The sequence below is a fragment of the Vibrio sp. 2304 genome (assembly GCF_033339475.1).
GTDB lineage: Bacteria > Pseudomonadota > Gammaproteobacteria > Enterobacterales > Vibrionaceae > Vibrio > Vibrio alginolyticus.
Genome location: NZ_JAWOUQ010000005.1, coordinates 230,686 through 288,356, shown reverse-complemented (window position 1 = coordinate 288,356; position 57,671 = coordinate 230,686). Strand labels below are relative to the sequence as shown.

The 57,671-nt window shown below is 45.1% G+C and carries 47 protein-coding genes and 1 pseudogene (2 of these 48 only partly in view); 25 read left to right on the top strand and 23 right to left on the bottom strand.

The window, feature by feature from the left end; translation table 11 throughout:
* On the bottom strand, positions 1–637 hold the beginning of the coding sequence (locus tag R7P64_RS12675) for an HlyC/CorC family transporter (protein ID WP_005379948.1). The gene continues 644 nt to the left of window position 1, outside the view; 637 of the gene's 1,281 nt are visible here — the first part of the coding sequence; it begins with the start codon at positions 635–637; the stop codon falls past the left edge of the window.
* 124 nt (positions 638–761) lie between these two features.
* Positions 762–1,556: an inner membrane protein YpjD gene (locus tag R7P64_RS12670; RefSeq protein ID WP_005379950.1), complete on the bottom strand. Its 795-nt coding sequence runs from the start codon at positions 1,554–1,556 to the stop codon at positions 762–764.
* A 224-nt stretch (positions 1,557–1,780) separates the two neighbouring features.
* Here R7P64_RS12670 and ffh point away from each other — a divergent pair, with 224 nt between their 5' ends.
* The 5 genes from ffh to rplS all read left to right on the top strand — a co-directional run bounded on the left by ffh (position 1,781) and on the right by rplS (position 5,383).
* Complete coding sequence (gene ffh / locus R7P64_RS12665) at positions 1,781–3,163, top strand: signal recognition particle protein (protein ID WP_005385423.1); 1,383 nt, start codon at positions 1,781–1,783, stop codon at positions 3,161–3,163.
* Positions 3,164–3,372: 209 nt separating this feature from the next.
* A complete protein-coding gene (rpsP, locus tag R7P64_RS12660; RefSeq protein ID WP_005379962.1) occupies positions 3,373–3,621 on the top strand; it encodes a 30S ribosomal protein S16 in 249 nt (82 codons plus the stop codon).
* A 29-nt stretch (positions 3,622–3,650) separates the two neighbouring features.
* On the top strand, positions 3,651–4,199 hold the full coding sequence (rimM, locus tag R7P64_RS12655) for a ribosome maturation factor RimM (RefSeq protein WP_005379964.1): 549 nt from the start codon (positions 3,651–3,653) through the stop codon (positions 4,197–4,199).
* A 27-nt stretch (positions 4,200–4,226) separates the two neighbouring features.
* Positions 4,227–4,988 carry a tRNA (guanosine(37)-N1)-methyltransferase TrmD gene (gene trmD, locus R7P64_RS12650; RefSeq protein WP_318123580.1) on the top strand — a complete coding sequence of 254 codons (762 nt, stop codon included), beginning with the start codon at positions 4,227–4,229 and terminating at the stop codon, positions 4,986–4,988.
* A 41-nt stretch (positions 4,989–5,029) separates the two neighbouring features.
* Entirely contained in the window at positions 5,030–5,383 is a 354-nt protein-coding gene (gene rplS, locus R7P64_RS12645; RefSeq protein WP_005379971.1) for a 50S ribosomal protein L19, read from the top strand.
* A gap of 787 nt (positions 5,384–6,170) precedes the next feature.
* On the opposite strand, the gene yacG is transcribed toward rplS, so the two are convergent.
* From yacG to nadC, 8 genes are all read right to left on the bottom strand, one after another.
* The gene (yacG, locus tag R7P64_RS12640) at positions 6,171–6,365 is read right to left on the bottom strand and encodes a DNA gyrase inhibitor YacG (protein ID WP_017635922.1); all 195 of its coding nucleotides are present in this window, start codon (positions 6,363–6,365) and stop codon (positions 6,171–6,173) included.
* Positions 6,366–6,523: 158 nt separating this feature from the next.
* Positions 6,524–7,264, bottom strand: coding sequence for a cell division protein ZapD (gene zapD, locus R7P64_RS12635; protein WP_005373086.1), 741 nt, complete (start codon positions 7,262–7,264; stop codon positions 6,524–6,526).
* 27 nt (positions 7,265–7,291) lie between these two features.
* A complete protein-coding gene (coaE, locus tag R7P64_RS12630) occupies positions 7,292–7,906 on the bottom strand; it encodes a dephospho-CoA kinase (protein WP_017635920.1) in 615 nt (204 codons plus the stop codon).
* On the bottom strand, positions 7,907–8,776 hold the full coding sequence (locus R7P64_RS12625) for a prepilin peptidase (protein ID WP_012841418.1): 870 nt from the start codon (positions 8,774–8,776) through the stop codon (positions 7,907–7,909). It lies immediately after the preceding gene.
* 63 nt (positions 8,777–8,839) lie between these two features.
* Entirely contained in the window at positions 8,840–10,063 is a 1,224-nt protein-coding gene (locus tag R7P64_RS12620) for a type II secretion system F family protein (protein ID WP_318123577.1), read from the bottom strand.
* A gap of 23 nt (positions 10,064–10,086) precedes the next feature.
* The gene (pilB, locus tag R7P64_RS12615; RefSeq protein ID WP_062730450.1) at positions 10,087–11,772 is read right to left on the bottom strand and encodes a type IV-A pilus assembly ATPase PilB; all 1,686 of its coding nucleotides are present in this window, start codon (positions 11,770–11,772) and stop codon (positions 10,087–10,089) included.
* 3 nt (positions 11,773–11,775) lie between these two features.
* Positions 11,776–12,234 carry a pilin gene (locus R7P64_RS12610; RefSeq protein ID WP_047102657.1) on the bottom strand — a complete coding sequence of 153 codons (459 nt, stop codon included), beginning with the start codon at positions 12,232–12,234 and terminating at the stop codon, positions 11,776–11,778.
* A 262-nt stretch (positions 12,235–12,496) separates the two neighbouring features.
* Entirely contained in the window at positions 12,497–13,384 is an 888-nt protein-coding gene (nadC, locus tag R7P64_RS12605) for a carboxylating nicotinate-nucleotide diphosphorylase (RefSeq protein ID WP_047102656.1), read from the bottom strand.
* A gap of 92 nt (positions 13,385–13,476) precedes the next feature.
* On the opposite strand from nadC, the gene ampD reads away from it, so the two are divergent.
* From ampD to lpdA, 5 genes are all read left to right on the top strand, one after another.
* Entirely contained in the window at positions 13,477–14,028 is a 552-nt protein-coding gene (gene ampD / locus R7P64_RS12600; RefSeq protein WP_005386614.1) for a 1,6-anhydro-N-acetylmuramyl-L-alanine amidase AmpD, read from the top strand.
* A gap of 405 nt (positions 14,029–14,433) precedes the next feature.
* Positions 14,434–15,201 (top strand): pyruvate dehydrogenase complex transcriptional repressor PdhR, encoded by a 768-nt coding sequence (gene pdhR, locus R7P64_RS12595; RefSeq protein ID WP_005379989.1) that lies wholly within the window; start codon positions 14,434–14,436, stop codon positions 15,199–15,201.
* 48 nt (positions 15,202–15,249) lie between these two features.
* Positions 15,250–17,913: a pyruvate dehydrogenase (acetyl-transferring), homodimeric type gene (gene aceE, locus R7P64_RS12590; RefSeq protein ID WP_005386612.1), complete on the top strand. Its 2,664-nt coding sequence runs from the start codon at positions 15,250–15,252 to the stop codon at positions 17,911–17,913.
* Between the two features lie 19 nt (positions 17,914–17,932).
* Entirely contained in the window at positions 17,933–19,831 is a 1,899-nt protein-coding gene (gene aceF / locus R7P64_RS12585) for a pyruvate dehydrogenase complex dihydrolipoyllysine-residue acetyltransferase (protein ID WP_256895665.1), read from the top strand.
* A gap of 267 nt (positions 19,832–20,098) precedes the next feature.
* The gene (gene lpdA, locus R7P64_RS12580) at positions 20,099–21,526 is read left to right on the top strand and encodes a dihydrolipoyl dehydrogenase (protein WP_005379993.1); all 1,428 of its coding nucleotides are present in this window, start codon (positions 20,099–20,101) and stop codon (positions 21,524–21,526) included.
* 145 nt (positions 21,527–21,671) lie between these two features.
* On the opposite strand, the gene opaR is transcribed toward lpdA, so the two are convergent.
* The gene (gene opaR / locus R7P64_RS12575; RefSeq protein ID WP_005379994.1) at positions 21,672–22,286 is read right to left on the bottom strand and encodes a transcriptional regulator OpaR; all 615 of its coding nucleotides are present in this window, start codon (positions 22,284–22,286) and stop codon (positions 21,672–21,674) included.
* A gap of 319 nt (positions 22,287–22,605) precedes the next feature.
* Between opaR and hpt the strand changes: the two genes are divergently transcribed.
* Positions 22,606–23,136: a hypoxanthine phosphoribosyltransferase gene (hpt, locus tag R7P64_RS12570; RefSeq protein WP_005379995.1), complete on the top strand. Its 531-nt coding sequence runs from the start codon at positions 22,606–22,608 to the stop codon at positions 23,134–23,136.
* A 77-nt stretch (positions 23,137–23,213) separates the two neighbouring features.
* On the opposite strand, the gene can is transcribed toward hpt, so the two are convergent.
* Positions 23,214–23,882, bottom strand: coding sequence for a carbonate dehydratase (gene can / locus R7P64_RS12565; protein ID WP_005379996.1), 669 nt, complete (start codon positions 23,880–23,882; stop codon positions 23,214–23,216).
* Positions 23,883–24,163: 281 nt separating this feature from the next.
* On the opposite strand from can, the gene R7P64_RS12560 reads away from it, so the two are divergent.
* The 4 genes and pseudogenes from R7P64_RS12560 to R7P64_RS12545 all read left to right on the top strand — a co-directional run bounded on the left by R7P64_RS12560 (position 24,164) and on the right by R7P64_RS12545 (position 28,831).
* Positions 24,164–25,834, top strand: coding sequence for a SulP family inorganic anion transporter (locus R7P64_RS12560; RefSeq protein ID WP_005379997.1), 1,671 nt, complete (start codon positions 24,164–24,166; stop codon positions 25,832–25,834).
* A 250-nt stretch (positions 25,835–26,084) separates the two neighbouring features.
* Complete coding sequence (locus tag R7P64_RS12555; protein ID WP_005380000.1) at positions 26,085–27,002, top strand: ABC transporter ATP-binding protein; 918 nt, start codon at positions 26,085–26,087, stop codon at positions 27,000–27,002.
* Complete coding sequence (locus R7P64_RS12550; RefSeq protein ID WP_256895663.1) at positions 27,003–27,773, top strand: ABC transporter permease; 771 nt, start codon at positions 27,003–27,005, stop codon at positions 27,771–27,773. It begins immediately after the preceding gene.
* A 127-nt stretch (positions 27,774–27,900) separates the two neighbouring features.
* Positions 27,901–28,831, top strand: a pseudogene (locus R7P64_RS12545) (Kdo(2)-lipid IV(A) acyltransferase).
* 54 nt (positions 28,832–28,885) lie between these two features.
* Here R7P64_RS12545 and panC read toward each other — a convergent pair.
* The 7 genes from panC to sfsA form a co-directional block, all read right to left on the bottom strand.
* Positions 28,886–29,791 carry a pantoate--beta-alanine ligase gene (gene panC / locus R7P64_RS12540; RefSeq protein ID WP_005380005.1) on the bottom strand — a complete coding sequence of 302 codons (906 nt, stop codon included), beginning with the start codon at positions 29,789–29,791 and terminating at the stop codon, positions 28,886–28,888.
* A gap of 11 nt (positions 29,792–29,802) precedes the next feature.
* The gene (gene panB, locus R7P64_RS12535; protein WP_318123573.1) at positions 29,803–30,597 is read right to left on the bottom strand and encodes a 3-methyl-2-oxobutanoate hydroxymethyltransferase; all 795 of its coding nucleotides are present in this window, start codon (positions 30,595–30,597) and stop codon (positions 29,803–29,805) included.
* Positions 30,598–30,621: 24 nt separating this feature from the next.
* Positions 30,622–31,107: a 2-amino-4-hydroxy-6-hydroxymethyldihydropteridine diphosphokinase gene (gene folK / locus R7P64_RS12530; RefSeq protein WP_005380007.1), complete on the bottom strand. Its 486-nt coding sequence runs from the start codon at positions 31,105–31,107 to the stop codon at positions 30,622–30,624.
* Positions 31,104–32,471: a polynucleotide adenylyltransferase PcnB gene (gene pcnB, locus R7P64_RS12525; RefSeq protein ID WP_005386589.1), complete on the bottom strand. Its 1,368-nt coding sequence runs from the start codon at positions 32,469–32,471 to the stop codon at positions 31,104–31,106. The genes folK and pcnB overlap by 4 nt, the downstream gene beginning before the upstream one ends.
* A gap of 102 nt (positions 32,472–32,573) precedes the next feature.
* Positions 32,574–33,437, bottom strand: a complete 864-nt coding sequence (gluQRS, locus tag R7P64_RS12520) for a tRNA glutamyl-Q(34) synthetase GluQRS (RefSeq protein WP_149192419.1) — start codon at positions 33,435–33,437, stop codon at positions 32,574–32,576.
* Between the two features lie 95 nt (positions 33,438–33,532).
* Entirely contained in the window at positions 33,533–33,979 is a 447-nt protein-coding gene (gene dksA, locus R7P64_RS12515; protein ID WP_005386584.1) for an RNA polymerase-binding protein DksA, read from the bottom strand.
* A 136-nt stretch (positions 33,980–34,115) separates the two neighbouring features.
* Positions 34,116–34,832, bottom strand: a complete 717-nt coding sequence (sfsA, locus tag R7P64_RS12510; RefSeq protein ID WP_005380023.1) for a DNA/RNA nuclease SfsA — start codon at positions 34,830–34,832, stop codon at positions 34,116–34,118.
* Positions 34,833–34,898: 66 nt separating this feature from the next.
* Here sfsA and hrpB point away from each other — a divergent pair, with 66 nt between their 5' ends.
* The 10 genes from hrpB (at position 34,899) to R7P64_RS12460 (ending at position 51,225) form a co-directional block, all read left to right on the top strand.
* Positions 34,899–37,367 (top strand): ATP-dependent helicase HrpB, encoded by a 2,469-nt coding sequence (gene hrpB / locus R7P64_RS12505; RefSeq protein ID WP_262580002.1) that lies wholly within the window; start codon positions 34,899–34,901, stop codon positions 37,365–37,367.
* On the top strand, positions 37,360–39,732 hold the full coding sequence (gene mrcB, locus R7P64_RS12500; RefSeq protein WP_017820402.1) for a penicillin-binding protein 1B: 2,373 nt from the start codon (positions 37,360–37,362) through the stop codon (positions 39,730–39,732). The genes hrpB and mrcB overlap by 8 nt, the downstream gene beginning before the upstream one ends.
* A 122-nt stretch (positions 39,733–39,854) precedes the next feature.
* Complete coding sequence (locus R7P64_RS12495; RefSeq protein ID WP_033905586.1) at positions 39,855–42,185, top strand: patatin-like phospholipase family protein; 2,331 nt, start codon at positions 39,855–39,857, stop codon at positions 42,183–42,185.
* 268 nt (positions 42,186–42,453) lie between these two features.
* Positions 42,454–45,051 (top strand): bifunctional aconitate hydratase 2/2-methylisocitrate dehydratase, encoded by a 2,598-nt coding sequence (acnB, locus tag R7P64_RS12490; protein WP_256895660.1) that lies wholly within the window; start codon positions 42,454–42,456, stop codon positions 45,049–45,051.
* 99 nt (positions 45,052–45,150) lie between these two features.
* Positions 45,151–45,519 carry a YacL family protein gene (locus R7P64_RS12485; protein ID WP_054579081.1) on the top strand — a complete coding sequence of 123 codons (369 nt, stop codon included), beginning with the start codon at positions 45,151–45,153 and terminating at the stop codon, positions 45,517–45,519.
* 188 nt (positions 45,520–45,707) lie between these two features.
* On the top strand, positions 45,708–46,046 hold the full coding sequence (locus tag R7P64_RS12480; RefSeq protein WP_005386570.1) for a P-II family nitrogen regulator: 339 nt from the start codon (positions 45,708–45,710) through the stop codon (positions 46,044–46,046).
* A gap of 27 nt (positions 46,047–46,073) precedes the next feature.
* A complete protein-coding gene (locus R7P64_RS12475; RefSeq protein ID WP_047102648.1) occupies positions 46,074–47,303 on the top strand; it encodes an ammonium transporter in 1,230 nt (409 codons plus the stop codon).
* A gap of 152 nt (positions 47,304–47,455) precedes the next feature.
* Positions 47,456–48,469: a Fe(3+) ABC transporter substrate-binding protein gene (locus R7P64_RS12470; protein WP_005386566.1), complete on the top strand. Its 1,014-nt coding sequence runs from the start codon at positions 47,456–47,458 to the stop codon at positions 48,467–48,469.
* Between the two features lie 99 nt (positions 48,470–48,568).
* Entirely contained in the window at positions 48,569–50,194 is a 1,626-nt protein-coding gene (locus R7P64_RS12465) for an iron ABC transporter permease (protein WP_318123570.1), read from the top strand.
* Complete coding sequence (locus R7P64_RS12460) at positions 50,194–51,225, top strand: ABC transporter ATP-binding protein (RefSeq protein ID WP_005380055.1); 1,032 nt, start codon at positions 50,194–50,196, stop codon at positions 51,223–51,225. Before R7P64_RS12465 ends, R7P64_RS12460 begins: the two co-directional genes overlap by 1 nt.
* 157 nt (positions 51,226–51,382) lie before the next feature.
* Here the strand turns inward: R7P64_RS12460 and R7P64_RS12455 are convergent, their stop codons facing one another.
* From R7P64_RS12455 to R7P64_RS12440, 4 genes are all read right to left on the bottom strand, one after another.
* Complete coding sequence (locus tag R7P64_RS12455; protein WP_025768194.1) at positions 51,383–52,795, bottom strand: phosphoglucomutase/phosphomannomutase family protein; 1,413 nt, start codon at positions 52,793–52,795, stop codon at positions 51,383–51,385.
* Positions 52,796–52,920: 125 nt separating this feature from the next.
* Positions 52,921–55,329, bottom strand: coding sequence for a GH36-type glycosyl hydrolase domain-containing protein (locus R7P64_RS12450; RefSeq protein WP_154205055.1), 2,409 nt, complete (start codon positions 55,327–55,329; stop codon positions 52,921–52,923).
* 84 nt (positions 55,330–55,413) lie between these two features.
* The gene (locus R7P64_RS12445; protein ID WP_064354278.1) at positions 55,414–57,333 is read right to left on the bottom strand and encodes a beta-N-acetylhexosaminidase; all 1,920 of its coding nucleotides are present in this window, start codon (positions 57,331–57,333) and stop codon (positions 55,414–55,416) included.
* An 8-nt stretch (positions 57,334–57,341) separates the two neighbouring features.
* On the bottom strand, positions 57,342–57,671 hold the 3' end of the coding sequence (locus R7P64_RS12440; RefSeq protein WP_213896079.1) for an N-acetylglucosamine kinase. It continues 561 nt past the right edge of the window; only the last 330 of its 891 coding nucleotides appear in the window; its start codon lies off the right edge, out of view; it ends in the stop codon at positions 57,342–57,344.

Here is a 57,671-nt window from a genome sequence, read left to right as displayed (position 1 = left end):
CATTGCGTGGGACCATAATGTCGTTCACGGTGACGTGCTCAAGATCTAAAATAGACACTAGCATGTCTTGGTGTCGGCGAGGGATCAAACCGCCAGCTTCATTTACCACCGTACGCAGCTCATCGGAGCTAAGATGATCTTCTGCTGAGTGATCCGCTCTTACACCAAGTAAGCGGATAAAGCCATTCGTAATAAAGTTAACAAGCATCACTAAAGGCGACAGTAACTTCATCAGTATGGTCAATAATATACTGCTCGCGTAGGACACACGTTCAGGGTAAAGCGCTGCAATTGTTTTAGGGGTAACCTCGGCAAAAACCAATACAACCATAGTTAGTGCACCGGTTGCGATAGCGACACCTAAATCACCATACAAACGCATACCAATAATGGTCGCGATCGCGGACGCGAGAATGTTAACGAGGTTGTTGCCGATAAGAATAAGACCAATCAAACGATCTGGACGGTCTAATAGTCTTTCGACTCGCTTAGCACCCTTATGCCCGTTTTTGGCTAAGTGTTTTAAGCGATAACGATTCAGAGACATCATCCCTGTTTCTGAACCGGAAAAGTAACCTGATATGACGATAAGACACGCGAGTAGCGCAAACAAGATACCCGTAGAGATGTCGTCCAAAACGTTGCTGTTCCTTGTAAGTATTGGGTTATATAACGGTTGAGTAATTCCGTTAAGTCAAAGAGTTAAGGCGTACTGTATTTTATCTAGCCTAAAATATAAAGGATAGGAGCCCTAGAGCTCCTTAATTCAAGATGATTTCTTTTACAAAGCGACTGCCAAAATATGCCAGAGTTAACAGTGTTGCTCCTGCAACAGCGAACCATGTGACTTTTCTACCACGCCAGCCTTTTTGATAGTGACCCCAAAGCAGTATTGAGTACACCACCCAAGCGATGAAAGAAAGAATGCCCTTATGTGCCTTACCTTGGGCAAACATATCCTGCACAAAGACAAAGCCAGTAATGAGCGTGGCAGTTAACAATAAGTTACCGATCAAAATAATTTTGAAGAGTTGACGCTCCACCATTAATAGAGGCGGCAGGTTTGGGTTAATCGCCAAAGATTTTTTTGCTTTCAGTTTGTGATCCAGCCAAGCCAACTGAAGCGCATAGAGTGCCCCGATAGTTAAAGTCGCGTATGAGAAGAGCGCAAATGAAATATGAATGAGTAGCTTAGGGTCATTCTCTAGGTGCTTTATAAACGTGCTTGGCAAAAATGTGGCAGCAGATAAATTGATGGCAGCAAAGCTATAAACGACAGGCAATAAAAACCACAGTCGGTTTTTCAACATAGCAAGGCTCATGACCAGAGAAATAATAAAACTGATCAAAGAAGCCACGTTGAGAATACTCAGGTTTTGACCTGAACCATCAAAAATCAGATCACTCAAAATCCACGCATGAAAAACAAGCGCGCAGGCAGCACTAGCAAACACTGTTTTTGCTTTGATTCCTGACTGTTGTGAGAGTCCGGGTATGATGGTCGCAATCGCCAAGACATAAAGTATGGCGGCCGCGATGGCTATTAAGCTATCCATGAATCCTAAATATTATTGTGCACGATGGAGAAATTATACCTTGCATTACACTTTGGGGCTACGTTATATCCGACATCAATCGTGAGAGATGAGATATTGAAATTAATAAGTTACCGCACCATATATAAATAGAGACAAGAATAGGACAGCGGTACGGGTATGACTCAGACCTTGGCTAATGTATACTCACACTAATTAATCGCCATTTTAGCGAAGAGACAAAGATGTTTGAGAATTTAACGGATCGATTATCCAAAACGCTGAAAAATATCAGTGGCAAAGGTCGTCTGACCGAAGACAACATTAAAGAAACCCTACGTGAAGTCCGAATGGCTCTACTTGAAGCTGACGTTGCGCTTCCGGTCGTTCGTGAATTTGTGAACCGCGTTAAAGAAAAAGCGGTGGGCGTAGAAGTTTCTAAATCTCTGACTCCAGGTCAGGAATTTATCAAGATCGTTCAAACAGAACTTGAAGCCGTAATGGGTGAGTCGAATGAGGCGCTAAACCTTGCCGCTCAACCACCTGCTGTGCTTCTTATGGCAGGTCTACAAGGTGCGGGTAAAACCACATCGGTAGGTAAGTTATCTAAGCTTCTAAAAGAACGTGACAAGAAGAAAGTTTTGGTTGTGTCTGCCGACGTTTACCGTCCTGCGGCAATCAAGCAGCTTGAAACACTGGCATCAGACATCGGTGTTGACTTCTTCCCATCATCACCAGACCAAAAGCCTATTGATATCGCCAATGCAGCGATTGACCATGCGAAGAAAAAATTCTACGACGTACTTATTGTCGATACCGCAGGTCGTTTGGCAATTGATGAAGAGATGATGGGGGAGATCAAAGATCTTCACGCAGCTATCAACCCAGTAGAAACGCTATTTGTTGTTGACGCCATGACGGGTCAAGACGCAGCAAATACAGCAAAAGCCTTTGGCGATGCGCTACCTCTTACCGGTGTAGTTCTAACTAAGGTTGATGGTGATGCTCGTGGTGGTGCGGCACTTTCAGTACGCCATGTCACGGGCAAACCAATCAAATTCTTGGGTGTCGGTGAAAAAACTGACGCGCTAGAACCGTTCCACCCAGATCGTGTTGCTTCACGTATTCTTGGCATGGGTGACGTTCTGTCTTTGATTGAAGACCTACAACGCAACGTTGACCAAGAAAAGGCAGAAAAGTTAGCGAAGAAGTTCAAAGAGAAGAAAGGTTTCGACCTTGAAGATTTCCGTGAACAGCTAGGCCAGATGCAAAACATGGGCGGCATGATGGGGATGATGGATAAGCTTCCAGGAATGTCCCAGCTACCAGACAATGTGAAAGATAAAGTCGATGACAAGATGTTCAAACAGATGGAAGCGATCATCAGCTCCATGACAATGAAAGAACGTCAACGCCCAGAAATTATCAAGGGCTCGCGCAAGAAGCGTATCGCGGCTGGTTCTGGTGTGCAGGTTCAAGATGTAAACCGCTTACTAAAACAGTTCACCCAAATGCAGAAAATGATGAAAAAGATGCAAAAAGGTGGCATGAAAGGCATGATGCGCAACATGCAAGGCATGATGGGCGGCATGGGTGGTGGCGGTGGCTTCAACCCATTTGGTCGTTAATTAATCGTTCACGCATAGATTCAGGGTGTTAGGTACGTCACAAACTTTAAATTCAATTTATGTTGGTGAAAAAGTAACTAAACTCCTTGCATTGCTCCGGGAGAAGAGTAAAATTCCGGAGCTTTATTTTGGCACGAGACCCCAAACTGTTTAATTTCTTGAATGGTTTTTGGGGTTAATTTTATTTTTGAGAAAGCAAAGAGGACGACATGGTAACCATTCGTTTGGCACGTCACGGCGCTAAAAAGCGTCCATTTTATCAAATCGTAGTAGCTGACAGCCGCAACGCTGCAACTGGCCGTTTCATCGAGAAAGTTGGTTTCTTCAACCCAACTGCTAAAGGTCAAGAAGAAGGTCTACGTCTAGACCTAGACCGCGTTAACCACTGGGTTGGTCAAGGCGCGTCAGTATCTGACCGTGTTGCTAAGCTAGTTAAAGACGCTCAAAAAGCGGCTTAATTTTTTACTTGAAAAGTAGAAACTAGTTTATGTCGATGAAAGGTAAAGAAACAATGAGCAACGAAAAGATTGTTGTAGGCAAGTTTGGTGCTACTTACGGCATTCGTGGTTGGCTTAAGGTTTTTTCCTACACAGACAATGCTGAAAGCATTTTCGATTACAGCCCTTGGTACATTAACCAAAAGGGCAAGTGGGTTGAGTACAAAGTAGAAAGCTGGAAGCGCCATAACAAAGGTATGGTGGCTAAGCTGGAAGGCATGGATGTTCGTGAAGACGCGCATCTAATGACGAACTTTGAAATTGCTATTGACCCTGCGGTACTTCCTGAATTGTCAGAAGATGAGTTCTACTGGCGCGAATTGTTTGGGATGCAAGTTGTAACTACTAAAGGTTACGATCTAGGTGTCGTTACTGACATGCTAGAAACTGGCTCAAACGATGTTCTGGTTGTTAAAGCAAATCTTAAAGATGCTTTCGGGCAGAAGGAACGATTAATCCCGTTCCTTGAAGAGCAAGTGATCATTAATGTTGATCGCGAAGCTCAACGGATCGAAGTTGACTGGGATCCTGGATTCTAATCTCCAAAATTACAGAGCGAGATAAACATGTGGGTTGGCGTTATTAGCCTTTTTCCAGAAATGTTCCGTTCTGTTACTGATTTTGGAGTAACAGGTCAAGCGGTTAAAAAAGGTCTTTTGTCGATTGAGACTTGGAATCCTAGAGATTTCACTCACGACAAACATCGCACAGTCGATGACCGACCTTACGGTGGTGGCCCTGGTATGTTAATGATGGTTCAGCCTTTGCGCGATGCCATTCATACCGCGAAAGCAGCCTCACCGGGCAAGACGAAAGTCATCTACCTTTCTCCTCAAGGTCGCAAGCTCGACCAGAAAGGAGTGGAAGAACTGGCAACGAATGAGAACTTGCTTCTGATTTGTGGTCGTTATGAAGGGGTAGATGAGCGCATCATTCAATCTGAAGTCGACGAAGAATGGTCGATTGGTGATTTTGTGATGACGGGTGGTGAGATACCAGCCATGACGTTAATCGACTCTGTCTCTCGGTTTGTTCCGGGTGTACTAGGGGATTTCGCGTCAGCAGAAGAAGACTCTTTTGCAAATGGCTTGTTAGATTGCCCTCACTATACGCGTCCAGAAGTATTGGATGACAAAGAGGTACCAGCGGTACTGATGTCAGGCAATCACAAGGACATTCGTCAATGGCGACTCAAGCAGTCGTTGGGCCGTACTTGGCTAAGAAGACCAGAGCTCCTGGAAAACCTAGCTCTGACTGACGAACAGGAACAATTACTTGCTGAGTTTGTTAATGAGCATAAAGCCATGAAAGAACATAACGCAAAGTAACCTAATTTATTTAGTATCAGTTTATTCTAGGAATTTAAAAAATGAGTAACATCATCAAAGCTCTTGAAGAAGAGCAAATGAAATCAGACCTACCTAAATTTGCACCAGGTGACACTGTTGTAGTTCAAGTTAAGGTAAAAGAAGGTGACCGTGAGCGTCTACAGGCTTTCGAAGGCGTTGTAATCGCAATCCGTAACCGTGGTCTACACTCTGCTTTCACTGTACGTAAGATCTCTAACGGTGAAGGTGTTGAGCGTACGTTCCAAACACACTCTCCAATCGTTGATAGCATCGAAGTTAAACGCCGTGGTGCAGTACGTCGTGCCAAGTTGTACTACCTACGTGAGCGTTCTGGTAAGTCTGCTCGTATCAAAGAGAAACTTGCTAAGAAGTAATGCTATAACTAGCGTTCTCATCTTAAACGGAGTCCTTTTAGGGCTCCGTTTTTTTATTTGTGTAATTAGCTTGCTCGTTTCTTTTCACCCGACCTGCACTGTCGATGCTCATGCACTGACGTACACTCCACGCCTCTGTCTTGTTGTGAATAGATTCCTGATGTCGCTATGGCTCCTCGGAATGACGGGAAACAATGATCAAATATTACTGGGTACTGTGGTTAAAATTCGTCATTCTGGATAGCGACGAAGGAGCGTGATTCAGAATCTACTAGTTGAGAATGTAAGTGTTTAAGTTGTTAGCTTCATCCTTGCTGTTAGTAGATTCTTAATGTCGCTATGGCTCCTCGGAATGACAGGAAATGATGGTCAAAGATTACAGAGTACCGTGGTTAAAATTCGTCATTCTGGACAGCGACGAAGGAGCGTGATTCAGAATCTACTAGTCGAGCATGCAATTGTTTAAGTTGTTAGCTTCATCCTTGCTATGAGTAGATTCCTGATGCCGTTATGGCTCCTCGGAATGACAGGAAATGATGGTCAAAGATTATAGAGTACCGTGGTTAAAAATCTACTCGCTGAGAATGCTAGTGTTTCAGTTGTCCAACAGTATTCTTGCTATGAGTAGGTTCTTGATTTCGCTATGGCTCCTCTGAATGACGGGAATTGATAGCCAAAGATTACAGGGTACCGTGGTTAAAATTCGTCATTCTGGACAGCGACGAAGGAGCGTGATTCAGATTCCCCAAGAAGGAACCTAGGGTATTCCTTTACCCTAGGTCTCAATTTAATACTGGTCTTCAGACCAGCCATCACTATCGGACATATCGGGTGCGCCTGGGATGGTGTTTTCTTCATCTGCCCATTCACCAAAGTCAATCATTTGGCATTGTTTACTGCAGAAAGGGCGATGAGGACTTTGTTCTCCCCATTCTACGTCGGCGCCACATTGTGGGCATTGAACGATGGTAACTTTAGACATAGTTGAGCGTCCCATTACTAATTGGTGTTAAAGGGTAGTATACCTAAACGAATTAAAGATGGCTTATTCAACGCGCTATTGCTGCTACGAAATTTTATCAAATATAAGCGCAATAAAGCGTTGAATTTTAGATTATGGAGGCGAGGCGTAGTGTCGTCTTAGCTGCACACAGCAAGTTCAAATTCAATATCTTGTGTGCACGCTTGACCGTTTTCAAACGACATGAACTTGATCGCAAAGCGATTTTTATGACCTGAAATCATAGGATAAACGCCATATTCCATTGGGATATGAAGTCTTAGAATGTTGGCTTCATCAGCGTCGCTTTGGAAGAAACCTGCACGACCGATTTGAGCTTTGAAATGTCCGGTCTCTCTAGTGAGCTTTAACCATAACGAAAGCGCATCAGATAAGGGTTTTAAGCTTGCTTGCCACTGTTGTGCATCACGCTTTTTACGTTCAATAGGTAGATGAAGCCAGTAGTGTAATGCTGGCAGATCAAAACAGCATGAACCACCCGGTAGATTAAAGCGTTGGCGGATAGAGCTTAGGAAGCGATCTTCTTTTAATGCTTGGCCAAAACGTTCAGCACCCATTAGTTGGCTATGAACGACATCTATCTCTTGTAGTAGGGTATTTAATGCGTCTTGATCGACACCATCAACATTTAGCCAATGGCGGTACGACAGCCGTTGCTTCTCAAGATCTTTAGCCAGTTCACTTTTCAGTTGGATTTGTTCGAAGATCTCAACCATATCGAATAACGCACGGAAAAACAGTTGATACTGATGATTTTCGCTAAACCCAGAGGCCAAGTGAGCCTGACGCAGCAGAGACTCCACTCTTAGATAAATACGAGTTTTCTCATTTAACGGATGTTCAAATTTGTGCGTGGTCATCGACATAAGCCTTTGTGAGTTTCGTTCCTATTTTCGCAGATTTTTCTTACACATGGCTAGGTACTTTTCGTGCAAATCTGTGATTTGAAGCAAAAGATCAGGGTCACTTGGATTATTCTTAACCACATCGTCTGCAAGCGCGAGCCTTTGCTCTCTTGATGCTTGAGAGGCAAGGATGGCGCGAACTTGATCTTCACTCACATTGTCTCGTTTCATCGTGCGAGATATCTGTGTATTCGGTTCTACATCGACGACAAGAACGCGATCACACAAACTATCTAGCTTGTTTTCTACGAGCAACGGCACCACAAGTAACGCATACTCTGAAGTGACTTGCTGCAAATCTTCGATCATCTTTTCACGAATTATCGGGTGCAACAGTGCGTTGAGCCATGCTTTTTCATCTGAATTCGAAAAGATTTTTTCTCTCAGCTTTGCGCGATCTAAAGTTTGGTCTTCACGAACGATATCGTGACCAAAATGTTCAATAATCGCGTTTAGGCCGGGAGTACCTGGTTCGACAACTTCTCTTGCTACAATGTCGGCATCGACGATATCGATTTTAAATTGTTGTTTGAACAGATTCGCGACGGTTGTTTTTCCACTAGCGATACCACCTGTTAAACCAATAACCAAAGCCATTTACACTCCTAGAACTGAAGTAAAGTACCAGTTTAAAATCTGGTCGCCCCAAATTAAGCTTATCCAACCAGCAATTGCTAAGTAAGGACCGAAAGGGAAAGCTTTTTCAATTCCCTGCTTTTGCAAGCGTAGTTGAATGATGCCAAATACGATGCCAACCACAGAAGAAAGTAGAATGATCATCGGCAGTGACTGCCAACCTAGCCAAGCTCCTAGTGCCGCTAGTAGTTTAAAATCACCATACCCCATTCCTTCTTTACCAGTAAGTAACTTAAAGCCCCAGTAAACGGACCAGAGACATAGGTAACCAGCAATAGCACCAATGACAGAATCTTGTAGAGTAACAGGACTTATTTCGACTAATGCTAAGGCAATGCCAGCCCAAGTTAATGGTAATGTTAATTGGTCAGGTAACAACATAGTATCGAGATCGATAAATGTTGCGGCGATTAAGATAAAAGTGAAAAAGAGTAGGGCAACGGTAAAGTAACTAAAACCAAAGTGGTAAGCGACAAAGCCTGAGCAGAACGCAGTGAGCAGTTCAATCAGTGGATAGCGTGCGCTAATGGCTGTCTGACAGTTGTGGCATTTGCCTTTTAAAAGCAGCCAGCTAATCACAGGAATGTTGTCGCGAATACGTATCGGTGTTGCGCATTTCTGGCAGGAGGAGCGTGGGACGCTCAAGGTCAGCACTTCTTTAGGAGGTTCTATTTTGTATTCAGGAAATGACTCGGCACATTCGCGTCGCCATTCTAGTTCCATGATTTTAGGTAGTCGATAAATAACCACATTGAGGAAGCTACCCACGATCAGACCGAAGATGGTGGCAAACACAACGAATAGCCAAGGGTAGTACTGGAATACTTCCATATTTGTCTCTTGAGCGATGAGTGAAATCAGCAAGTGCTGTTTTAAAGGAGTTAACAGCTCATTCTAGCCCAATACACTCATTAAGTTAAAGATTGGCAAGTACATTGCTGTCACTAATCCGCCAACAACGATACCTAAAAAAACGATAATTAGTGGCTCTAGAATTTTACTAAGGTTGTCGACGGTGTTGTCGACTTCAAACTCGTAGATCGTTGCAACTTTATTGAGCATATCGTCAAGTCGACCAGACTCTTCACCGATCATAACCATTTGTAACACCAATTCAGGGAACACATTACAATTACGCATGGCAACATACATTGGCATACCTGCGGCGGTATCACGGTAAACTTCTTCTATAGCGAGTTGATAGTGTAAGTTTCCTGAGGTTTTTGATGTGGTTTTTAAACTGGTTAGAATTGGAATACCCGCTGTAAAGCTTGTGGCGAGTGTTCGACTAAATTTGGCGATAGCGGCTTTTGATAATAAAGGGCCCAGAACAGGAAATTTAAGCACAGAGCGGTTGAGCATTAAGCGAAAAGAATCTGAACGCTTAGAGAGGATTCTCGCCGAGATGAATAAACTAATGGAGCCTAGTGCGATAAACGGACTCCAGTTTTGTGTCCAGGCGGAAAGATCTAATACTTGCCTGGTAAACCACGGTAAGTCAGCACCAAAACCAACAAACATTTTTTCAAACTCGGGAATGACTTTGGTGAGCATGATAAACGACACGCCTAACGCTACTAGAACTACCATGGCTGGGTAGATCAGTGCTTTGATCACTTTCGCACGAAGCTGCTCATTTTTTTCTCGGTAGGTGGCTAAGCGCTCGAACACTTCTGCTAAGTTACCGGATTGCTCACCTGTTGCGATAAGGTCGGTATAGAGTGGGTCAAAGTGTTCACTTGCAGTGCGCATGGCTTTTGACATAGGCGTACCCGCTTCGACGGCGCGTGTTACGCTCATCAAAATGGATTTCATCTCTGCTTTTTTGTGATTTTCTGATACCAATTTTAAAGCCTGAACTAAGGGGACACCGGTTATCAACATCGTCGAAATTTGACGGGTAAACACCGTGATGTCTCTGCCTTTTACGCGATGGCTGAGTTTAGTGAGAAACGAGATACTGCTTTTCTTTAACTTCTTGATCTTGATATGCTGTGCGTTTAGGCGTTCGCGTACTTCAATTTCTGTCATCGCGAGGGTTTGTCCAGACGTCTTTTTGCCTGAACTGTTGATGCCTTTCCAGCGGAAGTTTTTAAGTTGTGGTGTAGTGCTTTTCATAGAGGTGACTGCTGATTAAAGGATTAAAAATAAAGTACGCGCTGTAGTTCACTAAAACTTGTGATCCCTTGTTTGAGTTTTTCTATGCCCGACATTTGTAACGTGCTCATACCATTTGCGATGGCGAGTTTTTCTAGTTCATGTACCGAGGCGCCTTTAATAAGCGCTTCGGAAAGAAATTCATCAAAGCGCATCACTTCATAAATCCCCGTTCGGCCGGAATAACCATGGGTACACTCATTACATCCATCGGGATTGGCTTTAAAAATGTTGTCGCTTGCTTGAATTCCAAGGTGTTGTAGCTGAACGGTAAGCTCTTGTGATTGTTTACAGTGCGAGCACAGTTTACGGGCCAAGCGCTGGGCAATAATCAAACTAAGGGATGAGGCCAAGTTAAAGCTTTCTACGCCCATGTTTGATAAACGAATAACCGTTTCAGCCGCAGAGTTGGTATGCAAGGTTGAAAGTACTAAGTGACCAGTTTGCGAGGCTTTGATGGCGATTTCTGCAGTGTCTAAGTCACGAATCTCACCGACCATTACCACATCGGGGTCTTGACGCAAGAAAGAACGCAGTGCTTCGGCAAAACCAAAACCAATCTTAGGCTGAACTTGAACTTGGTTAATGCCCGATAAGTTAATTTCTACTGGGTCTTCTGCCGTGGAAATGTTGATTTCTGGCTTATTGAGGATACTTAGCCCAGTGTACAGAGATACGGTTTTTCCGCTCCCGGTTGGGCCTGTCATCAAAATCATGCCTTGTGGGCGACGCAGCGCATCCAAGTACAATTGTTTTTGTTGTTCGCTATAACCAAGCTTGTCGATATCCAGTGAAGCAGAGCTGCTGTCGAGCAGTCGTAATACAATTTTCTCTCCGAATAGAGTCGGTAGCGTGGATACACGCATATCAATCGCGGTGTCGTGATTCAACTTGAGCTTAATACGCCCATCTTGTGGTAAACGTCGCTCTGCAATATCAAGCTTAGAGAGGATTTTGATACGAGCGGATAAGCGGCGACTTAAGTGGCTTGGTGGCTGCTGTGTTTCAATTAAGATGCCATCACAGCGTAGGCGCACGCGGTACATCTTTTCATAAGGCTCAAAGTGGATATCGGATGCGCCTTTGCGCACAGCGTCCAACAGAATTTGGTTGATGTAACGGCTAACAGGAGACTCATCTTGGCTCAAGTCTTCAATGTTGTCGATTTCATCTGCGCCCACATCAACCAGATTGGCTAACTCTTCTTGGTTGATCTCTTTTAACCCGGACTTCTCATGACTCAATGAACGACCATACAAGCGTCGAATTGCCGCGCTGAGTTGACTAAATTCCCCCAAGACCAATTCAACCTGTAAACCAGTGGCAAAGCGAAAATCATCTTCTGCTTGTTGGTTGGTGGGGTCGGCAACGGCGAGTAATAACGTTGAAGACGTACGCTGGAGTGGGAGTGCGTTATGCCGTGTGATTAATTCACGTAGACCGAGTTGTTGACAAAGTGAGGCGTACTCATACTGAGATAACTCGGGCTGATTTAAACCAAAGAGAGAACTTAAGTGATCAGCGAGTTCGCTTGATGTAAATAATCCAGAACTGAGTAAAGCTTCCGGCATCGAAATGCCAGAAGCTTTGACTTGCTCAAGTAACGATTCTTCTTGGGAAAAGGTGAGTAATCCGACCTGACGAAGAATTGTTGAGAGGTTACTTTGCACGTATTATGCACCAGTGCATGTTTTAGGTAACAATTGTTCAACTGCAGGAATGTCTGATGTACAAGCCCATGCACCTGTATTTGAAGTTCTAGTAAGAACAACGGTATGGCCCGCAACAAGTGTACTAGCATCGTTTCCGGCTGCATCAAAAGTGAATGTTACAGTTCCCGCATCGACGTTCGTGGTATCCTGAGCAAATGCTACGGTACCTAAAGGCATTACAGGTACACCTAGCGCTGTTTCTTGGCCAGCAGCTGGGAATTGTCCTGTTTCTACAGTAAATGCTTCAACATTTGTTTTAGCTCCAGTCAGAGTTGCTAATACCGATGCCACTTCACTTTTCGCAACGTACTTTTGATATTGAGGAAGTGCAATTGCCGCTAAAACACCAATAACGGCCACCACAATCATTAATTCAATCAGAGTAAAACCCTGTTGTTTTTTCTGTTTACTGTTTTTCATTTTTAACCCTTTCCTAAAAATTAATAATGCTCTTGCATTGGCGAAAGATTATGGAGAGTTAAAGTGGGTTGAAAATGGGGAAGGGGTGGGCTCTCGAGTGAGATAAAACTCTTTGGTAGAAAGTTGCATATTGCATGCAGAGTTTTGCGAGTAGTACTATTTTTTTAATGGATAAAAAGAAAGGGCCTATTGGCCCTTTTTAATGATGAATCACTCACAACTCACTGAGTTGGTTGAAGTAATTTAGATTGTGTTGCTTTTATTATTTGAAGCGCATCGAAAGATCCATCGCTTTTAAATGCTTAGTCAACGCGCCTACCGAAATGTAATCGACACCGGTTTCTGCGTATTCTGCGATGGTCTCTAGCGTAATGTTGCCGGAGTTCTCTAAAGCGGCACGACCTGCGTTAATCGCTACGGCTTCACGCATCATTTCTTTTGTGAAGTTATCGAGCATGATGATGTCGGCACCAGCCTCTATCGCTTGTTTCAACTCTTCTAAGCTTTCCGTTTCTACTTCTACCGGTTTGCCTGGGTTAAGCTCTTTCGCTTTTTGGATGGCTTGAGTGATGCCACCACAAGCAATAATGTGGTTTTCTTTAATGAGGTAAGCGTCGAACACGCCGATGCGATGGTTAAAGCCACCACCACACGTCACGGCGTATTTTAGTGCGCTACGCAGACCAGGAATGGTTTTGCGTGTGTCTAGTAGACGACACTCAGTATGCGCGATTTTTTCAGCGTACTCTGCGGTAACTGTTGCGCAGCCAGACAACGTTTGGATGAAATTCATTGCGTTACGCTCACCAGTTAACAAGTCGCGAGCAGGGCCTGTCAGCGTGCAAAGGGTTTGGTTAGGTTCGACTTTATCTCCGTCCTTTACGTGCCATTCAATGCTGACCTTGCCACCGAGCTGTTTAAAAACTTCATCAGCCCATGCTTGACCACAGAACACACCATGCTCACGAGTAATAATCGTTGCGGTATTAACCGCCTCGGCAGGGATCAAAGATGCAGTAATGTCGTTATCTGCGTCGACACTGCCACCTAGATCTTCTTTTAAGGTATCAGCGACAGAGCGAGTGATCTCTAAAGGGAGTTGTTGTTTAAGGTATTCTAGGCGTTCTTGAATGTTGTGTGTGTTCTTCATCGCAAATCTTGTCTTGAAAGGGAGATGGCAACGAATGATACTCTCCGGTGTCAATAATTTCAGCAGTTAATTTGCAAAGTAGAGAGGTTGATATGCGCCCAATTATCGAGAATGGCTGGCTGACACAAGCAAAGCATGTTCCGTCACCATTTTTTGATGCCCGCTCTGATGTAAACGACATCTCTCTGCTGGTGGTACACAATATCAGTTTGCCTCCTGGGCAGTTTGGTGGACCATATATAGAGGACTTCTTCACTGGCAAGCTAGACCCAAATGAACATCCATTTTTTGAAGTTATTCACAAAATGGGCGTTTCTGCACATTGCTTGATTAAAAGAAACGGCGAGGTTGTTCAATTTGTTTCTTTTCTCGATAGAGCATGGCATGCCGGTCAATCCAGTTTCGCGGGCAGGGAGCGTTGTAATGACTATTCCATTGGTATCGAGCTTGAAGGGACAGAATTTACTGCCTACACAGAAGCGCAATATCAATCACTTGCAGAGATCACTGAGGTGATTATGCAGTCTTATCCTCAAATCACCCCGCCACGAATTACCGGTCATCAATATATTGCGCCCTTGAGAAAAAGCGATCCTGGTCTAAGCTTTGATTGGGTGAAATATAGACTGCTTATACAGCGTTGATTTGTAGCGAAAGTGTAAATTCAAAAAAGCGAAATAAATAAGGCATACGATCAGGTATGCCTTTTTTTGATACCAGAAATATTAATGATTGTTAAAAGTTAACTACATTTTTACGCTCGTACATGCCATTTTGGTGAATAAATAGACTGATAATTTTGTCATTTTCTGTATTTCTTTTCCAAAACTGCTAGCACGTCGACTTCCCATTTGTATGCTTTATGTAATTGGTCATACCAATTCTATTGCTGTTTTAACAGTCGATTGTTATCAGAGTGTTGGAAGTAAGCTCGTTCTATGATTTAGGTCAATTTTCGGCTGGACAGTGGCGTTTTAATTATGTTAATTTCTGCACCAACTTAAAATTGGTATTACCAATTACCTGCAAGAGTAGAAGAACAATAAATTATGGCTTATCAAAGGATTCGTCAGCCAAAACTCTCTGATGTTATAGAACAAGAGTTAGAAAGGTTGATAGTGGAAGGAACATTGTCTCCGGGGCAACAACTGCCTCCAGAGCGTGAACTGGCAAAACAGTTCGATGTGTCTCGTCCTTCAGTCCGAGAAGCCATTCAACGCTTGGAAGCGAAGCGTTTGTTGACTCGTCGCCAAGGTGGCGGAACATTCGTAAGTGAGAATATCTGGAAGAGCTTTTCAGATCCCTTGTTGAATTTGTTGTCTAGTCATTCTGAAACCCAGCTTGATGTGCTTGAGTCTCGTCATGCGATGGAAGGAATTTCAGCCTACTTTGCAGCTTTACGTGGTACCGAAGAAGATTTTGCGCGTATTCAAGGTTGCCTTGAGCGCATTAGCCAAGAGCAAGCAAACAACGATATCGAAGCTGAATCTGCGGAAGTAATGCAATTTTTGATCGCTTTGACAGAGGCCGCGCACAACGTGGTTTTGTTGCACATTGTTCGAAGCTTAGCACCTTTGCTTGAGCAAAATATTCTACAAAATTTTAAATTACTACGTCGCCGCCCAGAAGCGGTCGAGAAAGTCAGTAAACACCGAGCCAATATCGTGGATGCGATTGTTTCTGGTCAGCCTGAAAAGGCGCGAGAAATGTCCCACTCGCACTTGGCTTACATCGAAGAAACATTGTTGGATTTGACTCGAGAAGAGTCTCGACGAGAGCGTTCTCTACGTCGAATTCAGCAGGGTAATGACTCGTAAGAGCGTTACTTAAATAAGTAGATCCAACCAACAGAAGGATAGATCGCCATGTCTGATATGAAGCATGACGTAGATGCACTGGAAACTCAAGAATGGCTACAAGCGCTTGAGTCAGTTGTACGTGAAGAAGGTCTAGAGCGTGCTCAATTCCTATTAGAGCAAGTTCTAGATAAAGCACGTCTAGACGGTGTTGATATGCCAACAGGTATCACAACTAACTACATCAACACGATTCCTGCAGACCAAGAACCAGCATACCCAGGTGACACAACACTTGAGCGTCGTATTCGCTCAATTATTCGTTGGAACGCTATCATGATCGTTCTACGTGCATCTAAGAAAGACCTAGAGCTAGGCGGCCACATGGCGTCTTTCCAGTCTTCTGCTGCGTTCTACGAGACATGTTTCAACCACTTCTTCCGTGCACCAAACGAGAAGGATGGTGGCGACCTAGTTTACTACCAAGGTCACATTTCACCAGGTATCTACTCACGTGCATTCGTTGAAGGTCGTCTAACTGAAGAGCAGCTAGACAACTTCCGTCAAGAAGTAGACGGCAAAGGTATTCCTTCATACCCGCACCCTAAACTGATGCCTGAATTCTGGCAGTTCCCGACAGTATCGATGGGCCTAGGTCCAATCGCTTCTATCTACCAAGCTCGTTTCCTTAAGTACCTAGAAGGCCGTGGTCTTAAAGATACTTCAGAGCAGCGCGTTTACGCGTTCCTAGGTGACGGTGAGATGGATGAGCCAGAATCACGTGGTGCTATCTCTTTCGCTGCGCGTGAGAAACTAGACAACCTATGTTTCCTAATCAACTGTAACCTACAGCGTCTAGATGGCCCTGTAATGGGTAACGGTAAGATCATTCAAGAACTTGAAGGTCTGTTCAAAGGTGCTGGTTGGAACGTAGTGAAGGTAATCTGGGGTAACAACTGGGATTCACTACTAGCTAAAGATACGACTGGTAAGCTTCTACAGCTTATGAATGAAACGATCGACGGCGACTACCAAACATTCAAATCTAAAGATGGCGCGTACGTACGTGAGCACTTCTTTGGTAAGTACCCAGAGACAGCTGCACTTGTTGCTGACATGACTGATGACGAAATCTTCGCACTTAAGCGTGGTGGTCACGAGTCTTCTAAGCTATACGCGGCATACAAAAACGCGGCAGAAACTAAAGGTCGTCCAACAGTAATCCTAGCTAAGACTGTTAAAGGTTACGGCATGGGTGAAGCGGCTGAAGGTAAGAACATCGCGCACCAAGTTAAGAAGATGGACATGACTCACGTACTACACCTACGTGACCGTCTAGGTCTTCAAGACATCCTAACTGACGAAGCAGTGAAAGAACTTCCGTACCTGAAACTTGAAGAAGGTTCAAAAGAGTACGAATACCTACACGCTCGTCGTAAAGCGCTACACGGCTACACGCCACAGCGTCTACCAAAATTCACTCAAGAATTCATCGTTCCTGAGCTAGAAGAATTCAAGCCACTACTAGAAGAACAGAAGCGTGATATCTCTTCTACTATGGCATTCGTACGTGCACTAAACGTTCTACTTAAGAACAAGAACATTGGTAAGAACATCGTTCCTATCATTGCTGACGAAGCACGTACATTCGGTATGGAAGGTCTGTTCCGTCAAATCGGTATCTACAACCCGCACGGTCAAACTTACACACCAGAAGACCGTGGCGTTGTTTCTTACTACAAAGAAGCGACTTCAGGTCAGGTTCTACAAGAAGGTATCAACGAGCTAGGTGCTATGTCTTCATGGGTTGCTGCTGCGACTTCATACTCGACAAACGACCTACCAATGATCCCGTTCTACATCTACTACTCAATGTTCGGCTTCCAACGTGTTGGCGACATGGCGTGGATGGCTGGTGACCAACAAGCACGTGGTTTCCTACTAGGTGCAACTGCGGGTCGTACAACGTTGAACGGTGAAGGTCTACAGCACGAAGACGGCCACTCGCACATTTTGGCGGGTACGGTTCCTAACTGTATTTCTTACGACCCAACATTCGCGTACGAAGTAGCAGTAATCATGCAAGACGGTATCCGTCGCATGTACGGTCCAGAACAAGAAAACGTGTTCTACTACCTAACGCTAATGAACGAAAACTACGCAATGCCAGCAATGCCAGAAGGCGCTGAAGAAGGCATCCGTAAAGGTATCTACAAGCTAGAAACTTACACGGGCGACAAAGCGAAAGTTCAGCTAATGAGCTCTGGTACTATCATGAATGAAGTACGTAAAGCAGCTCAAATCCTAAGCGAAGATTACGGTGTTGCTTCTGATGTTTACTCTGTAACGTCATTCAACGAACTAACTCGCGATGGCCAAGATGCAGAGCGTTTCAACATGCTTCACCCAGAAGCGGAAGCGAAAGTACCTTACATCCAAACAGTAATGGGTACTGAACCTGCTATCGCAGCAACTGACTACATGAAGAACTACGCAGAGCAGGTTCGTGCATACATTCCTGCTGAGTCTTTCAAAGTTCTTGGTACTGATGGCTTCGGTCGTTCAGACAGCCGTGAAAACCTACGTCGTCACTTCGAAGTGAACGCAGGTTACGTAGTAGTAGCAGCGCTAACTGAACTAGCGAAACGTGGCGAAGTTGAGAAATCTGTAGTTGCAGAAGCAATTAAGAAATTCGACATCGACACAGAGAAAACAAACCCGCTATACGCTTAATTAAGAAGGTAGATAAGAAATGGCAATCGAAATTAATGTACCAGACATCGGTGCGGATGAGGTTGAAGTTACTGAGATTCTTGTAAGCGTTGGCGACAAGGTTGAAGAAGAGCAATCTCTGATCACAGTTGAAGGCGATAAAGCTTCTATGGAAGTTCCTGCTTCTCAAGCGGGTATCGTTAAAGAAATCAAAGTTGCAGAAGGCGACAAGGTTTCTACTGGTTCTCTAATCATGATTTTCGAAGCCGAGGGTGCAGCTGACGCTGCACCTGCTCCTGCGGCAGAAGCAGCTCCAGCAGCAGCTCCAGCTCCAGCAGCAGCGGCAGAACTAAAAGAAGTTCACGTACCAGACATCGGTGGTGATGAAGTAGAAGTTACTGAAATCATGGTTGCCGTTGGCGACAGCATCGAAGAAGAGCAATCTCTTCTAACTGTTGAAGGCGACAAAGCTTCTATGGAAGTTCCAGCGCCATTCGCAGGTACTCTAAAAGAGATCAAAGTTGCAGCAGGCGATAAAGTATCGACTGGCTCACTTATCATGGTATTCGAAACAGCAGGTTCAGGCGCTCCAGCAGCACCAGCGGCAGCTGAAGCTCCTGCGGCAGCAGCTCCAGCAGCGTCTGCGGCAAAAGAAGTGAACGTTCCAGATATCGGCGGCGACGAAGTTGAAGTTACTGAGATCATGGTTGCGGTTGGCGACACAGTGGAAGAAGAGCAATCTCTAATCACTGTTGAAGGTGACAAAGCTTCTATGGAAGTTCCTGCACCATTCGCTGGCACAGTTAAAGAAATCAAGATTGCAGCTGGCGACAAAGTGTCTACTGGCTCACTAATCATGGTATTCGAAGTGGCGGGTGCAGCACCTGCTCCTGCAGCAGCTTCAGCTCCAGCTCAAGCGGCAGCACCTGCAGCTCCGGCTCCTAAAGCAGAAGCTCCAGCGGCAGCAGCTCCAGCAGCGACTGGCGATTTCAAAGAAAACGATGAGTACGCTCACGCGTCTCCAGTTGTTCGTCGTCTAGCGCGTGAATTTGGCGTTAATCTTTCTAAGGTTAAAGGTTCTGGTCGTAAGAGCCGTATCCTAAAAGAAGACGTTCAAGCTTACGTGAAAGATGCACTTAAGCGTCTTGAGTCTGGCGCAGGTGCAGCAGCATCTGGCAAAGGCGACGGCGCGGCTCTTGGTCTACTACCATGGCCAAAAGTGGACTTCAGCAAGTTTGGTGAGACAGAAGTTCAACCGCTATCTCGCATTAAGAAGATCTCTGGCGCAAACCTACACCGTAACTGGGTAATGATCCCGCACGTTACACAGTGGGATAACGCAGACATCACGGCTCTTGAAGCATTCCGTAAAGAGCAAAACGCGATTGAAGCGAAGAAAGACACTGGAATGAAGATCACACCACTTGTGTTCATCATGAAAGCGGTAGCTAAAGCGCTTGAAGCGTTCCCAGCGTTCAACTCTTCTCTATCAGAAGACGGTGAGAGCCTAATCCTGAAGAAATACGTGAATGTTGGTATCGCGGTAGATACACCAAACGGTCTAGTTGTTCCTGTATTTAAAGACGTGAACAAGAAAGGCATCTACGAGCTATCTGAAGAGCTAATGGCGGTTTCTAAGAAAGCACGTGCTGGTAAGCTAACTGCGGCTGACATGCAAGGTGGCTGTTTCACTATCTCTAGCCTAGGCGGTATCGGCGGTACGGCGTTTACTCCAATCGTAAACGCACCAGAAGTTGGTATCCTAGGTGTGTCTAAGTCAGAAATGAAACCGGTATGGAACGGTAAAGAGTTCGAACCGCGTCTACAACTTCCACTGTCTCTATCATACGACCACCGTGTGATCGATGGTGCTGAAGGTGCGCGCTTCATCACTTACCTAAACTCATGTCTATCTGACATTCGTCGTCTAGTTCTGTAATAGAAATTAGATGAATGAGAGGCGGCAACTTAGCCGCCTCTGCTAATCATAATTACCGACAATTTGGTTATCAGCCTTGCTTCGTTCAGGGTTTTCACAATCGAATTGTTGTCTAGCTCACAGGCTAAATTGATTTACTTTTCACACCATTAACATCTCTGTAAACTGTTAGCGGTCTGAAAATAACTGTTTAAAACAAATCTCTCTTAAACATAAAAAATCGATACCCACTCAGCCTGTTAGGGATAATGACTACAAGAGGTCAAAATGAGCAAAGAAATTAAAGCCCAAGTTGTTGTACTTGGTTCTGGTCCTGCTGGTTACTCCGCTGCATTCCGTTGTGCGGACTTAGGTCTTGAAACTGTACTAGTTGAACGTTACAGCACGCTTGGCGGTGTATGTCTGAACGTGGGTTGTATCCCATCTAAAGCACTGCTTCACGTTTCTAAAGTAATTGAAGAAGCGAAAGCGATGGCTGACCACGGCGTTGTGTTCGGTGAGCCTCAAACAGACATCAGCAAAATCCGCATCTGGAAAGAAAAAGTTGTTAACCAACTAACTGGCGGCCTAAGCGGTATGGCTAAGATGCGTAACGTAACAGTAGTTAACGGTTACGGTAAGTTCACTGGCCCTAACTCTATCCTTGTAGAAGGCGAAGGTGAGCCAACAGTTGTTAACTTTGACAACGCAATCGTTGCGGCTGGTTCTCGTCCAATCAAACTGCCATTTATCCCGCATGAAGACCCACGTATTTGGGACTCTACTGACGCTCTAGAACTAAAAGAAGTGCCAGAAAAACTGCTTATCATGGGCGGTGGTATCATCGGTCTAGAAATGGGTACGGTTTACCACTCTCTAGGTTCTAAAGTTGAAGTTGTTGAAATGTTTGACCAGGTAATTCCTGCAGCAGACAAAGATATCGTGAAAGTATTTACTAAGCGTATCAAAGACAAGTTCAAGCTAATGCTAGAAACGAAAGTAACAGCAGTTGAAGCAAAAGAAGACGGTATCTACGTTTCAATGGAAGGCAAGAAAGCGCCAGCTGAAGCTGAGCGTTACGATGCGGTTCTAGTTGCTATCGGTCGTGTACCAAATGGTAAGCTAATCGACGGTGAAAAAGCGGGTCTAGAAATTGACGAGCGCGGCTTCATCAACGTTGATAAGCAAATGCGTACTAACGTTCCTCACATCTTCGCGATCGGTGATATCGTTGGTCAACCAATGCTTGCTCACAAAGGTGTGCATGAAGGTCACGTAGCTGCTGAAGTTATCTCTGGTAAGAAGCACTACTTTGACCCTAAAGTTATCCCTTCAATTGCGTACACTGAGCCAGAAGTGGCTTGGGTTGGTAAGACTGAAAAAGAAGCGAAAGAAGAAGGCATCAAGTACGAAGTAGCAACATTCCCATGGGCAGCATCAGGTCGTGCAATCGCATCTGACTGTGCAGACGGTATGACTAAGCTAATCTTCGACAAAGAAACTCACCGCGTAATCGGTGGTGCTATCGTTGGTACTAACGGTGGTGAACTACTTGGTGAAATCGGCCTTGCAATTGAGATGGGCTGTGATGCAGAAGATATCGCTCTGACTATCCACGCTCACCCAACTCTACACGAGTCTGTAGGTCTAGCTGCTGAAGTATTTGAAGGTTCAATCACTGACCTGCCAAACAAAAAAGCAGTTAAGAAGAAGTAAGCTTTTTCTGACTGAATGATAGAAGCCGCTGCATTGCAGCGGTTTTTTTATGCTTGTTACATAGGAATATAAATGTGTGCTTAGCTGACAGCAGACAATAAAAAGCCCACCAAACGGTGGGCTGACATATATTACTAGTTAAGCTTTAGTGTTCACGGTTGTAAATGCAAAGCATATCTAAGTATGAATTCACTAGATGTTTCAGTTCCGCTTCACCTTTAGCGCGGTTCGCTTGGACAAACAGTGAGTAACAAATACCGTGGAACAGGTTTGCCAAGTGTTCTGAATCGTGCTGGTCACACACCTCACCGCGTTCAATTGCTTTAATGAACATGTTTTGTACCAGCAACTGGTTAGTACGGTTAGTTGAAACAAACAATGGCCATACTTCATCACGTGTTGAAGCACTCCACTCGAACCATACTTTTAGCCAGTGACAGTCTTGGCTGACAAGCTCGATCATCGCATTAGTAATATTGGCGATGTTTTCACGTGCATGTAAGTCTAGGTCTATGTTATCCGATAGGAAGTTTGAGAACTGACGTACGACGTGATTGAGAACTTCATCCACCAAGTCTTCGCGTGTAGGGAAGTAGTTAAAAACAGTCGCCACAGAAACTTGAGCAATTTCTGCGATATCTGCGTGACCACCACGACCGATGCCGCGGCGCGCAAATACTTCCAATGCGATTTCCATTAACTGTTGCTTACGCTTAATTGGAGAAAGCCTAGTTCTAGGTCTCTTTGCAATTGAGTCCATATCCATTTTCCTTGCCATTTGAGTTGATATTGGGGGTAACCCCCTAATTGATTATTTTAATAGTTGCTTAAAGCAGTGATGAGTGTAATGGTGCATATGCACAAGGTCAACATCTGTAGAACAATTTATATACAGTAATGTCATTATTATTGATAAATTTAGCTATGAACTTTATAAAACTAAGACCTTCTTCCAAGATTTTTTGGCAACAGGATGCGACTTTCAACCCAATGAACGTGGTGATACACTACACGCCGTAAGATTAGGTGATCGTTTGCGTGCGACTTACCTCAACCCACAAATTTAGATTGAGCACAGTATGAAACATACAATAGAAGTCATGATTTCTGAGCAAGAAGTTCAGGAGCGAGTTCGTGAATTAGGCAAACAAATTACAGAGCGTTATCAAGGTAGTGAAGATCTTGTGTTGGTAGGCTTATTGCGTGGCTCATTTGTATTTATGGCAGACTTGGCACGTGCTATCGAACTGACTCACCAAGTTGATTTTATGACAGCGTCAAGCTACGGCAACACGATGGAAAGCTCACGTGACGTTCGTATCTTGAAAGATTTGGATGATGACATCAAAGGTAAAGACATTCTGCTTGTTGAAGACATCATTGACACTGGTAACACACTAAATAAAATCCGTGAGATTCTTTCGCTACGTGAGCCGAAGTCTATCGCGATTTGTACGCTCCTAGATAAGCCATCTCGTCGTGAAGTGAATGTTCCTGTGGATTGGATTGGTTTCGAAATCCCAGATGAGTTTGTCGTTGGTGTGGGTATTGATTACGCGCAGAAATACCGCCACTTACCATACATCGGTAAAGTTGTACCTCAAGAATAATCATTGAGTTCAGCATTAAAAATATAAAAAAACGCCCATCTTAGATGGGCGTTTTTTGTCCAGTTTTTAGATATGACTTAGCGACAAAGCAGCTTGTTGTCTGTATTTAGAATCGTCGAAAGAGCTTTCTGGTAAGACGCTTCTACGGTTTCCTTAGAGTTAGAACGAATGCCTAAGTACTCTAAGCGACCATCTTCAATTCCGTATACCACACCATGAATTTCAACATCTTGCCCACGCTCCCAAGCGTTTTGCAGGATGGTTGAGTTACCCAAGTTGTACACTTGTTCTGCAACATTAAGCTCGCCTAGTTTATCCGCTCGATCTTGTTGCGGCATTTGATCTAGGTAAGTGCGGTGTTTGAAATAAATATCTCTGATATGTAACAGCCAATTATTAATAAGACCTAGCTTAGGGTTATCAATGGCTGCATTTACGCCACCACATCCATAGTGTCCACAGACAATGATGTGTTTAACCTTAAGAACGTCTACGGCGTACTGGACGACGGATAGACAGTTGAGATCAGTATGGATAACTTGGTTTGCAACATTCCGATGAACAAAGAGTTCACCTGAGTATAGTCCGGTTAGTCGCTCGGCAGGGACGCGGCTATCAGAGCAGCCAATCCAAAGAAAATCAGGCTTTTGCCCCTCAGCGAGTTTTGCGAAGTATTCAGGTCGATCAGATTTGATCTCTTGAGACCATTTCGAATTGTTTTCAAATAACTGTTTTATTTCCGGCATTTTGCAAACTACTTCCCTTAAAAGACAAAATCGCTGCCGCTGTTTGTGTGCACATGCAAGCGATCAGTGTTGTAACTATACACAATGTTACAATTTCGATCTCGTTAAATATTCGTCAGATAGGACTCATCTGACTAGTTTTCATTAAGAAAAAAGTAAAATCTGGTGAAACTATTTGTGGTGTGAATTTAGCCTTAATCTATTTATGGTTTAAATTTTCGCCTAGCTCGTTAAAGTAGTGATATTTTACTTTTTAAAATTGAATGCAGGGAAAATCAGCAGTGTTCGGTAGTCGTTTTGAAGATATCAATTTCAAAGGGGATGTATTTGGCGGGGTAACCACGGCGATTATCTCTCTCCCTCTGGCGTTAGCGTTTGGTGTTGCATCCGGAGCCGGTGCTGAGGCCGGCCTTTGGGGAGCAATAATGGTCGGTTTGTTTGCCTCGTTATTTGGTGGTTCTAATACGTTAATATCAGAACCGACAGGGCCAATGACGGTAATCATGACCGCAGTATTAACCAGTATGATGGCGAAATACCCAGAAACGGGCATGGCTATGACTTTCACGGTTGTCATGATGGCTGGCGCGTTCCAAATCCTATTGGGGACGTTAAAACTGGGTAAATACGTTACCTTAATGCCTTATAGCGTTATTTCCGGGTTTATGTCTGGCATTGGTGTGATTCTTATCATTCTGCAGTTATCGCCTTTGATGGGGCATGCTGCGCCTTCAGGGGGAGTACTCGGAACGTTATCTGCTTTGCCGGAGACCATTTCTAACCTTAAGTTCAGTGAGTTGTTTTTGGGACTACTGACTTTGGGGATTCTTTTTTTCTTCCCTAAGCAATATCGTAAATACGTTCCTGCACAGCTCGTGGCATTGGTCGCGGTGACTTTATTGTCTGTGATTCTCTTTGATACAGAAGATATTCGTCGTATCGGTGAAATTCCTGCTGGGTTACCTTCTCTCGTCGCCCCTTATATTGACACAGATATGTTTGTCGAGATGGTCATTGATGCATTAGTGCTCGGCACATTAGGTTGTATTGATACTTTGTTAACGGCGGTTATCGGTGACTCATTAACTCGTAAAGAACACGACTCAGATAAAGAGCTGCGAGGTCAAGGGTTAGCTAACATGATCTCAGGCTTGTTTGGTGCGCTGCCGGGGGCGGGGGCTACCATGGGGACGGTAACGAATATCCAAGTTGGGGCTCGTTCGCCATTATCTGGTGTGATTCGTGCACTAATGTTGGCGTTGGTTGTACTGGTTGCTGGCGGGTTAACAGAGCCAATCCCGATGGCTGTGTTAGCAGGCATTGCGGTGTATGTTGGCTTTAACATCCTAGACTGGAGCTTTATTCAGAGGGCACATAAGGTAAGCTTTTCCGGAATGGCGGTGATGTATGGCGTTATGTTGCTTACAGTATTCGTTGATCTTATCGTTGCGGTGGGTTTAGGCGTCTTTATCTCGAACATTATCATCATCGAGCGTTTGAGCCGAGAGCAGGCGCGACAAGTAAAAGCGATCAGCGACGCGGATGAAGATGATGTGCCGCTGACTGACAGCGAGCGTGGTTTGTTGGATCGTGCTAATGGTAAAGTGCTGTTCTTTTATCTTTCCGGTCCGATGATCTTTAGTGTTTCTAAAGCCATTTCACGTCAGCACTCTAGTATTTCGGACTATGACGTGATGATTCTCGATCTTACGGATGTACCAATGATTGATGTGACCGTCGGTTTGGCGTTAGAGAATGCGATTAAGGATGCTCTCGATGCCAATTGTGCCGTGTATTTATTATGCCCGAATGAGCGAACACGAGAACAGCTAGAGAAATTCCATGTGATTGACCTTGTGCCTGATGAAAATATGTACCAATTCCGTTACGAAGCATTGAATGCGGCGGTGGCACATGTTGAGGCAGACCAGTATCAGCGCATAACGGCGTAATCATTCTGACAGTTAAAAACGCAACAGTGTCCTGTTGCGTTTTTTTATGCTCTATTTTGTCTTACTCAGAGATAACCTTTACGAGGTAAGGGTTATATTTCCAATATTATCGAAAGGTTTATTTGTAATCATCGTCATTCAACGATAAACTGATGGACCTCCAATACGATACCCAAGGCGATTTTGTAGTAAACCGCTGCTAAATATGAGTCGGTATTAGTAATCACAAACAAACGGCAATCAAGACCTTATGTACGCATTAGAAATTGAACAACTGCGCAAGACGTATGCAGGTGGCTTTGAGGCGTTAAAAGGTATAAGTCTCCAAGTGAAAAAGGGTGACTTCTACGCGCTTCTGGGTCCCAATGGTGCAGGAAAATCGACCACGATTGGCATCATCTCCTCCTTAGTGAATAAAACCTCCGGAACGACGAAAGTTTTCGGTTATGACATTGATACCGACCTCGAATTGGCCAAGCAGAATTTAGGCTTGGTGCCACAAGAGTTCAACTTCAACCAGTTTGAAACCGTTGAGCAAATTGTGATGCAGCAAGCTGGCTATTACGGTGTGTCTAAAGTGTTAGCCAAAGAAAGAGCAGAAAAATACCTGAAAAAATTGGATTTATGGGAAAAACGCCAAGAGCGTGCTCGTAACCTATCCGGTGGGATGAAGCGTCGTTTAATGATCGCAAGAGCTTTGATGCACGAGCCGCAATTACTCATTTTAGATGAACCAACGGCTGGAGTGGATATTGAACTACGCCGCTCAATGTGGGGGTTTCTGAAAGAGATCAACCAAGAGCAAGGAATTACGATTATTTTAACGACACACTACCTAGAAGAAGCGGAGATGCTGTGTCGAAATATCGGCATTATTAATCGTGGTGAGCTGATTGAAAATACCACCATGAAGGCGTTACTAGGTAAGCTAAGCGTCGAGACATTTATCTTGGATATTGAGTCAGAAGTCGAGGTGCCTGAGCTTGAAGGTGTTAATCGACAAAGTATTGTTGATGGCTCTTTAGAGATAGAACTAGATAAAAGCCAAGGATTGAATTCGGTATTCAGTCAGTTAACAGAGCATGGCATTAAAGTTCTCTCAATGCGTAACAAAGCCAACCGACTTGAAGAGTTGTTTGTCAGCATTGTAAGAGAGGGGAGTAATTAAATGTACGGTTTATATTGGACGGCATTTCGCAGCTTGCTGAGCAAAGAAGTCACTCGTTTTACACGTATTTGGGTGCAAACCTTAGTGCCGCCAGCCATTACGATGACGTTGTACTTCATCATTTTCGGCAATCTTATTGGCTCTCGAATTGGTGAGATGAGCGGCTTTAGTTACATGGAGTACATTGTTCCAGGTTTGATCATGATGTCGGTGATCACTAACTCATACTCGAACGTGGCGTCGTCATTCTTTAGTGCAAAGCTACAGAAGAATATTGAAGAACTGCTGGTGGCACCGGTACCAAACTATGTGATTATTGCTGGCTATGTGATGGGCGGCGTGACTCGAGGTTTGTTGGTCGGTGCAATTGTTACTTGTGTGTCACTTTTGTTCGTTGATTTGCACGTGGAGCACTGGGGCATTATTGTCGCGACTGTCTTCATGACTTCGGTTGTATTTGCTCTCGGTGGCTTGATCAATGCGGTTTACGCAAAAACGTTTGATGATATTTCGATCATCCCTACGTTTGTATTGACTCCTTTAACTTACTTGGGAGGAGTCTTTTATTCGATCAGTCTGCTGCCTGAATTTTGGCAAGGCGTTTCTAAGATCAACCCAATCGTCTACATGGTGAATGCGTTCCGCTACGGCTTTTTAGGTGTCTCGGATGTGGGCATTGTCACTTCATTTAGTGTACTTGCAGTGTTTGTTGTTGCACTATATGCCATTGCGCATTACCTAGTAACCAAAGGGATTGGCCTAAGAAGCTAAGCCATTCTCATAAAGCAAAGAGCAGCGACTCATGCTGCTCTTTCGCGTGCATAACAATACATACCCATACAATTTTTCGGTTTTTATCATGGTAGGTTTCAATCATTTGTAATAAATGAGTGATCCTATGAATATTGTCCCGCCGCCGCCTTTCTCCTATCAATTACTTAAGCCCAAATATTGGTCTGTATGGCTGGCATTTGGATCTTTAGCGATTCTTGTTAATGTACTGCCATACGTAGTATTACGAATCTTAGGTAGAAGCATCGGCTGTATTGCGATGCATGTAATGAAGCGCCGACACAAGATCGCTCTGCGTAATCTCCAGCTGTGTTTCCCTGATTTTACGGATTGGCAATGTAAGGACGTAGTACGAAAAAACTTTCAATATACTGGAATGGCGATCATCGAAACCGGTATCGCCTGGTTTTGGCCAGATTGGCGGATACGTCGGATAACCTCTATTGTTGGAAAAGATCGTTTACTCGCTGAGGAAAAGAATGGACGTGGTGTGTTGGTGGTGTGCAGTCACCATTTAAACTTGGAGATAACCGCTCGTATTTTTAGCCGGTTTGCCCAAGGTTATGGCGTTTATCGCCCAAATTCGAATCCTGCTTATGAGTTTATTCAACATCGAGGTCGAACTCGTTTTGGACATCAAATGATTGATCGAAAAGACGTGAAATCAATGATCAAAGTTCTGAAGAGTGGTCATCGACTTTGGTATTTGCCCGACCATGATTATGGCGTTAACCATTCTGTTTTTGCGCCGTTTTTTGCTGTTGAACAAGCGGCGAGTACCGTCGGGTCTAGTGTTCTCATTGATGCAACAAAGTGCGCGGTTATATCTGGCGTTACAGTGAGTAAAAAATCACCATTACACGCTGTACATTGGAAAAGACATTAGCGAGTGTTTCGAGAGACGTAATGCGGTTAAAGCGGCAAGCATCTTGAACCAAGAGCTTGAGAAAATGATAAAACGTGATATTCCAGCGTGGATGTGGCTGCACAAGCGGTTTAAAACTCGCCCTGAAGGGTTAGATTGCGTCTATACGTAGAGTATAAAAAAGGTCGACTTAAGAGTCGACCTTTTTACTTTTATGACTCAGAGCTTACTCTGCGCTCTCTGAGTTTGTATTGTTAGATTCAGCTTCTTCCTTCGCTTCGACAACCATATCTACCGTTTGGTTATCGATAAGACGAGCCTTGCCTAGGAACGCAGACATCAGAATGACAGCTTGTGTCGTTTCTGGTGTGATCACTTGTAATGTACGAGCATCACGAATGAAGATCTCATCAGGGTGCAGACCTGCAGCTCGAAGTTGGTCGCTTGCATCTTCGATGATCGATGCGTAGTCATCGCGGCCACCGCGAATGGCACTACTGATCCAACGCATTGTACGAGCAAGTACAGGAGCACGTTGACGCTCGTCCAGCGTAAGCAAGCCATTGCGTGAACTCATTGCTAAACCGTCCATTTCACGTACGGTTGGTACACCGATGATTTCAATGTCCATTGCTAGGTCATCAACCATCTTGCGGATAACCGCAAGTTGTTGGAAGTCCTTCTCGCCGAAGCACGCGACATCCGGTTGTACGATGTTAAACAGCTTATTCACAATCGTCGTCACGCCACGGAAATGACCTGGTCGAGACGCGCCTTCGAGAATTGTTGATAGGCCAGGGACATCGACGAAGGTTTGCTTATCCAGACCTTCTGGGTAGATAACTTCTGGTGTTGGCGTAAATACCACATCGACCCCTTCAGAGGTTAACTTGCTTAAGTCTTCCTCTAGCGTGCGTGGGTAATTATTTAAATCGTCTGCACGATCAAACTGCATCGGATTAACAAAGATGCTTACGACAACGATATCAGCGTATTCGCGTGCTTTACGCACTAAAGTTAAGTGGCCTTCGTGAAGGTTGCCCATGGTAGGGACAAACGCCACTTTACGACCTTCACGTTTAAAGGTTTTAAGGTGTTCACGAACTGCTGAGATTTCCGCAAAAGTTTGCATGCATTTATCCTCTAGGCAATGGTATGAGCGTCGTCTGGGAATACACCGTTGGCTACATCTTCAATGTATTTAGTAACGGCTTTGCGCATATCACCTGTTTCAGCAAGAAAGTTTTTGGAGAATTTCGGCATGTAGTTGGCAGAAATACCAAACATATCATGCATTACGAGAATTTGACCATCTGTTACGTTACCTGCACCAATACCGATAACAGGAACGTCAAGCACTTGCGTAATACGTTCAGCAAGCTCAGCTGGTACGCATTCTAGTAAGACGATTTGAGCGCCTGCTTCTTGCAGCGCTAATGCGTCTTTTACCATGCGGTCTGCTTTTTCTTGCTCGCGACCTTGGATTTTGTAACCACCAAAAATATTAACAGCTTGAGGAGTTAAACCAAGATGAGCACAAACTGGAACTGATCGTTCAGTGAGCATTTTCACCGTGTCGACAAGCCAGTCACCACCTTCAATTTTTACCATATTGGCACCAGCACGCATCAGTTTAGCCGCATTTTCGCAAGCTTGCTCTGGCGTGGTGTAGCTCATGAATGGCATGTCTGCCATCAACAAACAATTTGGGCTACCAGCGCGTACGCAACGAGTATGGTAAGCGATATCATCGACCGTTACTGGCAGAGTATCGTTGTGACCTTGCAAAACCATACCTAGAGAATCACCGACAAGAAGTACTGGCATTTCTTGGCTTTCAAACAGTTGGGCAAAGCTCGCATCATAAGCGGTTGAAGTAGCAAATTTACGACCTTCTTGCTTCCACTTGATTAGGTCGTTGATGGTCATTTTTTTCATGGTTTTATCCTTACTAGGAGTTGGCTATGACTGCCAGATACTGAGGCCGTTTCTATCTACTTGTTCCAGTAGTTTAGAGACCTCGGTCCCATCAGGGAGTTGTAAACTTGGTGCAATTTCCGCAAGAGGGTAGAGTACGAATTCACGCTCTTTCATTCCATAATGAGGAACGATCAGCCTCTCGGAATTAATCACCTCATTGCCATAAAGCACAATGTCGAGGTCCAAGGTTCTTGGTCCCCAGCGTTCGTCTTTACGGACACGCCCTTGTTCTTGCTCTATAGCTTGTGTGCAATTGAGCAATTCAATAGGCGTCAAACTGGTGTTAATAGACACAACCGCATTGATGTAATCCGGTTGGTTTTGTGGCCCCATTGGCGTGCTGCTGTATAGCGAAGAAGCTTGAACAAACTCTGATTTAGGCAGCGTTTTTAATGCTTCAATCGCTTGCTTCGCTTGGCTGACAGGATCAGCCAAGTTACTGCCTACCGCAATGTACGCTGTAATCATGATTTGGGCTTACTCTTTTTCTTGCGATAAGTTTTACGGCGGCGTTGGCCTGTTTTCGGTGATTGACCGTCTAAGTCGGCAGCCATTGCTTGACGCATTTCTCGGCCTGCATTTTGAAAAGTTTCCCACCACTTGGCAAGCTTCTGAGTGTCACCACCTTCAATTTCACCGCGCATTTCAAGAAAATCAAAGCCAGCTCTAAATTTATTGAGCTCCATAAGACGGAATGCACGTTTACCGTTACGTCGTGGAAGACGAAGCTGTAACTGCCAAATCTCGCGAATGGTTGCGGTGTGGCGTCTTGGAATGGCAATTGTGCGAACTTGCTCGTCAAGAATGATGTTGCTCGCTTCCATAATGGCGTCGTAATGGCCTAAGTTGCGCTCTTCCATCAGTTCATCGGCTTTCGCACACAGTGGGTACCACAGCATTGCAGCAAACATAAATGCTGGATTGATGCGTTTCCCATCTTCGATGCGCATGTCGGTAGAATCTAGGACAAGATCCAACATCTGCTCAGTGTGAGAGGAGTAATCTTCTGTAAAGTGCGCTGCAATCGTCGGGAATAGTTGCTGGAATAGGTTGTACTCACGCAGTAGGTGGTAGGTTTCTAAGCCATGACCGGATTGCAATAATTTGAGTGACTCTTCAAAAAGACGCGCTGACGGAATGTCACCGAGCAACGGTGCCATGTGTTCGATTGGCGCTGCGGTGTCTTCTTCAATATCAAAGTCTAGTTTTACCGCGAAACGAACCGCACGCAGCATGCGCACAGGGTCTTCACGGTAGCGTGTTTCTGGATCACCAATCAGTCGAATTAGGCGATCTTCTAAATCTTCAATACCACGTGCGTAGTCGTGAATCGAGTAATCTGCGATGTTGTAGTACATCGAGTTAATCGTGAAATCACGGCGCTCAGCATCTTCATCGATGGTGCCGTAGACGTTGTCACGCAGCAGCATACCCTCTTTTGATTGCTGAGAAATGCTCTTATTCTTTTGCTCTTGGTGGTGACCACGGAATGTCGCAACCTCAATGATGTCTCGGCCAAACATAATATGAGCCAAGCGGAAGCGGCGACCAATCAAACGGCAGTTACGAAATAGCTGTTTGATCTGTTCCGGCGTTGCGTTGGTCGCAATGTCAAAATCTTTTGGTTTTTGTCCAAGCAGTAAGTCTCGAACCCCGCCACCCACAAGAAAAGCATCGAAACCAGCACCATTTAGGCGGTACAGTACCTTCAGCGCATTATCACTGATCTGCTTACGCGAAATGTTGTGCTCTTCACGAGTTATTACATTGAGAGCGAGCTCTGGAATTGTGGCAGGTTCGCTTGGTGTATAGTCGTTTGTATTCATGTGCATCTGGCAATAACTGGGTTTAATCCAATCTTGCTTTGGTTAGTTTTATACGCCTCTAGGGCCTAATTTGCGGCTAATGATAGCCTACACAATGCCATTTGAGAATCACGGTGTGATCTCGATCTCTGCTGGAAGCTGTTCCAACCGCCAGTTTTCGCAGCCCCAACGAAGAATATCTTCTATGTTGGCCGCCCTTACGGTTTCAGGTATCTCGAAACCTAAAAATGTCATGGCGCGCAATAGAGTAGGTTTTGGTGTATCTATATCAATAGCCGTCGCGTGATTTTGTTTCGACAATTTATTGCCGTTGTTGTCCATCGCCAATGGTAAATGCAAGTAGCTAACTTCAGGCTGACCAAGTATTTGGTACAGGCTAATTTGACGCCCTGTCGGCTCGATTAAGTCTGCACCTCGCACGACTTCTGTGACGCCTTGGTCGATGTCGTCCAATACTACCGCAAGATTATAAGCAAATAATCCATCTCGACGTTTAATAATGAAATCTTCATTAACGAGTTGCTCTGGAATAGTAATGGTTCCCCGCTTTTGGTCGAGGAAATGAGCGACAGACTTGGTCATTTTTAGGCGAATCGCGCCTTCTTTCAAGTTTTTATCGCGGCAAGTGCCAGGATAAAAACCGCCATGCTCTTTAATTTGCTTACGAGTACATTGGCAATAATAGGCTTCTCCATTTTCGAGCCATTTGTTTATTTGAGCTTGGTAAAGGTCGTGACGTTCGCTCTGGTATACCACTTCTCCATCCCAATGCAGCTGATAGGCCTTGAGTGCCTCTAGGATAAGTTGCGCTGCACCTGGCATTTCTCTTGGTGGGTCTAAGTCCTCAATACGTACTAACCAAGCTCCGTTTTGTGCTTTCGCTTGAAAATAACTGCCAAGAGCGGCAATCAGTGAACCAAAATGCAGTGGACCAGAAGGAGATGGGGCGAATCGACCTACATAGCGTGTCATGCGTGTATCTCGAATTTAGTAAACAAATAGGGTGCGAAGATAGCCAAAACAAAAAGGGAGCCTGAGCTCCCTTCAACAATCATAATGCTGGGTGATTAACCTTGCATTTGCTTCTCTTTGATTTCTGCAAGTGTTTTACAGTCAATACAAAGGTCAGCGGTTGGACGTGCTTCAAGACGGCGAACGCCAATCTCTACGCCACAAGACTCACAGAAGCCAAAATCGTCTTCTTTGATTTTATCCAAAGTCTTTTCAATCTTCTTGATCAAACGGCGTTCGCGGTCACGGTTACGCAGTTCTAGGCTGAACTCCTCCTCTTGAGAGGCGCGGTCAACTGGATCTGGGAAGTTTGCTGCTTCGTCCTGCATGTGGTGAACAGTACGATCCACTTCAGCTCTTAGCTGGTCGCGCCAAGCTGTTAAGATTTTCGTAAAGTGTTCAACCTGCTCTGGTGACATGTACTCTTCACCAGGTTTTTCCTGATATGGCTCCACGCCGGCAATGGCTAGGATGCCTATCGTTTTCTTCTTTGATTCTGGCATACAGCATCTCCTACTTACACCTAGTCAACTGCTACGCAGTCAATTTAAGGCGGGTATCTATAGCAAAAAGAGGCGGTGCAAGCAAATACTGAATCGCAAAGTTATCGTCAATGTGAAGACGACATCATTTTTTCTCTTAATTGATAAAATCAATAGCGGAAATCAGCTTCATTCCAGTATCGCTCAGTTCAGCTTTGTAGCAGAGAACTTCCACTCCAGCGTCTTGTGCTTGTTTGAGTAATAGTGAATATTTCGCGTCTATATGGTGCGCCGCGGATACTTTTTCAATACCTGAATGTAAAACAGTGAATAAAAGTATGGCCCTACTTCCATTTTGTGCCATTTCTGTGAGCTCTCTCAGGTGTTTTTGTCCCCGAGTCGTGACCGCATCTGGGAAGTATCCTTGTCCAGTAGAGTCGGTCTCATCAAGAAGAGTGACGCTTTTCACTTCTATATAGCACTTTGGCTTGTCGTCTGCGCTGAGCAAGATATCAATTCGGCTATTTTCATTACCGTATTTCACCTCAGTTTGAAGTGTGTCATAACCATAAAGCTCTGAAATGACATTATTTTCAATAGCCTCTACGGCTAATTGATTGGCACGCGCGGTGTTGATGCAAATACGGTGGCCTTGTTCGGTCTCACTCAACTCCCAACTATTGGGGTATTTTCGTTTCGGGTTGTCGGAAGTAGAAAACCAAACTTTGTTTCCGGGTGTTGCACAACCCGTCATTGCACCTGTATTTGCGCAGTGGATTGTACGGATTTCACCAGTATCGAGCTCGATATCGGCAAGAAAGCGTTTATAGCGTTTGAGTAGAGTGGCGGACTCTAAAGCGGGTGTGAAATGCATTTGCTTATTTAGACAAAAAATTTTTTATGTACAATGTTGCCATCATTACACCATAAGGTATTTCCTTTGTCACAATTGCCGATTGAAGCCGTGATGCCTGAGTTGCTGACGGCGGTCAAAAATCAACATCAAGTGATCGTAAAAGCGGCGCCTGGTGCCGGTAAGTCGACTTACTTCCCTTTGCAGTTACTCTTAAATCATTCGGTTGCTGGAAAAATCATCATGCTTGAGCCAAGACGACTCGCGGCGCGTAACATTGCCCGTTATCTTGCTGAGCAATTGGGAGAACAAGTTGGTCAACGCGTGGGTTATCGAGTCCGTGGTGAGGCAAAGGTAAGCTCAGCAACGCAGCTGGAGATCGTAACCGAAGGGATCATGACTCGGATGATTCAAACTGACCCTGAACTGGATGGGGTTGATCTACTGATCTTTGATGAGTTTCATGAACGCAGCATTCATGCTGATACCGCTTTGGCATTCAGTTTAGAAGTTCAAGAGGCATTGCGAGACGATCTCAAGCTGGTGGTAATGTCGGCAACGCTTGACCAACAAGCATTACAATCGTTGTTGCCGGAAGCCCGTTACATTGAATCTGAAGGGCGGAGCTTTGATGTGGCAATGCGCTACCAGCCGTTAGGTGTGAACGAGCATTTACCTACGAGTATGGCAAAAACAATAGAAAGTCTTATGAACAAAGAGTCTGGATCTTTGTTAGCTTTCCTACCGGGTGTTGGTGCCATAAAACAAGTTGAAGAGCGGTTGTCTCATTTAGCGGATGATATCGACGTATGCCCACTTTATGGTCAACTGAGTTTTGCAGATCAACAAAAAGCGATTACGCCAGCAGAACAAGGTAAGCGTAAAGTCGTTCTAGCGACCAACATTGCAGAAACTTCACTAACGATTGAAGGCATTCGCCTCGTCGTTGATTCTGGGTTAGAGCGTGTTGCCCGCTTTGATTTGAAAAACGGTTTAACACGCTTAGAGCAAACACGCATTGCACAGTCTTCAGCGATTCAGCGTGCAGGACGAGCGGGACGAATAGAAGAGGGCATTTGTGTTCGTCTTTATTCTGAAAACCAGTTCAAGCAGCAACCGCTGGTTCCCCAACCCGAAATTTTGCATTCCGATTTAGCTAGTTTAGTTATGGAGCTTGCCTTTTGGGGAGCGAGTGATATCCACGATCTAAAGTGGCTTGATGTTCCCGCTAATGCGTCATTGGAACAAGCGAAGCAGCTATTGGTGTCATTGGGACTACTGACGGAAAAAGGGCAATTAACGTCCGAAGGAAAACAGGCGCATGAACTAGGCGTTGAGCCTCGTGCGGCTGCGATGCTAATTAAAGCGCAATCTTACAGTGATAAGATGTTAAATGCTGCTTTGGCGGCGGTCGCACTGATTGAAGAGCCAGAGAGAAATGTTACCAATATCGCTTATAGCTTGCATCGTTGGCTTGTTGGTACTCATCCAAAAAAGTCGATGTTGTTCAAGCGTGCTCAATCTCTGGCGTACAAATTGGATACGGTATTTGACCTGAAAGGCGTGGATGAAGATGCATTACCGCTGGTGTTAAGTTTGGCATTTCCAGATCGCATTGCACAGCAGCGCACAAATCAATTTGGGCGATTTACTTTGGCTAATGGTCATGGTGCAGAATGTCGTCAGGAAGACATGCTAGGTGGCTGTGAGTATTTGGTTGCCGTTGACTTAATGCGTTCTCATTCTAATTCAAGTCAAATTCATTCGGCATGTGAATTGGATGTCAATATATTGCGAACGACCTTTGATACGCTATTTTCGTCTGAAGAAGTAGTGGACTGGGATGAAAAAAGAGGCCGCCTAATAGCTGAGCGACAAACAAAACTCGGTCTGCTGGTCGTTGAACGCGAGCCGTTGCCAAGCCCGGGCAAAGAAAAAATGACACAAGCTTTACTCACGTATGTCCGCCGCCAGGGCTTACAGAGTCTAAACTGGACACCGGCAGCGGAGAGCTTGTTAGCTCGGATTCGTTGTGCGGTGGAATGGTTACCTGAGCAGTCATGGCCAATGTTTGATGAAGTCAGTTTGCTGGATTCATTAGAGGAGTGGTTAGAACCATACATGACGTCTGTCAGTTCGGTTAAAGACCTGAGCAAGATAAACTTGGTCGAAGCGCTTAATGCTCGATTAGGTTGGCCACTCAATCAACAACTGGATGAATGGTTACCTGAGCATTACCAACTGCCCACAGGTTCAAAGAAGCGTATCCGTTACCAATATGGCCATGAGCCGATATTATCGGTGCGTATGCAAGAAGTATTTGGGGAGAGTGGTTCCCCAACGGTGGCTCTTGGCCGCAAGCGTTTGGTGCTTGAACTGCTTTCACCGGCACAACGTCCATTGCAAGTAACGTCGGACTTGGCGGCTTTCTGGAACGGAAGCTACAAAGACGTTCAAAAAGAGATGAAAGGGCGCTACCCAAAACACGTTTGGCCAGATGATCCTGCCAATCATGTAGCAACAACGAAAACAAAAAGACAATTGAATAATGACTGACAGCAAGAAGCCTAGCGCGAAAAAAGCGCCAGCGAAGAAAAGTACAACCAATAAAGGAGCCGCAAAACAGACTCGACGTACGCCGAGTAAAAAGCCGACTAACGAGAAACGTTCGTGGTTGAAAGTTCTGTGGTCGTTTAGCTGGAAAGCTGGCGTTGCACTTGCCGCTGTTTTGCTGTTTGTTGGGATTTACTTAGATAGTGTGGTGAAAGAACGCTTTGAAGGCCAGCTGTTTGAGCTGCCAACGGTGGTTTATGCCCGTATCTTGAATCTAAGCCCTGGTGAGAATATCACCATCCAAGAACTGCGCAACGAGCTAGATGTGTTGAATTACCGTAAAGTGAGTCAACCTCGTTACCCAGGCGAATATTCCTCTTCTTCCACTCGGATTGAATTGATTCGTCGTCCATTCGAGTTTGCCGATGGTCCTGAGCCAGATCGTCACATTATGCTGCATTTCTCTGATTCCGGTTTGCAACGTATTCAGTCTTTAGAATCTCGAGGAGACCTTGGTTACTTGCGCCTAGAACCGAAGATGTTGGGCATGCTGGAGAAAGACCGTGATGAACAGCGCCTTTTCTTACGTCGTGATCAGTTCCCTGAAATTTTGGTGGATGCACTGCTTGCGACCGAAGACCGGGATTTTTATCAACATGACGGGGTGTCACCGCTCGCGATTGCACGTGCATTGGTTGCGAACATTAAGGCGGGTCGTACTGTTCAAGGTGGTAGTACGCTGACTCAGCAATTGGCAAAAAACCTGTTTTTGACTCGTGATAAAACACTGTGGCGTAAAGTTCGAGAAGCGTATATCGCGCTAATTTTGGATTACCGTTACAGCAAAGATCGTATTTTAGAAGCCTACCTAAACGAAGTGTACCTAGGTCAAAGTGGAGGTGAAGCGATCCACGGGTTTGGCTTGGCGTCGCGTTACTATTTTGGGCAGCCAATTCAGGAGTTGCGAATCGATCAACTGGCGATGTTAGTTGGGATGGTAAAAGGACCGTCTTACTACAACCCAATTCGTTACCCTGAGAGAACGAAAGAGCGTCGTGATCTCGTTCTGCGCCTGTTAATGCAGCAAAACATGTTGACTTCAGAGCAGTATGAACAAGCTGTAAGTCGTCCACTCGATACGCAAAGCAAGCCACGTATTGCGAGCCGTCAGCCAGCTTATTTCCAACAATTGAGCATTGAATTAAAAGAAAAAGTTGGGGAGCGATTTAAAGCAGAGACCGGACTGCGCGTATTTACGTCTCTGGACCCAGTATCGCAAAGCAAAATGGAACAAGCTATCGCGAAAAAGATCCCAGAACTAGCTAAACGGGGTGGTAAAGAGTTAGAAGCCGCTGCTGTGGCCGTTGATCGCCATAGTGGTGAAATCCGTGCGATGGTTGGTGGTAAACGTGTCGGTTATGAAGGCTTTAACCGCGCGCTCAATGCCAGTCGTCCAATTGGTTCTTTAGTGAAACCAGCGATTTACTTAACGGCTCTAGAACAACCGGATAAATACAACCTAGGCACGACGCTACACGACACGCCGTTAAGTCTGAAGAGCAGTAAAGGTAACGTGTGGACGCCGCGCAACTACGATAGAAAATATCGTGGTGATGTACCACTTTACATTGCTTTAGCGAAATCACTCAACGTACCAACCGTGCGCTTAGGTATGGCACTTGGCATTCCTGAAGTCTCCAATACTTTAGAGCGTTTGGGCGTGAACAAAGACGAAATTCGCCCAGTGCCTTCGATGTTTTTGGGTTCGTTTTCTTTGACGCCATTCGAAGTTGCACAGATGTATCAGACTCTGACAAATTCAGGTAAGCGTGCAAAACTGACCGCTCTGCGCTCAGTCATGGATATGGAAGGTAATGTGCTGTATCAATCCTTGCCTCGTTCATCAAGAGCCGTGGATGAACAAGCTGCATGGCTAACGACCTACGCGATGAAACAAGGGGTTGCTCAAGGCACTGGCCGCTTCTTACAAAGCCAGTTTGGTTGGGCTGCATTGGCAGGAAAAACGGGTACCAGTAATGACAACCGCGATAGTTGGTTTGTCGGTGTTGATGGTCGTGAGGTGACGACAATTTGGCTAGGCCGCGACGATAATAAACCCGTGAATCTAACGGGGTCGAGTGGTGCATTACGAGTGTACGCAGAGTACTTGAAGCAGCGTATTCCTGAGCGCTTAGAGCTCCCATGGCCAAGAGAAATCACCACATTAGGGTTCAAGCCTACATCTGATGGAGGTTTAGAAATGAACTGCCGTAGTGATTACAAACTGCCGGTTTGGGATAAAACCGGTCAGATAAAGCAACAGTGTGAGAAGAAATCAAACTGGTTAAATAGCATATTTGATTGGTAGCATCGCCAAATCAACAACATTAGCTTGTTTATCTGATTAATTCTTAGTACATATTAGGGCGTGTTAGTACAGTACTGCTAGCACGCCCTACTTGATCAGATATTCAATAAAGGAAGAAGTGAATGTTCAAAAAGCTGTTATCAAGCCCATCGGTTCGCAACTTTGCGCTTTGGGTTAGTACCTTTTTGATGATCACTCCTTCTGTTTCCCTCGCAAACTCTCTAACAAAAACGGATGACTTGGAACCTCGACCAAAGGTGGCGGTTGTGCTCGCTGGTGGCGGAGCGAAAGGGGCGGCACACATTGGGGTTTTAAAAGCATTGGAAGAAATGCAGATCCCTGTCGATATTGTGACCGGTACCAGTATGGGCGCCTATGTGGGTGGGCTCTATGCCACGGGGATGAGTGCTGATGAAATTGAGAGTTTTATCTACACCGTCGATTGGGGCAGCGGTTATCGAGATCGTGTTGACCGTAGCCAACGTCGAGTTCGTGACAAAGAGTATGAAGACCGCTATCAAATTAATACCGACCTCGGCTTAAGGTTCGGTGAGGTACGAGCACCAACGGGTGTGGTGCAAGGCCAGAACATGTTGCGAGTATTGCGTGAGACTACAGGGAACTTAGGGCGATTCGATTCTTTTGATGAGCTTGCCATTCCTTATCGTTCTGTTGCGACTGATATTCTTGCCCTAGAAGAAGTCGTACTGGGTAATGGTTACCTTGTTGATGCCATGATGGCTAGCATGTCTGTACCAGGAGCACTTCCTCCCTATAAGCTCAATGGTCATATGCTTGTCGATGGCGGCGTCGTCAATAACATGCCTGTCGATGTGGCTCGCGCCATGGGAGCTGATGTCGTTATTGCCGTCGATATTAGCACCGATTACAAAACCGAAGATGAATTTACGGGGCTGTTTACTGTCGCGGATCAACTCTCTAACTATCTCGTTCGTCGTAGTACACAACAGCAAGTGGACGAGCTTGAACCTCAAGATATCTATATTCGTCCCAATGTGGGCACCATGGAAACCGTCGAGTTCGACAAAATGCCTTGGGCTTTTCAAGCTGGGTACGATATTACCAAGCAGTTAAAAGATAAGCTGAAAGAGTTACGCTTGTCCAACGCGGACTATCAAAAATACATCGATCGCAAACAAGAAGTTCGTAAAACTTTGATTTATGGCGATCAGCGTGTGGTTGATGACATTGTGATTGTAAATAACACGCACTACAGCGATGTGCTATTGACGAATCGTATTGAATTAGAAACCGGACGTCGTATTTCAACGGCCGAAATTGAGAAAGCCGTTGAAAACCTCTACGCGTTAGATAGGTTCGAGCTCATCACTTATCACTTTGAAGAGGTGGATGGTGAGACATTGTTGGTTTTTGATGTTAACGAGAAGTCGTGGGGGCCTAATTATCTCAACTTCCGATTTTTTCTTGAAGATGACTTCGATACAGATAGCCAGTACGGCATAGGAATATCGACCAACTTTACCAATTTAAACTCTCATGGCGCGGAGTTGGCGTTCAACGTAGAAATGGGCACGGATAAGCTGATTGAAGCTGAGTTGTATTCCCCTGTTTTATCTAGCCAAGAACTTTTTGTATCTGGGCGTATTTCCTATGGCAGTGAGAGCCGAAACTTACCTTTAACAGAGCCTCAAGCACCAGATTTAGAGTCAGTAAATGACTTTTTTCCGGTCACTTACGATGATTTTACAACAGAGTTAGCGATAGGTATCCAACCCACATTGTGGCAAGAACTTCGATTTGGCGCTCGCTACTCAACCGGAGATATTGAGCTTTCTACTTTGGCTTCTGCTGGTAAATTGGATTTTGAACGTCGTGGCCTGTTTGCCAACTATCGTCTGGATACACTTGATGATTTCGCATTTCCGACTCGTGGACTGTTAGTCGATCTCGAATATTTAGTGTCTCATGATCAAAGTCCTCAAGGCGTTAGCCTTTTAGAGACTGACAAAATTATTGAAGATACCGTTTATGAAATCTCTGCACGATTTAAAGGTGCAGTGAGTCATCAGCGTCATACTTTAGTCGGACATGCTGAATATAGTTTTGTAGAGAGTAAAAACTCATCTTTACCGCTTGATCCCAGAGAGTTGGGCGGCTTCTTAAGCCTATCGGGAATCCCAAGAAATAGCCTGATCGGACAGAACTTATTTTTCAGCAGTTTGGTGTACCGATATAAGTGGTTTGATAATGATTTCGGATTGTTTGAAGCTCCAGTCTACCTGGGCGCATCGGTCGAATATGGCGGTGTTTGGTCTGATAATGATCTGAAACTAAACGAAGCGCCGCTTTACAATGCTGGCTCCATCTTCTTTGGTGTTGACTCACCAATAGGACCAATAATGTTGGCATACGGTCGTACTGAGCAAGATTTGGATGCTGTGTATTTGATCGTAGGAACATCGTTTAATTAACCGGGTATGAGAAAGCAAAAACTTGGCATATTTGGTCAAAATTAGCAGAACTTTAGTCGTAAGTTGCTATGTTGGTCAAAATGATAAGATTTTAATTTAAGGTTAAATTTGCTATTATTTTGCCCACAGTTTGGCCTCTACGGCGCTGTTTCTCAATCATAATTGAATGAAAACAAGGGCAATGGAGAGCCAAGTTTCCAAGGATGTTCACTCCTTTACTTTAACAATAGTAATAATAGAGGAGGAACCGCAATGAGAGGAAAAAGTCGTGCTTGAAGCCTACCGTAAACACGTCGAAGAGCGTGCTGCTGAAGGAGTTGTTCCTAAACCGCTAGACGCAGAACAAGTTGCTGGACTTGTAGAACTTCTGAAAACCCCCCCGCAAGGTGAAGAAGAAGTCATTCTTGACCTACTTGAAAACCGTATCCCTCCAGGTGTTGATGAAGCTGCTTATGTAAAAGCGGGTTTCCTAACAGCAGTAGCAAAAGGTGAAGTTAAATCACCATTAGTGAGTCGTGAAAAAGCGGCTGAACTGCTAGGCACTATGCAAGGTGGTTACAACATCGAACCGCTAGTTGAGCTATTGGATGATGAAGCACTGGCAGAGATCGCAGTAAAAGCGCTGTCTCATACGCTGCTGATGTTTGATGCTTTCTATGACGTAGAAGAGAAAGCGAAAGCAGGCAATGCGCATGCACAGAAAGTACTTCAATCATGGGCTGATGCTGAGTGGTTCCTTTCTAAGCCTAAGCTTGAAGAAAAAGTCACTCTAACCGTATTTAAAGTAACAGGTGAAACGAACACGGATGACCTTTCACCTGCACCTGACGCTTGGTCTCGCCCTGATATCCCAGTACACGCACTGGCGATGCTTAAAAACGAGCGTGAAGGAATAAACCCTGATCAACCGGGTACTATTGGCCCGATCAAGCAAATTGAAGAGTTAAAAGACAAAGGTCATCAATTGGTTTACGTTGGTGATGTTGTTGGTACTGGCTCTTCACGTAAATCTGCAACCAACTCAGTGCTTTGGTTTATGGGTGATGATATCCCTTACGTTCCAAACAAACGAGCTGGTGGGTATGTGCTTGGTGGCAAAATTGCCCCTATCTTCTTTAACACAATGGAAGATGCTGGCGCACTACCAATCGAAGTTGACGTAACTAAGCTCAACATGGGCGATGTTATCGATGTTTACCCATATGAAGGTAAAGTTTGCAACCACGAAACTGGTGAGGTTCTAGCTGAGTTCTCGCTAAAAACAGAAGTACTGATTGATGAAGTTCGTGCTGGTGGTCGTATCCCATTGATCATCGGTCGTGGTTTGACAGACAAAGCGCGCCAGTCTCTAGGTCTTGAGCCTTCGGACGTATTCCGCAAACCTGGTGAAATCGCAGATTCTGGTAAAGGCTACACGCTTGCACAGAAAATGGTTGGTAAAGCATGTGGCGTAGAAGGCATCCGTCCTGGAACCTACTGTGAGCCGAAAATGACGACAGTAGGTTCGCAAGATACTACAGGCCCTATGACTCGTGATGAACTTAAAGACTTGGCGTGTCTCGGCTTCTCTGCTGATCTTGTCATGCAGTCTTTCTGTCACACATCGGCTTATCCAAAGCCAGTAGACGTTAACACTCACCATACACTTCCGGACTTTATTATGAACCGCGGTGGTGTATCTCTTCGTCCTGGTGACGGTATTATCCACTCATGGCTGAACCGTATGCTACTACCGGATACTGTCGGTACGGGTGGTGACTCACATACTCGTTTCCCTCTAGGTATTTCATTCCCAGCCGGCTCGGGCTTGGTTGCCTTTGCAGCTGCGACAGGCGTTATGCCGCTAGACATGCCAGAGTCAATCTTGGTTCGTTTTAAAGGTGAGATGCAACCGGGTATCACACTGCGTGATCTTGTTCATGCCATCCCTTACTACGCGATTCAGCAAGGTCTACTAACGGTAGAAAAAGCGGGCAAGATCAACGAATTTTCTGGCCGTATCCTTGAGATTGAAGGCTTAGAAACGCTAACGGTTGAGCAAGCATTTGAGCTTTCTGATGCATCTGCAGAGCGTTCGGCGGCAGGTTGTACTGTGAAATTGTCTCAAGAGTCGATCGAAGAGTACTTAAACTCTAACATCGTGATGCTGAAGTGGATGATCTCTGAAGGTTACGGTGATCGCCGTACTATCGAGCGCCGCATTACTGCAATGCAAGAGTGGCTAGCAAACCCTGAGCTGATGCAAGCAGATAAAGACGCTGAATACGCACATGTGATTGAAATCGATATGGCTGAAATCAATGAGCCAGTACTATGTGCACCGAATGATCCAGATGACGCTCGTTTGTTGTCTGAAGTACAAGGCACAGCGATTGATGAAGTGTTCATCGGTTCTTGTATGACGAACATCGGTCACTTCCGCGCAGCAGGTAAATTGCTTGATAAGTTCAATGGCCAGTTAGCAACGCGCCTTTGGGTAGCGCCACCAACAAAAATGGATAAAGACCAACTGATTGAAGAAGGCTACTACGGTATCTTCGGACGTGCAGGGGTGCGTATTGAAACGCCAGGGTGTTCACTTTGTATGGGTAACCAAGCGCGTGTTGCAGATAAATCAACAGTAATGTCGACTTCAACGCGTAACTTCCCGAACCGTCTGGGTACTGGTGCGAATGTTTACCTGTCGTCAGCTGAGCTAGCTGCAGTAGGTGCAATTCTAGGTAAGATTCCAACCAAAGAAGAATACCTAGAATACGCGAAGCAAATCGACGCTACGGCAACGGATACGTACCGCTACTTGAACTTCCATAAAATGGATCAATACACCAAGAAAGCGGACGAAGTGATCTTCCAAGAACCGGCATAATCAGAAATGCACAATTCAAAAGCACCTCACATGAGGTGCTTTTTTTATGGGAGCAATTCGCTATACTCGCACCAAATTGATACGAAATAGGCAATCTCGGTGGAATTTGAATTCATTCGTAACACGTTGATGGGCGAGTACTACGTAAAATGTAGCATGGGACATGAGATTGTAGGGCGCTGGTTGCAAGAAGAAATTGGCAAAGATCCGATGAAGATTGCACAGGTTGAAAAGCTAATTGAGCGGTCATTTTTAGCGCCTTCTCAGGAGCATAACCTAACAGGCACGGAAATTAGCTTGATGATTCAGGGCGACGAAGTTCTTGTACAAGAAAACGCATTAGCCCATGAATATGATGTCGAGATGGAAAGTGAGTTCGACTTCTACAATGCAGAAAGTACAGCAAGTTGTGGGATAGAGGATTTCATGGCACTTATCGAACAGTGGAAAGACTTTTTGAACATTTAATGCACAGTTTTGGGTAACTTCTCTGCCGTTGCTTTAAATTTGTGAAAAGGGCGCACCGATATGGTGCGCCCTTTTTGTTTATAGATATGTAAATTGAGGTTAGTTTTTATTATTCAATAACTTAAAAACTTGGCACGTAGATTGGATTATAAGAAGTGTTTCAGGATGAAAGCTTCGGAGATAACTCAATGAAAATAATCAATGCCATTATTAAGCCGTTTAAATTAGACGATGTACGAGAAGCATTGGCTGATGTCGGTATCGAAGGGATGACAGTATCAGAAGTTAAAGGGTTCGGTCGTCAAAAAGGTCACACGGAATTGTACCGCGGTGCAGAGTATCAAGTCGATTTTCTACCAAAGGTGAAAATTGAAATCGCGACTCACGCAGACAATGTAGATCGCGTTGTTGAAGCAATTACAAAAGCTGCGCAAACCGGAAAAATCGGCGACGGTAAAATTTTTGTTTACGATCTGAACCAAGCGGTGCGTATCCGAACTGGCGAAATGGACGCAGAAGCACTTTAAGAATTCAAAGGATTGGAGATACTTATTATGGAATTAGCAACAACAGTAACCGAGTTACGTTACGCACTTGACACCTTTTTCTTCCTCATTTCCGGTGCGTTGGTAATGTGGATGGCAGCAGGCTTTGCGATGCTAGAGGCTGGCCTTGTGCGCTCTAAAAACACAACAGAAATTCTTACGAAGAACATCTGTTTGTACGCCATCGCATGTACGATGTTTCTGATTGTCGGTTATAACATCATGTATGTCGATAATGGAGAAGGAGGCTGGTTACCTTCATTTGGTACGTTAATTGGTACTCAAGGTGAAGGGGCCGACCACTCTTTAGAGTCTGACTTCTTCTTCCAAGTTGTCTTCGTTGCAACTGCCATGTCCGTCGTTTCTGGTGCGGTAGCTGAGCGCATGAAGCTTTGGTCTTTCTTGATTTTCTCTGCGATTTTAACTGCGTTTATCTATCCAATGGAAGGTTACTGGACATGGGGTGGAGGCTTCCTAGCAGAAGCTGGATTTAGTGACTTTGCGGGTTCTGGTATCGTACATATGGCAGGTGCTTCTGCTGCTCTTGCTGGTGTGTTACTGCTTGGCGCGCGTAAGGGTAAGTACGGTAAAAATGGTGAAATCTATCCGATTCCAGGTTCTAACATGCCTTTGGCAACGTTGGGTACTTTTATCCTTTGGTTTGGCTGGTTTGGATTTAACGGTGGTTCTCAGTTGATGGTTTCAGATTTTGAGAATGCTACAGCGGTAGGTCAGATCTTTCTAAACACTAACGCAGCAGCGGCTGCCGGTGCAATTGCGGCGCTATTCGTTTGTAAAACTACTTGGGGTAAAGCCGATTTAACGATGATTCTCAATGGCGCGCTAGCTGGCTTGGTTGCCATCACTGCAGACCCTCTATCGCCATCACCACTGTACGCGGTTGCGATTGGTGCGGTGTCGGGTGCACTAGTTGTATTCAGTATCATTGCTCTAGATAAACTTAAAATTGACGATCCTGTAGGTGCTATCTCAGTTCACGGTGTGTGTGGTTTCTTCGGCCTAATGGTAGTGCCACTGAGCAACGGTGATGCAACGTTTGGTGCACAGCTTTTAGGTGCCGTAGTTATCTTTGCTTGGGTATTTGGTGCCAGCCTAGTTGTGTGGGCAATCTTGAAAGCAACCGTTGGGATTCGCGTTACAGAAGATGAAGAAATGGAAGGTATGGACATGCATGATTGTGGTGTTGGTGCTTACCCAGAGTTTGTTACAGTGAAATAATCATTAGCTTGTAATAAATGGTTACACACTTAACACAATAAAACCTGCTCCGATGAGCAGGTTTTTTAATATTGGTCATTGTCTTCTTATTGAACATACATATAATAACGCAACTGATAAACGTTATCATTAGCATGGTAAAGGATTAAACAATGAAAAAACTGCTAACTCTTTCAGCACTAACTTGCGCTACTCTAGCTCCAACAGCAATGGCTGCTGAAGAAGTGAACGTCTACTCTTACCGTCAACCTTTCCTAGTTGAACCTATGTTCAATGAGTTCACTAAAGAAACTGGCATCAAAGTAAACGTAAAATTTGCTAAAAAAGGCTTAGCAGAAAAGCTAGCTCAAGAAGGTGAGTACAGCCCTGCTGACGTTATTCTTACGACAGACATCAGCCGTCTAGCTGAACTGACAAACAAAGGTTTAGTTCAGAAAGTCGATAGCAAAATCATTGAAGAAAATGTACCTGCTCAATACCAAGATAAAGAGAATGAGTGGTTTGCTCTAACTCTACGTTCTCGTAGCGTTTATTCATCACGTGATCGCGTAGGTAAACTAGGCGCAGATTTCAACTACGCAGACTTAGCTAAGCCAGAGTTCAAAGGTAAAATTTGTACTCGTAGCGGTAAGCACCCGTACAACGTTTCTCTAGTTTCAGCAATGATTGCTCACAATGGCGAAGCAGAAACCAAAGAGTGGTTGGAAGGCGTGAAAGCAAACCTTGCTCGCAAACCACAAGGCAACGATCGTGCACAAGTTAAAGCGATCAAAGAAGGCCTATGTGATGTTTCTCTAGGTAACAGCTACTACCTAGGTAAAATGGTTAACGACAAAGAGCAAAAAGCTTGGGCTGATGCAGTTTACATCAACTTCCCTAACCAAGAGACTACAGGCACTCACGTGAATATCTCTGGTATGGCGATGGCGAAGTACTCTCCAAACAAAGACAATGCTGTGAAGCTAATGGAATTCCTAACTGGTGACAAAGCGCAGCAAATGTACGCAGAAGTTAACTATGAGTACCCAGTTAAAGAAGGCGTGAAGCGTTCTGAGCTTGTGGAATCTTGGGGTGACTTTAAAGCAGACAAGCTTTCTCTAGACGATATTGCAGCCAACCACGAAGCGGCAATTAAGCTATTAGACGAAGTGAAATTTGACCTTTAATTCCTTGTGGGGGTATAACAGTACCCCCATTTGATTAAAGGATATGAGATGTATTTGCAACAGCATTTGTATTTCATACAGCCTTGCAGTAATTAGGCGATGAAAGATAAACACTCTTTATGGAAAACCAGTAGTGGGGTAATAACTCTGCTACTGGTTTTGCCGATCTTAGCGATCTTCTACACCGCAATTGGTGAAACGGATGATTTGTTTGCTCATTTAATGGCAACAGTCATGCCGACTTATATTTTTAACACGGTTGCGCTAACTGTTGGCGTAATGGTGCTGTCCTTAATTCTTGGTATTCCAAGCGCTTGGATAATGGCCATGTGTAAACTGCCGACCGAAAAATGGTTGCAGTGGGCATTGGTGCTACCTCTTGCGATGCCAGGTTATATCATTGGTTATATTTTTACGGATTGGTTTGATTTTGCTGGTCCAATTCAAATCTTTTTGCGTGATGTAACCGGATGGGGACCTGGCGAGTATTGGTTCCCTGACATTCGTACGTTGCCTGGCGCGACCTTTGTGTTAGCTTTGGTGTTGTATCCTTACGTGTATTTATTGTGCCGGGCTGCGTTTATGGAGCAAAATGTCTCTTTATTGCAAAGCGCGCGTTTGCTCAAGTGCTCTCCATGGGAAAGCTTTTGGCGCATCTCGATGCCGTTAGTAAGACCCTCTATCGCAGTGGGTTTATCATTGGTCGCAATGGAGACCATCGGTGACTTTGGTACGGTAAGTTACTTCGCGGTGAATACGTTAACCACAGCGGTCTACGATACTTGGTTGGGGTACTCTAATCTTAATGCGGCAGCCAAGATTTCTGCCATGATGCTCGTCATTGTAGTACTGCTTCTTAGTGCCGAACGATACAGCCGCCGTAAACAAAAGCTTTTTCAAAGCCAATTTAACAGTCACGAAGATTTTCGTTACGAGTTGACGGGCTGGAAAAAGTGGACCGCACTAGTTTGGTGCTGGGGCTTGGTTTCGGTCACGTTTATTTTGCCGCTACTACAGCTGATTGATTATGCGATCACTTATTTTGCGCAGAGTTGGACCTCAGAGTTTCGTGAATACGCATGGAATAGCTTAGTTGTGTCTGTTATTGCTGCGATTATTGGTGTTGCTGTCGCACTGATCGTTAACTTTACCCATCGAGTCAATGGTAAACGAGAAAGCTTGGCATTTATGCGTCTTTCTTCTATGGGCTATGCAGTACCAGGAACGGTACTAGCCATCGGTGTGATGGTCGCTGTGCTGTTTATGGATCATCGTGTCAACGACGTTGCTAAAGCCATGGAGTGGGGAAGACCGGGACTTATTTTTTCTGGCTCCATGTTCGCCCTGGTTTTTGCCATGGTTGTGCGCTTTTCAGCGGTGGCGATTGGTAGTATCGAAAGTAATTTAAATAAAATTTCTCCGTCGTTAGATATGGCATCGCGCACTATGGGTTGTAAGCCCAATGCCATGCTGTGGCGCGTGCACTTTCCGCTGGTTAAGCGCGGTGCACTGATTGCGGCTTTATTAGTGTTTATCGAGTCAATGAAAGAGCTCAATGCGGCTTTGTTACTTCGTCCGTTTAACTTTGAAACACTAGCCACATACGTTTATAACTTCGCCTCGGATGAGCATTTAGAATTGGCCGCTTTGCCAGCGGTCCTGTTGGTTCTTGTTGGGTTGATCCCGCTTGTTGTTGTTAACCGTTCACTGGAGCAAAATCACTGATGAGCTGTGCATTATCAATTAAAAACCTAACGTGCCAATATGATGATCAAACCGTACTCGAATCATTGTCTCTTGAGGTAGAACAAGGGCAGATTGTCTGTTTGCTAGGAGCTAGTGGCTGTGGGAAAACAACACTATTAAAGGCCGTTGCGGGATTATTGCCGTTAACGTCAGGCGAAATGAGTCTAAATTGCGTCACAATTGATGATGGGGAAAACTGGTTGCCGCCAGAACAGCGTAATATAGGGATGATTTTTCAAGATTACGCACTTTTTCCTCACTTGACGGTGGAGCAAAACATTGCCTTTGGCTTAAAGCAGTGCTCGACGAAAGAGAAAAATGCCAAAGTTCAAGAGATGTTAGAACTCGTGCATCTTCAAGGTTATGGCGATCGTTATCCTCATCAATTGTCTGGTGGACAGCAGCAGCGTGTTGCGATTGCTCGCTCATTAGCTTACAGCCCAGACTTACTGTTACTGGATGAACCGTTTTCTAATATTGATACGCAAGTTCGCCATGAGTTGATAAGTGAGATCCGTAAGATTTTTAAGGCGCAAGGCGTGACTGCCATTTTTGTTACGCATAGCCGTGAAGAGGCTTTTGCTTTCGCCGATAAAATGGCAGTGATGAACAATGGAGTCATCGAGCAATATGGCACAGCATCTGAGCTTTACTACCAGCCTTCAAGTAAATTTGTCGCTGATTTCTTAGGTGGTGGCAGTTACCTTGCTGCTAAACGGGTTTCGAATTCAGAATATGAAACCCACTTGGGTGTGGTTGAAGCCACGGCTCAACAGGATATTCCAGTACAGGCGGAGTGCTCTTTACTGCTAAGACCGCAGCATGTGCAAATTCAATCCGATGAAGATAGTTCGGTAACTGTATTGGAACAGCATTTTATGGGTGATCACTGCCGTTATGTGATTAACGCGAATGGTGATCGTTTGTTAGCTACAGCTTCGCAAGCATTAAATATAGGTGAGTCCGTCGCGGTGAAAATTGAAACGCAAGGCGTTCTGGCATTTGCTTAACGCTCCTGAGTATCTTTGCTATCTCGTTTACGACTTTCCAACATACAATAAAAAAGCCCGGCTGTGGAGCCGGGCAAGTGCTCTTCTCCTGTTGATGAGCGCCTTTTCAGACAGCGTCGACTCTCATCATAGTGCTCGAAGCGGGCACAAGGTTCAGTTATAAAGACAAGAAGTCTTTAAACTGTTGAAGAACACGTTCCGCAGTGTCCTTATCTTGCATCTCTGCAAAAATTCGTAGCAGTGGCTCAGTGCCAGAGAAGCGAGCGATGATCCAACCGCCGTTCTTGAAGTAGACTTTCGCGCCATCTTCATAGCTGACTTTTTCGATTTCAAACTCAAACTCAGGCAACTGTTTTTCAACATAAATTTTGTTGAACAGAACGTCCTTTTGCGCTGGTTTGAACTTACAATCGCCTTCTGCCATGTAGGCATAGCCGTACTTGCCGTAGATTTCATCCAGCAACTCAGACAGCTTCTTGCCGGTTACTGAAATCATTTCTACCAATAGGCTTGATGCGAATACGCCGTCTTTACCTTTGATGTGGCCGCGAATGGTTAGGCCACCAGAGCTTTCCCCGCCAATCAGTGAGTCATCCGCTTCCATTTGGGAACTAATGTGCTTAAAGCCTACAGGAACCTCAAAGCATTTCTCGCCATGATCTTCGGCGACTTTATCGAGAAGGTGGGTGGTTGCGATGTTACGTACCACGGAGCCTTTCCAGCCTTTGTATTCAAGTAGGTAGTAGTAAAGCAGCAGTAGCACTTCATTTGGATGAATGAAGTTACCTTTTTCGTCGATAATACCAAGACGGTCCGCATCGCCATCAGTACCGATGCCAATATCGTAACCTTGCTCTTTCACTAGGTGCATCAAACGGTAGAGTGTTGCAGCGCTTGGCGAAGGCATTAACCCACCGAAATCTGGGTTTTTGCCATCGTTAATCACATCAACGTCACAGCGGCCGTTGATTAATACGGTTTGCAGTGCGTTTTTCGCGACACCAAACATTGGGTCGATCAAAACACGTAAATTCGCCTTCTTGATCGCTTCGATGTCGATAAAGTCGATGATTGAGTCAACGAATTCGTTCATCGGATTGATGATTTCAATCAGCTTATCTTCAACCGCTTGTTCAAAGTCGACGCTTTTTACATCGTGCGCAGTGAGCGCGTCTATTTGTGATTCGATTTTTTGGGTGATGATTTCATCTGCGTCACGACCGCCTTCAATGAAGACTTTAATGCCGTTGTAATCGGCAGGGTTGTGTGATGCGGTAATACATGCCGAGTATGCGCAGCCCATTTCTTTCGCTTTAAACATTACGATAGGTGTTGGGACAAATTTGTCGATAAAGCTAACCACAATGCCGTTTGCTGCTAGAACTTCAGCGAACCAACGACCTGCTTTATCGGAAAGAAAACGACGGTCATAGCCAATCACAAAACCGCGATCAGCAACCGATTCGTTATTCGTGATGTTTGCAACTGCTTGAGCGACCAAACGTACATTATCTTTGGTGAACTCCTCACCGATAAATGCACGCCAACCGCCTGTACCAAATTTGATCATGATTCGATCCTCGATAAGAGCGGCATCCCACCGCGTCTTAAATCTTTGCTAGCGAACCGATGCAATTGTAAGACATAAGTGCACCGGATAAATCAAAAGGGGAGAAGGACTCCCCCAAAAGATGATTAACCTAGAGTAACGATAACTTCGTTTACTGAACCTTCCGCTTGAACTGGGACAGAGGCACCATTCACTGCATCACCGTTCACAGTAATCGACTTAACGCCTTTGCTTACTGAGTCTGGGTTAACTACTTTGATGTTGTACGTTGCACCTAGCCATTGACGAGTCACTTCGAAACCAGGCCAGTTCGTTGGGATACATGGATCGATAGTTAGGCCATCGAAGCCTGTACGCACACCAAGGATAAAGTTGGTAACAGCGAAGTAAGCCCAGCCAGATGTACCTGTTAACCATGGGTGGTTTGCACGACCGTGGTCTTGGTGGTCACGACCCATGATGAACTGTACGTATGAGTAAGGTTCTGCAATACGTTTTTCGATGATGTCGTTCTGGTTGTATGGGTTAAGTGCATCGTAGAACTTCATTGCACGATCACCACGACCCAGTTTCGCTTCAGCTACCCAAGCCCATGGATTTGGATGCGAGAAGATCGCACCGTTCTCTTTTACGCCTTGGTAAACACGAGTTACGAAGCCGATATCATCATTCGGTGTTGCAAAAGATGGTGAGTTTAGGTGAAGGCCGTATTCAGAGAACAGGTTCTCATCGACAGCGTCCATCGCTTTTTCGCCGCGCTCTTGAGATACCGCACCAGAAAGTACCGCAAGTGTGTTTGACTCTAGGTGTACACGACCTTCTTTTTGTTGCGCTGTACCGATCTTTTCGCCGTTTTTCGTTAGACCACGGATATACCAGCCGCCTTCTTCGTCCCAAAGGTGGGTTTCACACGCTTCACGAACGTTTGCTGCCATCACCGTGTATTTTTCAACGTCGGCTTCTTTCCCTAGGTATTTAGCTAGGTCGATGAACTCCTGCAGTGCCCAGAAATGTAGGAAAGACACCATTGACGATTCGCCGCCACCTAGGTTCAGACAGTCGTTCCAGTCTGCACGCAGACCTTTACAGATACCGGTTTGACCTACGTATTCAGCCGAGAAGTCTAGCGCGGCTTTCATGTGGTCATAAACCGTTGCATCGCCACCGTCGGCGTAAGGGATCACTTCGTCGAAGAAGCTGTGCTCACCGGTTTCCATCACGTACTTACAGATGGTTGGAACTAGCCATAGGTGATCATCAGAACAAGTGTCTTCGATGCCGTGAATTTTGTCTTCATCAGAAGGTGTTGGAACTACGGTTGGAGATTTAGATGGTTTAACATCAGCTTTTTCTGGATCAAACCAATCTGGATCGAATAGGTGTAGACCGTAGCCCGCTTTTACTTGGCCGCGCAGTAGGTCAACGATACGTTTGCGCGTCATTGCTGGGTTAGCGTGAGGAACTGAGATTGCATCTTGCGCTGTATCGCGGTAACCAAGACCAGTACGGCCTCCCACCTCGATGAATGAAGCAAAGCGAGACCACACCACACAAGTTTCCGCTTGGTATAACGTCCAAGCGTTGATCATGGTATCTAGACCTTCGTTTGGTGATTTCACTTGGAACTTGCCACAGCGCTCATCCCAGTGTGTTTTGATACCCGCAAATGCGTTGTCGACTTCTGCAAGGTCTTGGTACTTAGCACGTAGACGCTCACCGTTGCCTTTACCGATACCTAGAATGTAAGCAAAGCGAACTTCTTCACCCGGCTGAATAGTAAATTGCTTATGCAAAGAGCCACAGTGGTTGTAACACGTTTGTGCTGTATTGAAACACTTACCTTGTTCTACCGCTAACGGGTTTGCTTCGTCACGGTATAGGCCTAGGAAGCTGTCACGTTGGCCGTCGTATGAATCCGGGTCAAATGTTGAAGCTAGGTAGTAGAAGCCTTCGAAATCGTTGGTGTTGTAGTACAGGTCGTACTCGATCACGCCTTCGTTGTAAGCCGTACCTGCCGAGTACAGAGACATCTGATGGTTTTGGTTATCAGATTGAATGTGGCTGAATGAGAACTCAACAAATGAGAATGCACTGATCGTACGTGGTTTGCCAGAGGTGTTTTTAATCACTACATCCCAGATTTCAGCGTCTTCGCCTTTTGGCACGAACAGAGTTTTTGTTGCGGTAATACCGCTGTATTCACATTTGAACTTAGAGTAAGACAAGCCGTGACGAACTTCGTAGTTTGCTTCGTCTAGGCTCTTCGCAACTGGTTGCCAAGAGATTGACCAGTAATCACCTGTCTCATCATCACGCAAGTAAACGTAGTGTCCTGGGCGATCGAATGTCGCATTTGGACGGAATTTAGTAACACGGTTGTATTCTGGAGAGTTGTAGAACGAGTAGCCACCCGCGTTGTGCGAGATAACCGTACAGAACTTCTCAGTACCTAGGTAGTTGGTCCATGGTGCTGGTACGTCAGGGCGAGTGATGACGTATTCGCGATTCTCGTTATCGAAATAGCCGTATTTCATTTGTGTCTTTCCTTTTTACGAAGCTGCATCAGCAGCCAAAATTTAAAAACTCTTCAAGCGTGATGTTTCGACATCAGTTTTGTATTACTTCCACGGTTTACGGTAATTCACTCCCTGCAAATCAAGCAGAGGTAGATGGCCTTTCAAGCGTGATAAATAGTCGGTCCAATCTCGGTGTTGTTTGTCTGTCCAACATGCTTCTGCCATTGCAGTTAAACGAGGGAAGATCATGTAGTCCATGCGAGGTTGGTTATTGATAATTTCGCACCATAATGCTGTTTGAATGCCCCAAATGCGCTTACGTATTGGGTCGTCGGCAGGCACTTCAGCGAGCGGCTCGTAGTTGTAAGCTTTTTCTAGTGGCAGTGGGTTTGCCCAGTCCACGCCCGGTTCTTCAGGTGCGTAGTCTTGGGTCATATCTAGGTAAGTGGTTTGTGCTGGTTGCAGCACCACATCAAAGCCTTGGCGAGCACAGTTCAAGGCCGCTTCTTCGCTTAGCCATGAGTAGATCACCGTATCTTTACTGACTTTGTCGCCGTGTTGAGCTTCTTCCCAGCCCAGCATGCGTTTGCCCAATTTACGAAGTTTGTCTTCGGCATAACGTAAGAAGTGTCCTTGCAAATCTTTGTAGTCGCTGTAACCCAGTTGTTCCATTAGTGCTTGGCATGCTGGGCTTTTTGACCATACGCCGTTAGGTACTTCGTCGGCACCAATATGAACGTAAGGCGCAGGAAAAAGTGCAGAGACTTCTTCTAGCACTTTGTCGATAAATTCATAACTCCCCGGCAGAGCAGGGTTAATGACGTTGTCGTTGTAATGCTGAATACTGCGGTATTCGGTGGTATCTTCCGCTTCTACCAATAGGTGTGGTAACGACTTGATGGCGGCTCGGCAATGACCAGGTACATCAATTTCAGGAATGATGGTGATGCCGCGTTGCGATGCAAATTCGATAACGTCTTTGATGTCTTCTTGTGTGTAGAAGCCGCCGTAACGTTCATCAAAGTGCGTGTACTGTGGTTCATTGATCTCATCCAATCCGCGCCAAGCACCAATATCGGTCAGTTGAGGCAGTGATTTGATTTCAATTCGCCAACCCTCATCGTCGGTAAGATGCCAATGGAACGTATTGAACTTGTAATGAGCCAGTTGGTTGATCAAGCGTTTGACTTGCTTAACGGAGTGAAAATGACGAGCACAATCCAGCATCATACCGCGGTAACGAAAACGTGGCCTGTCCTTGATTGAACAACAAACTACTTCCATTGAGTTAGGTTGATCGCCAACTTTGATTAGTTGTAATAACGTTGCACAAGCATGGGTAAAACCAGACGAAGATCCTGCTTCAATTTTGATTGACTCTTCGGCTACTTTCAGTTTGTAAGCGCCTTCATCCAAGGTTGGGTTGCCTTTGAAGATGATCTGACTGCCATTGTCTGATGCGAACTCAAATTGGTGAATGCGCTTAAGCTCTTCAAGTAGCCATTCTTTAGCTGAATTGGCCAGGCTTGAATAAACCGCGACGCCAGCATGATGATCAAAGCTAAAATAGTGATCGCTGACCTCAATATGGTTTGGTTTTGGCAGCAAGGGCTGTGCATGGGTTAAACTTGCCGGAATCTCACTGCGTTCACGGTATGGTGAAGCTAATACGATAGGCGTGACATCCACTTGTGCGCGCTGTGGGTTTCCATCAACGACAAAGTTGATCATCGCTTCGTTAAAGCCATCCGAGTAATAACGGAATGGGTTCGAACCAATACTGAATTCACAGTAATAGTGATGGTTGGCAGCCAGTACCAGCCCTTCTGGCTTAAGTGTGCAAAAACTACCAATTTGAGTCAGTTGACCATTTGAAACGCTGTCTGGAAGAATGTAACGATCGAAAGCGAAAGTTAAGCTCCAGCTGTTCAGGTCTTGGTCGCTCAAGTTATGAAAGGTAAGGCCAAAGCGGCAGTTTTGTTTCTGCTCAGAAAGGACCACGAGATCAACACGATATTCCATATCTACTCCTACGCCGCACTGAGCGAGTAAAGGTTATGTTCTGGTTTGCCAGCAAACATAATTGCGCCTTCAATCGCGTCAAACTGTGGCTCAACAATCCATTGCTGAACTGGTGGTGAGAGCCAACGTAAAATGCGTTCAGCAATGCTACCCATTAAACAAATACGTGTTGCGCCGCGCTTGTTTAATGCCACGAGAAACATTTCTATATCCGCTGCGGTTTGCTTCAGCATTTCAATGGCCAGTGCATCGCCTTGTTCCGCATGTTGGAAAATAGCCGGAGAAAACTGCCCATAATCACGAGGAAGCGCCTGTTTTGACCACGCCACCACGTTGTC

Bases quoted from the DNA above. Each gene is read 5' to 3' on its own strand.
- R7P64_RS12670 (WP_005379950.1), bottom strand. From the start codon at position 1,556: ATGGATAGCTTAATAGCCATCGCGGCCGCCATACTTTATGTCTTGGCG.
- ffh (WP_005385423.1), top strand. From the start codon at position 1,781: ATGTTTGAGAATTTAACGGATCGATTATCCAAAACGCTGAAAAATATC.
- rpsP (WP_005379962.1), top strand. From the start codon at position 3,373: ATGGTAACCATTCGTTTGGCACGTCACGGCGCTAAAAAGCGTCCATTT.
- rimM (WP_005379964.1), top strand. From the start codon at position 3,651: ATGTCGATGAAAGGTAAAGAAACAATGAGCAACGAAAAGATTGTTGTA.
- trmD (WP_318123580.1), top strand. From the start codon at position 4,227: ATGTGGGTTGGCGTTATTAGCCTTTTTCCAGAAATGTTCCGTTCTGTT.
- rplS (WP_005379971.1), top strand. From the start codon at position 5,030: ATGAGTAACATCATCAAAGCTCTTGAAGAAGAGCAAATGAAATCAGAC.
- yacG (WP_017635922.1), bottom strand. From the start codon at position 6,365: ATGTCTAAAGTTACCATCGTTCAATGCCCACAATGTGGCGCCGACGTA.
- zapD (WP_005373086.1), bottom strand. From the start codon at position 7,264: ATGACCACGCACAAATTTGAACATCCGTTAAATGAGAAAACTCGTATT.
- coaE (WP_017635920.1), bottom strand. From the start codon at position 7,906: ATGGCTTTGGTTATTGGTTTAACAGGTGGTATCGCTAGTGGAAAAACA.
- R7P64_RS12625 (WP_012841418.1), bottom strand. From the start codon at position 8,776: ATGGAAGTATTCCAGTACTACCCTTGGCTATTCGTTGTGTTTGCCACC.
- R7P64_RS12620 (WP_318123577.1), bottom strand. From the start codon at position 10,063: ATGAAAAGCACTACACCACAACTTAAAAACTTCCGCTGGAAAGGCATC.
- R7P64_RS12610 (WP_047102657.1), bottom strand. From the start codon at position 12,234: ATGAAAAACAGTAAACAGAAAAAACAACAGGGTTTTACTCTGATTGAA.
- nadC (WP_047102656.1), bottom strand. From the start codon at position 13,384: ATGAAGAACACACACAACATTCAAGAACGCCTAGAATACCTTAAACAA.
- ampD (WP_005386614.1), top strand. From the start codon at position 13,477: ATGCGCCCAATTATCGAGAATGGCTGGCTGACACAAGCAAAGCATGTT.
- pdhR (WP_005379989.1), top strand. From the start codon at position 14,434: ATGGCTTATCAAAGGATTCGTCAGCCAAAACTCTCTGATGTTATAGAA.
- aceE (WP_005386612.1), top strand. From the start codon at position 15,250: ATGTCTGATATGAAGCATGACGTAGATGCACTGGAAACTCAAGAATGG.
- aceF (WP_256895665.1), top strand. From the start codon at position 17,933: ATGGCAATCGAAATTAATGTACCAGACATCGGTGCGGATGAGGTTGAA.
- lpdA (WP_005379993.1), top strand. From the start codon at position 20,099: ATGAGCAAAGAAATTAAAGCCCAAGTTGTTGTACTTGGTTCTGGTCCT.
- opaR (WP_005379994.1), bottom strand. From the start codon at position 22,286: ATGGACTCAATTGCAAAGAGACCTAGAACTAGGCTTTCTCCAATTAAG.
- hpt (WP_005379995.1), top strand. From the start codon at position 22,606: ATGAAACATACAATAGAAGTCATGATTTCTGAGCAAGAAGTTCAGGAG.
- can (WP_005379996.1), bottom strand. From the start codon at position 23,882: ATGCCGGAAATAAAACAGTTATTTGAAAACAATTCGAAATGGTCTCAA.
- R7P64_RS12555 (WP_005380000.1), top strand. From the start codon at position 26,085: ATGTACGCATTAGAAATTGAACAACTGCGCAAGACGTATGCAGGTGGC.
- R7P64_RS12550 (WP_256895663.1), top strand. From the start codon at position 27,003: ATGTACGGTTTATATTGGACGGCATTTCGCAGCTTGCTGAGCAAAGAA.
- panC (WP_005380005.1), bottom strand. From the start codon at position 29,791: ATGCAAACTTTTGCGGAAATCTCAGCAGTTCGTGAACACCTTAAAACC.
- panB (WP_318123573.1), bottom strand. From the start codon at position 30,597: ATGAAAAAAATGACCATCAACGACCTAATCAAGTGGAAGCAAGAAGGT.
- folK (WP_005380007.1), bottom strand. From the start codon at position 31,107: ATGATTACAGCGTACATTGCGGTAGGCAGTAACTTGGCTGATCCTGTC.
- pcnB (WP_005386589.1), bottom strand. From the start codon at position 32,471: ATGCACATGAATACAAACGACTATACACCAAGCGAACCTGCCACAATT.
- gluQRS (WP_149192419.1), bottom strand. From the start codon at position 33,437: ATGACACGCTATGTAGGTCGATTCGCCCCATCTCCTTCTGGTCCACTG.
- dksA (WP_005386584.1), bottom strand. From the start codon at position 33,979: ATGCCAGAATCAAAGAAGAAAACGATAGGCATCCTAGCCATTGCCGGC.
- sfsA (WP_005380023.1), bottom strand. From the start codon at position 34,832: ATGCATTTCACACCCGCTTTAGAGTCCGCCACTCTACTCAAACGCTAT.
- mrcB (WP_017820402.1), top strand. From the start codon at position 37,360: ATGACTGACAGCAAGAAGCCTAGCGCGAAAAAAGCGCCAGCGAAGAAA.
- R7P64_RS12495 (WP_033905586.1), top strand. From the start codon at position 39,855: ATGTTCAAAAAGCTGTTATCAAGCCCATCGGTTCGCAACTTTGCGCTT.
- R7P64_RS12480 (WP_005386570.1), top strand. From the start codon at position 45,708: ATGAAAATAATCAATGCCATTATTAAGCCGTTTAAATTAGACGATGTA.
- R7P64_RS12475 (WP_047102648.1), top strand. From the start codon at position 46,074: ATGGAATTAGCAACAACAGTAACCGAGTTACGTTACGCACTTGACACC.
- R7P64_RS12470 (WP_005386566.1), top strand. From the start codon at position 47,456: ATGAAAAAACTGCTAACTCTTTCAGCACTAACTTGCGCTACTCTAGCT.
- R7P64_RS12465 (WP_318123570.1), top strand. From the start codon at position 48,569: ATGAAAGATAAACACTCTTTATGGAAAACCAGTAGTGGGGTAATAACT.
- R7P64_RS12460 (WP_005380055.1), top strand. From the start codon at position 50,194: ATGAGCTGTGCATTATCAATTAAAAACCTAACGTGCCAATATGATGAT.
- R7P64_RS12455 (WP_025768194.1), bottom strand. From the start codon at position 52,795: ATGATCAAATTTGGTACAGGCGGTTGGCGTGCATTTATCGGTGAGGAG.
- R7P64_RS12450 (WP_154205055.1), bottom strand. From the start codon at position 55,329: ATGAAATACGGCTATTTCGATAACGAGAATCGCGAATACGTCATCACT.
- R7P64_RS12445 (WP_064354278.1), bottom strand. From the start codon at position 57,333: ATGGAATATCGTGTTGATCTCGTGGTCCTTTCTGAGCAGAAACAAAAC.